The following is a 54062-nucleotide window of genomic DNA, read 5'->3' on the forward strand; positions in this document are numbered from 1 at the left end:
AAGCGGCTGGTGGCCAACCTCAGCCTGGATAAGGAGATGCTCCAGGGCGTCATCCGCCGAAAAATGTAGGGCCTGGTCGAGCCCGGGAGATCGTCGGCTATTTGCAGGCGAGCTACCAGGTCAGCGAACGGCGAGCTTGCGGCGCGTTTCCGATCAATCGATCGACCCAGCGCTACCAGTCCCGCCGCCTCGATCAGGCCGGCCTCAAGATGCGGATCAAGGAGTTGGCTGCGACCGTGTTCGCTACGGGTATCGACGCATCCATGTGCTGCTCCGGCGGGAGGGCTGGGAGATCAACCACAAGCGCACTCATCGGCTGTATCGCGAACTCGCGCTGCAGCTGCGCAACAAGACGCGCAAGCGCAAGGTGAAGGCGAAGCTGCGCGATGACCGGACGCGGCGACGGCGCCCGACGAGTGCTGGTCGATGCATTTCCTGTCGGACCAACTGTTCGACGGGCGCAAGATCCGCGTGCTGTCGATCGTCGACAACTTCACGCGTGTGTCGCCAGCGCTCGATGTACGGACAAGCTATCGCGGATCTGACGTGGTCGAAACGCTCGACCGCGTTGCCGCGGCACATGGTCGCCCAAGCGCATTCGTCTAGATAATGGGCCGGAATCCATCTCGAAGGATCTCGATCTATGGGCCTATCAGCATGATGTAGTGCTGGACTTCAGCCGCCCCGGCAAGCCGACCGACAATGCGTTCGCGGAGGCGTTCAACGGCCGCCTGCGGGCCGAATGCCTCAACGCATACTGGTTCTTGAGCTTGGCCGCCGAAGTGGCCCGCATTCGACGGTCAATCGCGGCTAATGACTGGATGCCGGGCGCCATGACCTCTCGCGGCCGTGCGCCTTCGTTCGGCTCGCGCTCGACGGTGATGTCGGATGGTCGTGCGTATGTGTATCTGCTGCTCGTCGATGGACCAATTGACGTGCTTGCGGCGGACGTCGCGATTACGCCGGGTTGGTCGTGACGTGATGGGGTGGACGGCCCCTGCACCAGCGTAGCTGGGCGATGATGGTGCCGGGTGGGTTATAAATTAGAACCGGCGTGTCGGACACCATCGGAGCGCCTGCGGCTGACGACATATAGCCGCCGGCCAGCACCAGCACGAAATGAGCTTCGTCATGGCTGTGTCGCCGAACTTCTTCTTCGGGCGGGTTTGCCGTTAGCGCATGAAAGCTGAACCCGCCGGCGTGCCTGCCCTCCGGGCCACTTCCCCAGAAATCCGTCTTTCCTCGCCTGAGAACCATATTACAGGTCTGCACCAATTCGGGCCATCGGCGCCATCCGACTTATGTTGCCGATCGTTTCTCATTTCACCGCGTGCAATGGGTTTCGAGACACCTTTAGCGTTCTCGAAACTCGATCCCAACGGGAAAGGCTTCGGCCGGCCTACCACTGTACTTATGGGAAGCCGGGGTTATCGATTTCAGCCGAGCATCTGCGATCGGTTTGAGATCGGCTGTCGTGCGTGTCACGATCGCGTAGGTTGATCCGTCATGATGAGGGGAAGCATCCCCAACATTCGGAGACACGATCATGCACGCCCTGTTTCTCACGCATAGCAGCACGCCGGGTCGGCGCGACGAACTGGAGGCGGTGTGGCGTCGGCACATGATGCCGGCGATCGACGCCAACGACGGCCACCTCGTCTACATCTACAGTTTCGGTACCGATCCTGACACGGTAGGCGCGTTTCAGCTATACCGGTCGAAGGAAGACGCGGATGCATTCGTGCAATCGCCCGCGTATCTGGCCTACCTGAATGAAGCACGGCCGTTGTTGGCGCATGATCCCGACGTGACGATCCTCGAACCGCGATGGGTTAAAGGCGCCTGATGGAAGTGACAATCGACGCTGCGATGATGGTGGCGTTCGAAGCTGCCCGGCCAGCGATGTTTGGCATCGCATATCGTATGCTCGGCACGCATGCCGATGCCGAAGACGTCCTGCAGGACGTGTTCATTCGCTGGTCAGAAGCCGATCGACATTCGATCCAGAACCCAGCTGCGTGGCTTACTACAGTCTGTACGCGACGATCGATCGATGTGGTCCGCTTGGTCGCTCGCGCGCGGACGGACTATGTGGGACCGTGGCTGCCCGAGCCATTGGCCGGTGCGACGATGGAAGAGCCGCAGGAACTCTCTTTTGCTTTGGAGACGGCGTTCTTGCTCTTGCTGCAGCGCGCGTCGCCCAGCGTCCGCAATCTGCCTGAGATTGACGCCCCAGAGCAGCTTCTTGTCGATTTCGTCGCCTTCCGGGCGGTGATGCGTGAAACATCCGCACATCGCGCAACGGAACCATCGCAGGACGCCTTTTCCCCATACGTAGCTGTCGAGGGTCGAGGGCCTGTGCCTCAGGATAAGCGACGCTCCCGAATAGTAGGCGAATAGGCGCTGGACGCGTCGACAAAGAGAGCAGTTGCATGCTGTCAAGACACGTGGGCGGCGTGGAATGGCGATCGTCACACCGCCGCAATGGCATTTTGCTTCCAGCATTCCTCGGTCCCGTCGCCAGTGCATCAGAGAATGCCTGTCAGGCTACACCCTTCCACAACTTCCAGCATCCTGGTTCCGCATCCGGATGATCCGATACGATCCGGCTGACTTCGAATGGCGGGTGATCGTGCGATGGCGAAAGTGACATCGTTTCGGCATCCTGCCGAGGCTCGCCCGCGAGATGGTTGGGACATTCCCGCACGGATCGTCCGACGGGGCGGTCGCGTCTTTCCGCCCAGGATCGCGCTTTTGCGATGCGCCTGTTCGACGGCCGCTCAACGAAGCGCCGCGTCGAATTCGCGGATGAGTTCTCCGACCCGACCGCCTTTCAATGGGGCCTCGGGATAGCGCCGGAGTATCCCAGAGACCTGTGGCGGCGCGAGGCCTGCCAACATCGCCAGGTGCATCTCTGCGGTGTCCGGGGACGAGAGCTCGATGGCTCGGACAGCATGAGCCGCCGATCCAAGGATGTGCTTGACCTGGGTCGCCGTCGCCAGCGGGTGCAGATAGGCGGCGCCAGCGGCTGCGACAGGGGCCCGCGCTGCCTCACTCGCCGCAGGTTCACCGTGGTCGGCAGCTTCCCCAGCAGCCCGAAGCGCAGACCATGCCCTGTCTCGGAGGAGCTTGGTTCGTCCTGCGCCGCCTGCGAACAGCCGGGCGGCGGCGATGGCGTCGTGTGGCCGCCGATCGTGCGGGTATCGTCGGTCGAAGACCGGGAGGACAGAACAAGCGCACTGCGCCGCATAGCCTTCGACGGCCCGGCAAGCATCCAAGCTGTGATAGACCTTTGCAGCATCCGCCATGGCGCTGAGATATGCGCACATCGGCACGCATTGAATCCTCGTCTTTTCTTCCGGATTGGCGGCAGCGGCGGCAACAGTCGCGCTTCCGTCTCGTCAAAGGAAGCATGCAAGTCTTGCCGTCCCGGGAGCCGTCCTGCATCCGCTTCCCCGGAATTGTCCGCCAACCGCGGATCATCCGGAAAGCAGGAGCGTGCGGCCTGGCGGGTCAGCCGCAGTTCGTCTCGAGAATTCGACCGCTCTATGCCGCCATCCGGCGCAGGCAGGACACTCCCCCTGACAAGGATGCGCCTTGGCGAAGGGAAGCGCCGATACGGTTCCTATAGGTAGAGCAATTGCGTCAAAGCAATGGTAGTATCGCGGCCGGCCGGGGGCGGCCGGCAGTTGACATGTCTCTTGAGGGGGAAGTTATGGCGACCAAATCTACTAGGAATGTGTTGCTTGGCCTCGTGGCCACGCTCGGCACCAGCGTACCGGCCCATGCGCCGGATGATGTCACGAAGACGGGCATCGCGGCTGGCTTGGGGGTCGCTGCCGCGAGCGGCAAGACGACGATGGGCGATGGTGCGGGAGCGATCGAGGCATCGTTGCTCGACAGCGACGCCATGCTTCAGGCTGGCGCGGCCATCAGGCGTATCGCCGAGGCCGCCCGGTCGGCGAACGGCAATCGCCCAGTACTGGTGCTGGGCAAGTCCGACACGGTCGATTTCTCCATGGCGCTGTGGGTGGTCGAGCGGCTCCGGTCCTTGAAGACGAGGGCCGAGGCGATGCCGGCCGCCGGATGCCGCAAGGCACCGATCGTCGTCGAGCAAACCACCCGCGGAAGTTCTGCATTCCTGGATGCGCCGGCTGAGACGACGAAGACCCAGAAATTCGGGTTCGCGCGAACCGATATCGTGGCTGCGCTCGCGAGCGACATCAGCGTCGGCGCGATCAAACTGAGCGCCGACGATCGCACCCTTCTGAATGCCATCCTGATGGGAAACGCGGCCGACACCGCATGGCACGATCTTTCAACCACAACGCCGACCTTCGCCAAGGCCAGCAACGCTGGCCTCATCGTGCTCGACGAGCAGGTCGCGGTCGATCCCAGGACGAACCCCGTGTTCCTGCTCCTTGCCGACCTCCAGCGCTGGACCGATGCCAATCGCCAGTGCGACGGCGAAAGCCACAAGGCGATGGTCGACACGATCGACAAGTTTATCGCGGCCATCACCTCGGCCGAGAAGGGAACACCGGCAATCGTGGCGGCTGCGCAGCTGGCACCGTCCGGTTTCGATCGGTTGCCCCTCATCCTTCGGGTCGGGATCGACGACCGGGGCGGGACATCGATTACGTGATCGAACATCTGGTACACGATCGGCCTGCCCGGTGCCGCCGTGATCACAAGCGGCCTGAAGGTCAGTTTCCAGTTGAGCGATCCCAAAGTCGGGCAGAACCTGATGACCGGCGAAGTTCGTTGCGCCACCCGGCCTACCAGCTACCGGGACGTGCAAAACATGCTTGTGACCCGCAAGGCGACCGGCAGCAATTCTGTCGGCGACCGGCAGAAGACGCTTGTCACGTGCGCGTACAGGACCAGTTGAACAGCTACGCCGCCGGCCGGATCCACGCCCCCTTTTCGCCTCGGTGTCTTGCGATCCGGACCACGTTGACGGATTTCGCGCGTGAAATGTCATCGGGACAGCAATGTCGCGTTCGCTGCGCTAGCTGCAGGGCTGGCATACTTCTCACCCGGCACCACAACAGCTAGCTACGCAGCAGTGCTCGGACGATCTCGGCAACCATCCGGCGACGACGGCGATGGTATTGGCGCCAGCGGATGCGGAGCGCGGCGACATCGCCGCGATCGGTTGCCGCCGACAGATGCGCAATCTCGTCCCGTGTGTCAGCGATCAAGCCCGCCTCGACCAGGCGGACCGCGTGCAGCCGCGCGTTGATGTCCCGAACCGCGCGCAGGTGCTCCTCGTTCCTCGACGCGCGGGCCAGGCGTTCGACGAGCGCGCCTGTCGCCGTCGCATCGTCGTCCGCCTGCCCGCCATTGGCGGCATGGGCTGCGATCCGGCCGGCCGCCGATCGCAGGATGATCCCGATGACGTCCTCGTTCCAACGGTAGAGGTCGGCGAGCGCGGGCGCGTCGATCATCGGCACATGGAAGCCGCCGCCCGGACGGGCATCGACGAGACCGGCGCCACACAACTGGTTCAGCGCCTCGCGCACCGGCGTCGCGCTGGTGGCCAGCCGGTCCGCCAGCACGGCAGGGTCGAGCCGGGTGCCCGGTCGCACGACGCGCGTCAGGATCAACCGCCGGATCGCGTCGTGGACGCGCTCGGTCGTTGCGCCGGCGTTCATCCGCCGGGGCTTTGCCCAGCGACGAACGCCGCGACCATCTCGGCCTGGTCGGGACGCAGCGCGTCGACTGCGCCGATCGCCACGTCGATCTCGTCGCCGAGCAGGATCGAGGGACATTGCGCCGCTCCTTAGGGTCTGGCATCGGCGCAAAGGCACCATAGCCCTCCAAAATCGGGTGGCGAGGGTCGGTGGCCGTCGCCGCACCGCTTGTCGCGAGAATTGCCGGAGCCGCTAAAGCACCGAACCTGAAGACCGCTTCATTTCTCGATCATCCTACTCGCGCAAAGGAAGCCGCACCGAACAGGTAGGCCGGTGTGACCGCACGCTTCGCCGATGCAGGCGTCACCTTCGCGACCGGTCGCGCCGCCCCCAAGGCGGCAAACAAGGCTCGGACCCATTCCTCGGCTTGGTCGTCGGCGATGCGATAGTGGATTTGACGCGCTTCGCGGCGCGTCACGACCAGCGCGGCCCGGCGTAGCTCGGCAAGCTGCTGGCTGAGCGCGGGCTGACCGATGCCGGTCGCCGCCTCGATCTCGCCGACCGCCTGCTCCCCATCGAGAAGCGAGGCGAGGATCATCAGTCGCTGGGGCTGGGCGAGTGTGCGTAGCCGTTCCACCATTGCATCGGCCTGGGCACGATCGAGGCTCATGTGTCGGGCCTCAGCCGGTGAAACCAGTTCGCCTCGCCATCGACCGGAAGCGCGGGTGGCGACAACACCTCGTCGCCAGGATGCCAGCCTGCGGGCGTTAGCGCGTCGCCTCTCGACGCCCGTTGAAGCGCTTGCACCGTGCGCAGCATCTCCTCGACCGATCGGCCGACGTTCATCGGATACCAGTTGGTCGCCCGGACCACGCCTTCGGGGTCGACGAAGTAGGTCGCCCGCACCGCGGCGGAGTCGGTCGCCGCAGCATCAAGCATTCCATAGGCACGTCCGACCGCCATCGAAGGGTCTTCCACGACCGGAAACGGCACCTCGACGCCCGAGAGTTCGTGGATCGCGCGCATCCAGGCGACATGGCTGTAGAGGCTGTCGACCGACAGGCCGAGCAGCGCGCAGTCGATCGCCTCGAATGTCGGCGCTGCCTTGGCGAGCGCGATGAACTCGCTGGTACAGACCGGCGTGAAGTCGGCCGGGTGAGAAAAGAACAGGAGCCAGCGCCCGCGATACTGATCGAGGCTGACCTCCCCCATCGTCGTGCGTGCGGTGAAATTGGGGGCGGGATCGCCGATGCGAAGCGGTCGAGGCAGGGGGGCAGGTTCGTCCATCGCGTCGGACATGGCAGCCGAAGGTTGTTGACGCAAGAGCATTACAAACATACATAAAGGATGATTTGTTAGGAGTCGTAAGTGTCTGGTGGTCGTCATCTCGAACAGGTCGCCGCGCAGCGGAACGGCAGCATCCACGTCCGCGACGGCTTCGACGAGGATGCCTTCGTCGCGATACGCTCGGCGCGCGACGCGACGCTCTCGTCACCGCGGCCGATGCTGCCCGCGATCCAGGTCGATATGCGTGCCGGTCGCCTGCCTGGGCCGGAGGCCAACGGCACCCGCTATCTCCGCATGCCGCTGAACACGCCCTGATGCCGGGCTTTCCCCATGCCATGCCGCTGCATGGCCTCGCCGGCGGGTTGATGATCGGCCTTGCCGCGGCGCTCATGCTGCTCGTCAACGGACGGGTCGCCGGATGCAGCGGTCTGTTCGCGCGCGCGACCGGCCTTACCGGAGAGGGCGTGCCACGTGGCATCGCGCTGGCGTTTGCGATCGGTCTGCCGATCGGCGCCGCGATCATCCTCCTCACCTTGGGCGTTCGAGCCCACTTCCCGTCATCGCTCGTCTTGCTGGCGGTAGCCGGCGTCGTTGTCGGGTTCGGCACACGGCTAGGCTCCGGCTGCACCAGCGGCCACGGCGTCGTCGGCATGGCGCGGCTCTCGCCGCGTTCGATGGCGGCGACAGCGACATTCATGGGGTTCGGGATCGCAACGGCGACGATCATGCGACTGAGCGGGGTGGCGCTGTGAGCCGACAGACGCTGGTCGCACTTGCCAGCGGCATGCTGTTCGGCGCGGGGCTGGCGATCTCGGGCATGACCGATCCAGCGCGCGTCAGCGCGTTCCTCGACGTGGGTGGCTCCTGGGATCCGACGCTCGCCTTCGTGATGGGCGGAGCCTTGCTCCCGATGGCGGCCGCTTGGGCGCTCGTGCGACGGCGCGGCCGCCCGCTCGTCGCGGACGCCTTTCATCTGCCGTCAACCACACCGATCGATGCTCGCCTGCTTGGGGGTGCGGCTCTGTTCGGGATCGGCTGGGGCGTCGCGGGTCTGTGTCCCGGCCCGGCCGTCGCCGCGCTCGCCGTGGCGCCGGTCCCGGCGCTCGTATTTTGCGTGGGCATGACGACCGGGTTCGTCCTTTTCCGTCTTCTGCCAGCCCCGCCATCGAAAGGAAGCAGCATGGAGTTCACGCATCTTGCCGATAACTTCGCCGTCTCGGCGCAACTCGACGTCGCCGATGTCGAACGAGCCCGCCGCGCAGGTTTCCGTTCGATCATCGCCAACCGGCTGGACGGTGAGGACGCCCGGCAACCGAGCGCCGCCCAGATCGCGGCCGAGGCCACGCGGCTCGGCCTCGCCTTCGCTCATATCCCGATCGGCTTCACGCAAGCCGGCGATGCCGACGCCGACGCGATGGCGCGGGCGATGCGGGAATTACCGAAACCGATCCTGGCCTATTGCCGGACCGGCACCCGTTCCGCGGCGCTTTGGGCGCTGGGGCTGGCGCCCGACAGCGAACCTGGAGAACTCGTCAGGCGGGCGGCTGCCGCAGGCCACAAGATCACGGCGCTAATGCCGTCGCTGCGGCGTCGGGCGGGGGGGCGATGACCTATGACATCGTCATCGTGGGCGGCGGGGCGGCCGGCATCGCCACCGCCTCCAGTATCCTCAAGCGTAATCCCGATGTGACGATCGCAATCGTCGACGCGGCCAAAGAGCATTACTATCAGCCTGGCTGGACAATGGTGGGCGCTGGCGTGTTCACGCCCGAGCAGACCCGCAAGACCGAAGCCGAGGTGATGCCCAAGGGCGTCGACTGGCTCCAGGTCGCCGCGTCCGGCTTCGATCCCGACCGCAACGCCGTCGCGCTGGAGGACGGGCGGACGCTCACCTACCGCGTCCTCGTCGCGGCGCCGGGGCTGCGCCTCGCCTGGGAGAAGATCGAGGGGCTGGAAGCAACGCTCGGCCGTAACGGCGTCACCTCCAACTACCGCTACGATCTCGCGCCCTACACCTACCGGCTCGTCCAGGAGCTGAAGAAGGGGCGCGCGCTGTTCTCGCAGCCGCCCATGCCGATCAAGTGCGCGGGCGCACCGCAAAAGGCGATGTACCTGTCGTGCGATCTCTGGCGCGAAGCGGGCACGCTGCCCGGCATCGACGTCGAGTTCCACAATGCCGGTGCGGTGCTGTTCGGGGTGGCGCACTATGTCCCCGCCCTCATGGAATATATCGAGAAGTACGGGATCGACCTGTGCCTCGAATCCAACCTGGTCGCGGTCGACGGCGACCGGAAGGTCGCCACCTTCGCGCAGAAGAAGGACGGCGAGACGATCCGGGTCGAGCGCGGGTTCGACATGCTCCACGTCGTCCCCCCGCAGGTGTCGCACGAGTGGGTCGCCAAGAGCCCGCTCGCGGCCGAGACGGGGTTCATCGCGGTCGACGAGTCGACGTTGCGGAGCAAGAAATACGAGAACGTCTTCGCGCTCGGCGACGCGGCGGCGACCAGCAACGCCAAGACCGCCGCGGCGGCGCGCAAGCAGGCGCCCGTGGTCGCGGTCAGCGTGCTGGCGGCATTGGACGGCAAGCCGCCGGTCGCCGACTATGACGGCTATGGCTCGTGCCCGCTGACCGTCGAGCGCGGCAAGATCGTGCTGGCCGAGTTCGGCTATGGCGGGAAACTCCTGCCGAGCTTCCCGCGCTGGTTCATTGACGGGTCCAAGCCGACGCGCGCCGCCTGGTATCTGAAGGAGCGGTTGCTGCCCGCGATCTACTGGCACGCGATGCTGAAGGGCCGCGAGCCGATGGCCGCCCCCCATATGATCGGCAAAGCGGCATGACGCTGGAGCCGATCCAGTACCTCTTGGGCGGCATCTCCGGCGCGCTCGTCGGGTTCACGCTCGGGCTGGTGGGCGGCGGGGGTTCGATCCTCGCCGTCCCGCTTATGGTCTATCTGGTCGGCGTGCCGAGCGCACACATGGCGATCGGCACCAGCGCCTTGGCCGTCGCCGCCAACGCCGCGACCGGCCTCATCGGTCACGCGCGCGCCGGCACGGTCAAATGGCGCTGCGGCGGCATGTACGCCGCGGCCGGGATCGTCGGCGCGCTTGCCGGGTCGACCGCGGGCAAGGCCTTCGACGGCACCCGCCTCCTGTTCCTGTTCGCACTGGTGATGGTGCTGGTCGGCGTCGTCATGCTGCGCGGGCGCAAGGCGGAGGGCATTCCCGGCGCGCAATGCAGCCGCGAGAACGCGCCCAAGGTGATGGGGTTCGGCCTCGTCACCGGGTTGTTCTCCGGCTTCTTCGGCATCGGCGGCGGGTTCCTGATCGTGCCTGGGCTGATCGGCTCGACGCGGATGCCGATGCTGAACGCGGTCGGCACCTCGTTGGTCGCGGTCACGGCGTTCGGTCTGACGACGGCGCTCAACTATGCCTTCTCCGGGCTGGTCGACTGGCCGCTCGCCGGCGTCTTCATCGCGGGCGGCATCGTTGGCGGTCTGATCGGCCTCGCGGCTGCGCGTCGCCTCGCGGAGAGCCGCGGCGCGCTCACCACCGTGTTCGCCGTGCTGATCCTCGTGGTCGCCGCCTACATGCTTTGGAAGAGCGCCGGCGCCTTCGCCTGATGGGAAGCGCGGTCGTCATCGGGCCGCTGATGCTGGCTATGGACCGCGGCCTGGCGGTGCTGTGCATCGCCGTGTTCTTCGGCCTCGCCGCGCTCGCGGCGCGGTTCCGCCTGCCGCGTGTATCGGCGGTCGCGACCAGCGCCATCCTGGTCGGGCTGGTGACGGCGCGGATCGGCTATGTCGCCGCGCACTGGTCGAGCTACGCCGATGCACCGCTGTCCGTCTTCGCCCTATGGCAGGGCGGCTTCTCCGCGATCCGCGGCCTCGCCGGCGCCGCGGCGACGCTCGCGATCCGGCTCGACCGCACCCGCTCGCTCGCGGCCGGATTGGGGGCGTTGGCGGTATCCGGCGGCCTGTGGTTTGCGCTCCAGGCGTTGATCCCGCCCGTCACCTATGGACCGTTCCCCTATGACCTGACGCTCACCACGGCCACTGGGGCACCGCTACCGCTCGCCCGGTTCCGCGCCGGGATCAGGGCGGCCGCGACGCGCGCGAAGGTCGACTGTACGCGCCTGCAACGTGACCTGAAGCTGCACGGCGCCGACATCGATGCGCTCCTCGCGCGCACCGATGCCATTGCGAGCGCGATCGGGTTCAGCGGCACGCCTGCGCTGATCGTCGGTTCGCAGGTCGTGGCCGGCGCTGTCGAACTGCCCGCGCTCCGCCAACTGGTCGCGACCGCCCGCGCGAAGCCCGAGGCGCGCTGACGATGCCCGCGCCGCTCAGCCGGAGGCAGGCGGTGCAGCTCGGCGCCGTGGTGATCGGTGGCTGGGGCGGTCGGACAGGTGCTGCGCCGAACCGCCCCGATCGGGCGCGATATCGGCCCACGCGCGGACGCCATCCTCGCGGGCGGCGGGTCGCCGGAGAACGGACCTGCCGATGCGACGGTGCGGCTTGCCGTGTTCACCGACTATCGCTGCCCCGCCTGCCGCCATGCCTTCCCGGCGATGGAAGAGGCGGTAGAGTGCGACGGCAAGGTGCGGGTCATCTACAAGGACTGGCCGATCTTCGGCCCGCCTTCCGAGCGGGCCGCGAGCGTCGCGCTCGCGAGCGCCGAACAGGGGATCTACCCCGCCGTCCACCGTGCGCTGATGACCAACAGTCGGATCATCGACGACGACATGCTGCGCGACGTCGTGACCGGCGCTGGCGGCGACTGGTCGCGGGCGATGCGCTGGCTGGCAGCGCACGCGGGGCTGGTCGCGGGTCGGTTCCGTGCCAACAGACGTGAAGCCTATGCGATCGGGCTGTCCGGCACGCCGGGATTCTTGGCGGGTCCGATGCTGGTGATGGGCGCGATCGAAACGGACGATTTCAGGCGGCTGTTCGCACGAGCGCGGGTGGCACGCTGATGGATACGAGAGGACATACCTATGATCGAGTATCGCCACGAGGGCATGACGGTCGCGTCGCTCCACGACGAGCGCACCGGCAGCTTTCAGTATGTCGTCGTTGACGACGCCACGATGGCGGCCGCGATCATCGATCCCGTTCTCGACTTCGATCCCCGCGCCGCTGCGACCTCCACCGCCAACGCCGATCTGATCCTCGACTATGTGCGCGAGAAAGGACTGACGGTAGAATGGGTGCTCGACACTCACCCCCATGCCGATCATTTCTCGGCCGCGCCCTACATCGCGGGCAAGACCGGGGGCCGGACCGCGATCGGCGCGAAGGTCGTCGATGTGCAGAAGCTCTGGCAGACGATCTACTGTCTGACCGACCTGCCCGTCGACGGCAGCCAGTGGGACACGCTGTTCGCCGATGGCGAGGCGTTCCAGATCGGCTCGCTCGACGCCCGCGTGATGTTGTCGCCGGGGCATACGCTCGCCTCGATCACCTACGTCGTCGGCGACGCCGCGTTCGTCCATGACACGCTGATGGTGCCCGACAGCGGCACCAGCCGCGCCGACTTCCCGGGCGGCGACGCGGGCGCGCTGTGGCGTTCGATCCGGACGATCCTCGACCTGCCGCCCGAGACCGCGACCTATGTCGGTCACGACTACGGCAAGGACAGGCGCGAGGTGGTCGGCCGATCGACCGTGGCGGACCAGCGTCGCGACAACATCCATGTGCATGACGGCATCGACGAGGCGACGTTCGTCGCCACCCGTGAGAAGCGCGACGCGACCCTGCCGCTCCCGGACCTGATGCTCGCTGCGCTCCAGGTGAATATCCGCGGCGGCCGCCTGCCGGAAGCGGAAGCTTGCGGCACAGCGTTCCTCAAGGTGCCGCTCAACCACTTCGGCGCGGTCAAATGACCGAACCGCTACCACCCACGCCCGGCGACGATGGCGATGCTCAGCGTATTATTTTCGGCATTACCGCCGCGCTGCTCGTCCTCGTCGTCACCTACAAGGTCGGTCAGTCTGACGCGCCAGTGCGGGCACCGGACGAGGCGGCAGCGGACGCCAGCTTCTCCCCACCGGCGGAAAGCACCATCCCTGCCGGGCCGGACGGCGACGCCATCCGTCGCGGTCGCCTGATCTTTACCGCCACCTCGGCCGATGCGGCCAGTACGTCGGCAACGGCCTGACATGCAGCAACTGCCACCTCGATGCCGGGCGCAAGGCGGATGCCTCGCCGATGTGGGCGGCCTGGGTCGGCTACCCGGCCTATCGCGCGAAGAACGGCCGGATGAACACGATGGAGGACCGCATCCGCGACTGCTTTCTTTACTCGATGAACGCGCCCGCCTCGAAGGCCGGCACCCCGCCGCCCTACGGCGACGATATCTACCGCGATCTCCAGAGCTACTTCGCCTGGCTCGCGACCGGCGCGCCGTCTGGCAAGCTGCTGCCCGGTCGCGGGTTCGTGAAGCTCGCCGCCACTCCGCTTGGGCACGATCCGGCTCGCGGCGCGACAGTGTTCGCCGGCCAGTGCGCTTCGTGCCACAGCGCGAACGGGCAAGGACAGGCGAACCCGGACGGCACCTACACTATCCCGCCGCTATGAGGGCCACGCTCCTACAACTGGGGCGCGGGCATGACCGGGGTGGCGTCCGCGGCCGGGTTCATCAAGGCCAACATGCCTTATGGTCAGGGCAACACCCTGACGGACCAGCAGGCGTGGGACGTCGGCGCATATGTCGATAGCCGCGAGCGCCCGCGTGATCCGCGGCAGTCCGCTACGGTCGCAGAGGCCCGGGAGCAGTTTCACGCCAAAGGCGATTATTACGATCAGACGGTCGACGGGAAAGTGCTCGGAGGAAGCTGACCGGATTTCTCTGGCCGCGATCGTGCTGCCCGGACTGGGGAATGACCGGGAACGGTCGGGCCTTACGGAAAATGATCGAATTTCGGGAATGATCGGCGGTGGCGAGCATTCCGAGGGGTTAACGTTACGACCTTGATTTCACGGTCGCCCGATCGGCTATCCGTGCTCGGCGCTGGCGGATTTTCCACGGCACTGCGACCATGACAAACACCATCAAGCCGACAAAAATCCAAACCTGATCGTTCATGCCCTGCAACCACGCGATGCAGATGACGCAAGGCACCGCGATTATCGGCGTGATCTTGGTAGACCACCAAAGGACCGCCCCCCACCCTGGCCGATCCCAGACGCTCTTATCGAAGTTGAGCAGTATGAGCGTTGCCAAGACCTTCGCACCTAGTGTGACAGCCACGATCCAACTCAGAAGATCGAGTAACGTGGAAAAGCCGAACGTCATCATTGAAGGATGATGCAACGGCGGGAGGTGTGTAATAAGGTGTCGCCTTCGCTATGCGCCGTCGCTCTCCCGCGCTTCCCGATTGGGAACCCTGCCAGGGAAACACGCCACTTCAGCGCGGCGAACAGACGGGCTTGCCGGCGGGATCGAGCAGCGGTTCCCGTTTCACCTGCCCGGCAGGCGTCGTCCCCCGATAGACGGCGCATCCATTCGCATCGCGCTCGATGCGGGCATCCCGATAGCGGAATCGTGCTTCCGCGGCCTGGAAGGCCGTGACCTCGGCGCTGGGGAGCGCGTCGTTGCCATAGGGGTGCTGGGCGGGCAGCATGTCGTTGCCGTAGGGACGCCCGGCCGGACGGTTCGTCGCGCAGGCAGACAGCGCCGCAATCATGGCGAGAGGCAGGACGGACTTCATGGTTTCTCCATATCGTGGATGCCGGAAACGCTGACGGCGCTTGGATATATCCTGCCCGGACGGCGATCGGGTAACGGACGGTCACGGCCGCGCGCCCAGCGCCGCCATCATGCCGGGCGCCGGCACGCAGCGCTCGGCTTCGATGTAGGCGAGCAGCGCCGTGATGCCGCGGTCGAACACCTGCGGCTGCGGCGCCCGGCGGAACACGCCGCCCGTGACCCACGGCGCGACCTGTTTCCACGCCGCGGGCATGTCGAGCGCGCAAGGGGCGGGCTTGCCGTTGGCGGCGCGCTTCCAGCTCCAGTAAGTCCAGCCGACCACGCCGGGCGTCGCCTCGATCATGCGGATCGTCTGCGCGGTGGTGGCGTCGTCGGCCATGCCGAACTCGCCGACCCACACCGGCGCGTTCAGGCGGCGTGACGCCTCGGCGGCGGCGGACAGCCGCTCGGCGCGGCGATCGAACGGGAACGTATAGATGTGGGTCGAATAGCCGACGTTGCGCCCTAGCGGCCGCGTGAACACCGACAGGTCCGAGCCGAGCCTGTTGCCCTCCACCCAGATGATGTGGTCGCGGTCGACCCGGCGGATCGCGGCGATGAGTTCGCGATAGGCGGCGACCAAAGCCGCCCCCGAGGGCGCACTGGGCTCGTTGATGAGGTCGTAGCCCGCGACGGTGTCGTCGCCGGCATAGCGCCGCGCCACCTCGGTCCAGAGCGCCACCAGCCGCATCTGGTGGCGGCGATCCTTCCAATAATCCGCCTTGCCGAGCGTGGTGTCGGCGGTGAGGAGGCCGGCCTGCGCGCCGGGCACGGCATGCATGTCGAGGATGACCTTGAGGCCATGCCCCCTGGCCCAGCCGAGCAGCCGGTCGATATGCCGGAAACCCTGGCCGTCGCAGGCCAGACAGTCGTTGTCGGTGACGAGGCTGCGCCAATTGATCGGCAGGCGAATGACGGTGAAACCGGCGCGCGCCATCGCGGCGATGTCGCCCTCCTTGATGAAGGCGTCCTGATAGCGGCGGTGGAAGCGGCGCGCCGCGTTCGAACCGGATACCTGCGCGACGCGATCGAGTATCACGCTCTCGCCGCCGATCAGCGTGCCGCCGAACATCCAGCCTTCCCACAGCAGCCAGTTGCCGACGTTGACGCCGCGCAGCGCGACCGGCCGGCCGGCACCGTCGACCACGGCGGTTCCCTCGATCTGCCAGGGCCGGGCCGAGGCGGCGGCGGGCGCCGCCAGCAGGATCGCGCCGGTGATCAGGGCAGCTATACGACAAGTCTTCATATCGACCTCCGTCGCCATTATATGAGCAGTCATGAACCATAAAGCAATGGGCGAGGAAAGGCGATCCCGCGATCTGCGCGTCCGGCGCACCCGCCGGCGGCTTCGCGAGGCATTGGTCACGCTGCTCGCCGACCACGAATTGTCCGCCATCACCGCGCGAATGGTCGCCGACCGGTCGGGCGTGGGCTATGCGACCTTCTTCCGCCATCATGCCGACGTCGAGGCGCTGCTGTCGGACGTCGCCGCGACGCTGATCGCCGAACTGGCGCCGCCGATGCTGGCGCTGGGGGCGGCCGGCGACGTCCGCGGCATCGTCGACGCCATCGTGCGCTTCGTCGACGCCAACCGCACGACCTGCACGGCGCTGCTGGTGGCCGCCGCCGACGCCACCCGCCGCGATCTGCTCCGCCTGGCGCTCGCGGCGGCCGAACAGGGCACCGCGCCGGTGCCCGCCTGGCTGCCCCGCCCGCTGGCGCTGATCCATCAGGTGAGCGCCACATTCACCGCGGTCGGCTGGTGGCTCGAACATGCGCCGTCGCTGCCGGTCGCCGAGGCCGGCGAGATCATCTATCACCTGGCGTTCGAGCCCACGGCACCCGCAATGCCACCGGGGTAGCCATGCCCGGATTCCGGTCATCGACATGCAGCATGAGGAATAGCCGGTACGACGATCACGACTTTCGAGGCATTCCCACAAGGATGGTAAATCGGGAAGCTGCGCGAAGCGTACCGACAAACAGCACGTCTGGACGATACCTAGGTGGATACATAGGTTATCATAGGAGGGCCGAGCGAACGGTTGAATAATTAGCGCGGAGTTACGATGGCTGGACAGACGAAACGCGATGCGGAACTGCTGGCTCTGATACGTGAGGCTGATCGCCTTAAAGTGCTGCGGATCAATCATCAGGGCCGGCTTGTCAGCATGACCAAGGCTAACGAGCTGCATGTCGAAGTCCTGGCTGGTGCCTTGCTCTGCGCTGTTGAAGCGGACGATGTAACGAAGGAAGGGTGGCGCTAAAGGGGCGCAGAGTTCTTTCGCGAACGTGAGCGCCGACGTTCTAGCGTGCAGCCCTCAGACGGGTAGACGGGGCGCTCGAATTACGCCGCTTCTGATATTGCAGCCTGTTCGGCCTCGATGCAGGCAAGCGCCAGCACCATAACCATGCGATCACCAAGCATGACGATGCCTTCGATCGCATCGCGGGTACGCGGATCGCCGCAGTCGGGGGGCGGCTGCATGGTGTCGCGGTCGACCATGACGATGTCGCTGACCGCATCGACGATCAGTCCCTGAAGCTGGCTCCCGAGCTGCACGACGATGATGACGTGGCGCGATGATGGCGTGGTCGCGCCCCAACCTAGGAGCATCTTGAGGTCGAGCACGGGCAGCACGACACCACGCAGGTTGACGACGCCGCAGACGTGGGCCGCCGTGTTGGGAAGCGGGGTCGCCGCCGACCAGGCGCGGATCTCGCGGATCGCCATGGCGTCCACGCCGAGCATCTGGTCGTCGAGCTGGAAGGTGATGAGCTGCTGGGTCATGATGTGCCCCTTCAGAACTCGGACCAATCGTCGGCAATCGCGGTGTTGCCCACTGTCCGTGGCACCGGCTTCACGATCCGACGCGCGGCCGACGCGGCGCGGTCCTGAAGCTGGTGGACAGGCGAGGCGACTGCGACCGGTGCATCGCCGGTGCGGAAACGCGCGATTTGGCGGGTGAGCCCGTCCGCCTCGGCGGCGAGGCTGCGAGCGGCTGCGGTCGCCTCCTCGACCATGGCGGCGTTCTGCTGGGTCACGCCGTCCATCTCGGCGACGGCGGTGTTGACCTGCTGAAGCCCGGTCGCCTGCTGCTCGGTCGCCCCCGTGATCTCGCCGACCAGAACGCTGACCTCGCCGATCTTGCCGATGATGTCGTTGAGCGCCGTACCCGTCTCGCCGACGAGCCTTACGCCTGCGGTCACCTCATCGGCCCGATCTTCCACCGGTACCGTCACATCCATCCGGCCCTTGCCAAGTTCGCCAAGGGCTGCGGTCATCGCCGAGACGGGCTTGGCGACCTGCCGAACCAGCGTCATCAGGATCATGCCCAGTGCTACGAAGCACGCGAGCACCGCGCCGATCAGGAGCAGCCGGGCATGCGCATAAGCCGCATCGCCCTGGTCGCCCGCGGCCGTGGCCATATCCGCCTCAAACTTCGCCAGATCGCCCGCCGTCCTGGACGCATCATCGAAAGTCTGCTGCGATTTGCCGCGCATCAATGCGGTCGCCTCGGCGTTCTTGTTCTGGCGCGAAAGGGCGAGCAGCGCCTGATCTTGCTGAAGATAGGCATTCCACTGCGAGCGGAACTTGCCAAGCAGGGCACGGGCTTCCGGACGACGAAGTTTCTCGTCAAGAGCCTTGAAGTCCCTATTGAACCGCCCCGGGTTTGCCGGAGGCCATGGGTTGTGAGTTACGCTGCCATACCGATGATGTCCGCGGCAGCATAATATCGCTCTTCGGCTTCGGCAGGCGGGATGTTGCCGATGGCTTCCAGCAGCCGGCGATGGTTGAACCAGTCTACCCATTCGAGCGTGGCGTATTCGACGGCTTCAAAGCTGCGCCACGGTCCATGCCTGTGGATCACCTCGGCCTTGTAGAGGCCGTTGATCGTCTCGGCCAAAGCGTTGTCGTAGCTGTCGCCGACGCTGCCAACCGATGGCTCTAACCCGGCTTCGGCGAGGCGCTCGGTGTACTTGATGGACACGTATTGCGACCCCCGGTCGCTGTGATGGATGAGACCGCCCCGATGGGCCGGCCGGCGATCATGGAGAGCCTGCTCCAGGGCATCGAGGACAAAGCTGGCATGCGCCGTTCTGCTCGCCCGCCACCCCACGATCCGCCTGGCGTAGGTGTCTATGACGAAGGCGACGTAGAGGGAAGCCCGCCCAGGTCGCGACGTAGGTGAAATCCGACACCCACAGCATGTTCGGCGCTGGCGTGTAGAACCTGCGGTTGACGTGATCCAGCGGGCACGGCGCTGCCTTGTCGCTCATCGTCGTGCGAACCGGCTTGCCCCGGATCACGCCCTGTAGACCCATATCGCGCATCAGCCGCTCGATGGTGCAGCGGGCGACCGGGAAGCCCTCGCGCATCATCTGCCGCCAGACCTTGCGGACGCCGTAGACCGCGAAGTTCTCAGCGAACAGGATTCATCCGCATGATTCCGTCCGGCAGCGGCGCGCGGCGACGTGGCCGCTGGCGCTTTCGGAGCGCGTGCCGTCGCTGAAGATGCTCGCCGGGCCGGACGTGCCGGCGCGTTCGCCGCAGGTCGCTCTGAGCTGGTGCATGTCCTGGAGAATCGGCCAGAGCTGCATCCCATAGCCCCCCATCAGCCCCATCGCGCGCTCCACTGGATCGAGGCGGCCGAGCGCGGTGCCGGATCGCTCCTTCAGGTCCGCGAACCGGAAGTCCGACGCGGACGTGCTGTCCACGATGCGCGGGCTGTCGAGAAAGTGGGTGTGGCACTTAGCCGATGCCAGCACGCCCGCGGCCTCGCGATCAGACTTGCGGAGCTGATGGTTGGCGACGCGCGCGTCAGCAGCGCCTATAACGGCCCGATCCGGATCGTCATCAGATGTGATCTCCACGCAACATAGTTGCAAAAACTGGTTCGCGTTGAACTGAATCAGGATGAGCCGGGTTGTGCCCACCACGAAGGGGAAACGACAGGAGGAGACATGCGGCATGTCTTGGTGATCGAAGACCAGTTTTTGTTGGCGCAATGCTACAAAGACCTCGCGATCTACGCGGGCGCGTCTTCCGTTGAGATCGTCGCCGACGAGGCGGCGGCAATCGAGGCGGCGAGGCACCATCCTCCAACCGTCATCATTTCCGATGTAGACTTGGAGAAGGGCGGGCGCGGGCCAGATGCTGTCGCGCGCATCCATGCATTGTGCGGCACGGTGCCGGCAATTTTCGTCACCGGCAATCCCGAAGACCCTGACGCGCGGGCGCTAGCGACGGCGATCCTCACGAAGCCGTGCACCGCCGACCAATTCGCGCGGACCTTCAACACGATCGCGGCCGATCGCTGGAGCGGTCGTGGCGCGTCGAACCGTTCAGCCGGCCGCGGTATGCGAAGGGGCGATGCTGACGCCGGCTGAGATGCGCCTTGTCACCAGCGGCGCTCGGCAATCTGGTGCGCTTCCAACTCATGCCCGGCCACCGATATAACAGTGTCGAAGTGCCGACCCTGATCGACAGTATCGCCTTCGCCGGGCTGATTCCCGATAAGGCTTTCGATAACAACGCTCTCGTCGCCGAACTCAACGATCGCGGCGCACGGATCGTCATCTCGCAGCATCCTGCCCGCGCGCAGAATGCGGCAATCCGGAGCAAGGCTGACGTGGAACAGCGGCTCACACTGCCGCTCGCCCAGGCTTCGTCGGCTTCCGGGCCGGAAGTGATGACCGACCCGCCAGGACGGACCAGTGCCGCAAAATGCGGGATCATGGCCCGCTGATCGTCGCAACCGAGATGGAAGAAGCTATGCTAGGCGATGATGCCGTTGAACCGGGCGGGGAAATCGAAGCGTCGCATATCGTTCACCAGCCAAGTGCCTTGGGACAATGTCCACGCCGGTGACGGCGAATCCGTGGCGCAGTAGCTTGGCGTCCAGCGAGCCAGGCCAAAGCCGTGCGTTTGTAGAGCGGGATGATGGCACTTGCGCCAGCGATCGGATCATTCACGTTTTCGGTCGCCGGGGCTCGCACGACGCGCCGGTCAAGCACCTGTTGTTGGCCGCTGATCTGGCCCCCGTTTCACCGGACGGGTTCAAGCGGTTGCAGAAACCAATGCGCGATGTTCGCGCGGTGAACGCATTTTGAGTCCTGAATGGGGGTGGTTGTCGTTATAGTCCTCGATCCATCCGGCAAGGGATGTCAACGCGGTGGGAGCATCCGGCAGCGGCGAGACGCGGACGTAATCGCGTTTGAGGGTATGGACGAAGGCCTCCGAGATGCCGTTGGACTGCGGGCTGCGGACAGGGGTGAAGCAGGGCTTGAGACCGAGTTGCCGGGCAAAGGTGCGTGTTTCGCGGGCGGTATAGGCCGAGCCGTTATCGGACAGCATCTCGACCGGCACGGGCGCGCGCATGGTGCCGAAGCGGGTTTCCACGGCTTCCAGCATGATGTCGCGCACGTCCGAACCGCTGATGCCCGCATTGGCGACCGCACGCCAGGTGATGATCTCGCGGTCATGGGCGTCGATGATGAAGGCGCCGCGCACGACCTCGCCGTTCCAGCAGGTGAGCTCGAAGCCGTCCGAGCACCAGCGCAGGTTTGAGCGGATCGTCACCACGACGCCGTCATGGCCATGGTCGGCCCGCTCGGTGTAGCGCCGCGCCAGCAGCAGGCGATCCGCCGCCATGATGCGATAGACGCGCTTGTGATTGACCGGCGCCAGTCCTTCGGCGCGCTGCTGTCGATTGAGGACCGCCGCGATGCGGCGGTAGCCGTATGTTGGCCGCTGCGCGGCGATCTGGCGGATGCGGGGCAGCAGATCCGCGTCGCCGGCCCTGGTGTACGGCCCGCGGACCCGGGTGCTGCCGGCCAGGCGGTCGTACACGGTTGAGCGACCGACGCCGAGCGTGCTGGCGACCAGGCTCACCGGATGCTCTCCGGCAGCTGCGAGTGCATGAGCAAGCTCGCTTTTTTTGGGCGCGAGCGCTCCAGCGCTTCCTTCAGTATCTCGACCTCCAGCGTCTTGCGACCGAGCTGGCGCTCCAGTTCGCGGATGCGGGTCGCCGTGAAATCGGTGCGGCCGTTGCGAACATCGTCGATCAGCGACTTCAGAGATTCGCGACCAGCGATGTTGAGGCCGCTGCGCCCCTCATCAGCATAGGTGCGCACGATGTCGAACCCACGCCGCGCTGCATATTCGCTGATCGCGTCCGCCTGATTCTCGGTCGAGTAGCGTTGATGATCGGTGGACATGCGAACGTAGCGAGCGGCCCGCGTCTTAGCCGGCGGCCCACTATCAAAACCTTCAGACCGCTCCGCTGCTGCCACGAGAATGTAGCTCTGCTGTGTTGGATTAGGCCAGCCGTATCCCGTGCAAGAGGGGATGTCTTGGACCATGAAGGCGCGAACTTTTCAGTCCCACCGTGACGGGGCGCCACATTCGACGCTCGATGCCGCGATGTTCGCGCGCGAGATCGCCGCGGCGCTCGCCGTCGAATTTGGCGACCGGCCGCATAAGGTGAAGGAGCTTGCTCGGATTACAGGTTGCAACGAGCGCACCGTCAAGAACTGGTTCCAGGCGCGCAATAGCCCCAGCGGCGAGTGCCTCGTCACTTTGATGCGCCATTCCGACCAGGTGCTTCGGCTTGTCCTCCGCTACGCGGACCGCGACGATCTTCTCCGAGTGATTGACGTTTCCGAGGCGAAGGCACGGCTTGCCGAGGCCGTGACTACCTTGGACGGCCTATTAGACGGTCGCGAAGAGGGATTTAGAGGGGAATAGCGTAGACATAGTGCTCATCCGGGTCTGGCGCGGCCCGCCACTCCCTGTGGGATATTTATGCCGTCATTGCCGATAGTTAGCTGACAAGCGCTACTGATCGATGGCGACCGTCGCACCGGCGGTAAGCACCGGGCAATCTGGAAATGGAGGGCGAGATGCCGCCCTTCGCCTGATCAGGCCGCCTCTCGCACGTCCGATCGGACGAGGTCGGGACGCTCGGGGTGGATGGCCCGCCACGCCGCGTCGAGGACCGTGGATGGAAGTTCATGTCCCGCGAGGTCCAGACACGCGTCGGCGAATTGTTCAGGCCAGGGATCGCGCAGGGTGATTGAAGGCGCGTTGGACAGTGGCTGAACGGGTCCCCAGAACACGGGACCGGGCTCGATCCGCTCGACCCTGACACCGCGATAGAGGAGGGGATCGGGCCAGCTTCCGCCGCGCTTCATGAGGAGCTTGGCCTGCTTGCCGTCGGCAGGTGCATCGCGGAAGTCCGCCAGCAGGAGCGGTGCGCCGTGACTGACGTGGACGAAGGGGCCGCACTGCTCGAAGCACAGGTGCGACGGCCCGGTGCCTGTGGGAAGCGTGACGTAGGTCACCGACTGGATCAGCATTGCAGGGCCACGCGTGCCGTCGTCGACGACCATGTGTTCGCCGATGGGCGGACGCGTGCCGCTGGTCTCGGCTCCGTTCGCGTCGAGGTAGGTGCAGCGGTCCCTCGACCAGACGATGCAGATCGCCTGCGCGGTGCGGTCGATCCGTTCCCTGACGAGCGTCACCAAGCGGGTGCTGCCGGCATCGGTGATGTTGCCGTAGGCATCCGCGAAGCCGTCGCCGATGACGTGGAACAGAGTGTGGGGATCGAAGTCGGTCGCGATGTTGGCAACGCCCACCGACCACTTGGTATTGCGGTTCTCCGCCCGGATGATCAGGTGCGGGAAGTCACGGTTCTTCTTCGTGCTCGGAACGAGTTTCATCATTGCCTCCCAGGTCTAGACTCGTCTTCGACCAAGCTTGTCCGTCGTCCCAGCGAAGGCTGGAACCTATGTCTCTGTCGGGTGGCACATCGATCACTCATGGGCCCCAGCCTTCGCTGGGGTGACGGTCGTGCGAAGGCGATCGAAGACCGTTCTAATCGTTGAATTGGAAGGTCAATTGCTATGGCGTCCCTGATTGTGCCTGAAGCGATCTGCCAATCGCAGGTCCGGGTGAGGGAACATCACATAAACGGGCGCGGATGTATGGTAAGGGCAGGTTCGCGCAGTTTTGAAGTAGGCAAACGGGAGGCCGCCTCACCTTGGCTAGGCGGCCAGCATGAAGTTGCCCGGACAGATCATTCGAAGCTTTCGGATGTCATGGCGGGCCTTAGCCCCTTTACGGTTCAGAACTACCTCCTGCGATCCCACCACACCTGCAAGTATAGTTGCATCCTTTAGAATGACCTTGGCAGCAGCGAAGTCAGGGTCGCCGGTGCCGTAACGTTCCACCTTGATCCTTGCCACGGATGCAAACGGTACGTCGACGGCTCCGTCGGTAAGCGCCATCGTGAACCGCTCTGTTTCCAGAACAGCCTGCATGATTTCGCCGTTCCCACGCTCAACCGTGTCCCAGACCGGAAGCTGCATCAGGTTGTCCAGCATCCAAGTCGGCGTCCGACGCCCGTCTCCGGCCTGCAAACGATTACGAAGTCCATTCAAGTCCAACATGCGATTACCAGATTTCAGGTCGCCGTGAACGACTGCTCCCCCGTCCGGGAAGACGATCACGGGCTCGATGTTCGTTCCTACCCACCTAGTATCGTGGCGAGTTAGATGCCGTCGGGCCGCTTCCGAGAACTCGACCGGGCCTAGCAGGGGATTGCGTACGATCTCATCTCTCCACGAGCCGTCGGGATGAAGCTTACGCTTGATCAACTTGCGCGGGATCGGCTGTAGGCTGCGGCCTGCGGGGGCAAGCTGGCCCTTCCAAGCACGAAGATCGATGGCGAAGACCCTACCTTCATGCGCCACGACGATATCCGCCGAAGTCTGATAGTCGCCTCGACCAGTGACGACGCGCCCTGGGTAGACTTTGGCAGACGCTTCGCCAAGCATTTCGAACAGCTTAGCCATCTGAGAAAATCGATAGGCTTCCACGCCGCGTCTGCTCGAAGCCATAGCGGCCAGCGCGGCACCTATGATTGCCGGCTCCAACATTGCCTCCGCGAGCGTGCTGACGTCCTGCGGATCGGTACTCGCCGTAGCTCGGAACAGCCACTTTTCCGCGAACTCGACCACCATCGGCAGGCAAAATCCGCCGACGACGGCTCCGAGGGGGCCTCCAAGCAGAAGCCCAATCTCGGCACCCACCAGGCCCGAAACGCCGACCTTTGCGGACGAGGCGACGCCCTGTCCGAACTGAGCCCAGGTCTTGCTGCCCATCGCAACCTGAACGGCTCCCCATGCCGCATCGGTCACGAAGATGGCAGCTGCGGCTGGCGCCGAACTGCCGAGCGCCCGCTTGGCCAGTTGGGAGCTGACACGCTCGGCATACACGCGGGCGGCCGAGGTGGCCGCGCCTGATGCTGCACCTTTAACTGTAGCGGAAAGAGTTCCTGCTGCGGTTCCCTTCAAAGCATCGACACCAGCGGTCGCAACCCCCTTTTCTCCTTTGGCGACGCTGGCGACGGCCTGTACAGTATGGGCTACACCGGAGATTGCAGCTCCGATTGGGGCAGCGGTTCGAGCGCCGTAAACGGCACCCTGAACCGTCCGCCTGCCCATGCCGCCAACGATGTCTGACGTAGTTACGGAACCCGCCTTGGCCTTCTGGCCAACATCCTGACTTTCTCGCCGGGTGCGCGGCTGGCTTTCAACGCCTTCAGCCTTGATCCGATCGGTAGTCCTGTGCTCCACCTCGGCCCATTCTTTGGACACATCGGGTCGGCCGGCGCTATCCTTGAGCTTCATTTTGCGAGCGTGCTGTTGCACGTCCTGAATCTGATCGGCGGGTACTAAGCGATCCTGTTCGCCATAGCCGCGCTGATGTTTCGCCGTGTGTTTGGCCTGCCCACACACCTTGCTCGAAGCTTCACGTATGGCTCCTCCGTCCTTACCGCTACGAACGACGATGTCAGGACTGAGCTCCTTGTTGGAGGCCAAACGTACGGCCCTGACCTTCTTGCCCTGGAAGCTCGCATCTACATTGAAGGTAGCGGCGTGATCTGCTTCGGCGGTGTGCCCGGCAAGGATTTCGGATTTGCAGTTGCCCCACTGCTTGCCAACCTGATTGATCTTCTTTGCACCTCGATCCAAGCTTGCTTTCACATCTGTCGTGTAGCGCAAGCTCTCGCCGATGAGAGCGCCGCGGGCAGCCGCTGCGCTAGCTTTGGCACTTTGGCCATCCTCGACAATAGGTTTTGTGATCGGCGTATGTGTTTTCTGAATTACGACACGGTATGATCTCTTTTCCCGGATCGTCCCGTCATCGTCCGAACCTGCCGCCCCTGCCATCTTCGCCCCTTCCATCAGGAAGCAGTACGCTTGCTGCCCGAATGTCGCGCGTCAACGCGTTGCGACCAGCATCAGCCAAGTTGCGAGGGCGAGCAAGAGAATACGGCCATGCTGAAAGTCGAAATGCCTATCTTGCCTTGTTCACCCCGACCTCATTGTGTCACCAAACACATGATTGCTGTTACGCGACGGCAGCGCCAAGGCCACCACTTGTCTCCCTACACAGCACCTGTATGGCGCAGGCTCTTGTCCTAGGTCGCCAGCGCTCTGGCCCATTACGGGCGTTTGCGGGTGTGTCGCGGTGACGATCGAAAAGCCGCCGATACCACCGCGATGCGGATTGATCGTGTTAACACTCTCCGCGTAGAGCAGGCACGTTCGCCAGCAGGCGGACCGAGGCGTGGAAACCTCGCAACGACAGCCGATGCCCGGACGAAAGAGATTTCGGCCGGGGAGCGGGTGTGCATGTCCAGGGCGCGAGCCTAAAGACACTCGCGCCTGTCTCGTTGCAGGTTTCCAATCCCCGGCTTTCGGGCCGGCACCGCCTCGTTTCAACAGGGCGGTGCCGCCGGCTGGAGGAGCCGGACGGCAGCGCCGCGAACGGGGTTCGGGCGTGCACGTGTTCGGGGAGGGCCGCAGCAGGCGGCTGAGGATCATCAGGAATTCGACGGCGGTATCCGCGGCCGTGCTGCTCGCCGCGTGCGGCGGCGGCGGTGGCGGCGTCAGCTCGCCCGGCGGCAACGCGCCGCCCACCGGCACGCCGGCCCCGACGCCGCCGGCCACGCCCGCCCCCACGCCGCCACCAACCCCGACGCCCACGTCCGCTGCCGACGCCCCCGAGTACAAGGCGTCCGGCGCGGTCGTGTCGGCGAAGGCCGCCTACGCGTACGACCGCGGCATCACCGGCAAGGGGGTCACGATCGCCATCCTCGACACCGGCATCGACGTCTCGGGTCGGGAGTTCGCCGGTCGCATCTCGCCGGACAGCACTGCCTTCGACCAGGCGATCGCCCGCTGCGCCACCTGTCCGCCGGAGACGATCCGCTTCGACGTGAAGGACGTGAAGGGGCACGGCAGCCGCGTCGCCGGCATCGCCGCCGCCGCGCGCGACGGCGCCAGCGTGCAGGGCGTGGCGCCCGGGGCGACGATCCTGGCACTGAAGCTGAGCGGCCCCGACCTGACGAACGTCACACCCGGATCGGGTCCGGTGCCGGAAGGCGACGGCGCGAACGCAGCGCTGATCGCGCCCGCCATCCGCTACGCGCTCGACAAGGGGGCGTTCGTGATCAGCATGAGCCTGAACGGCGTGGCGACGGGCAAGGTCGCGGCCGAACAGCGCGCCGCCATGGACGCGGTGCGCCAGGCGGACCGGCTGCTGGTGGAGTCGATCTCGAACTTCACGGACGAGGACAGCTTCACCGGCACGATCGCCGAGAATCTGGTGGGCACCGACCGCGCCAACAAGGACTGGTTCCTGTTCGCGATCGGGGTGACCGAGAACGGCACGCCACGCCTTTCGAACGGCAACGCCGGCCCGCTCGCCGACCGCATGATCGCCGCCGCCGGCAACGAGGTGCGAACGGTCGACCAGAACGGCGCCGTCGTCGTCGAGACCGGCAACAGCTTCGCCGCCCCCGCGGTCGCGGGCGCGGCTGCGCTCCTCAGGCAGCACTGGCCGCAGCTCGGCGGCAGGGCGATCGCGCGCATCCTGCTCGACACCGCCACCGACGCGGGTGCGCCGGGCGTCGATCCGGTCTTCGGCGTCGGCATCCTCAACGTCGAAAAGGCGATGCAGGCGCAGGCGCCGGCCTCCTCCTTCGTCGCCGCGCAGGCGGTGCTGGCACGCTACTCCTCCCTGACGATGTCCGCCCCGTTCGGCGGCGGCGCGGCGATCGCCGGAAGGACGTCCACGATGACGGTCCTGGACCGCTACGGTCGCGATTTCGCCATGACGGGTACGTCCGGCATCCGCACCCGCGGCTCCGGCCTGCTCGCCGGCGCCATGCTCGGGTCATTCGACGCGCCGTGGCAGCGGACCGATGCGACGGACGCCCGCCTCGGCTTCTCGTCGTCGGTGCCCGCCTACTGGCAGGCCGTCCGCCCGAACCGCCCGGCCATGGTGTCGTTCTCGCCCGCGCCCGGCCAGACGGTGACGCTGGGCGCCAACGTGCTGGTCGGTAGCGGCGACGGTATCGCGGGCTCTCCCCTGCGCGGGGTCGTCGATGCGCCGGTCGGCACGACCTCGGCTTGGACCGGCTCCGGCTGGTCCGCCGGCTTCTCGTCCGGATCGTCCCGCGACGCGCGCACCGAGCTGCGCGGCCTGACCTTCTCCACCCCGCTCGGCTTCGGGTTCGAGATCTCGGACATGGTCGAGCGGGGCCAGGCTCTCGGGATGCGTGGCGGCGTCGAACTCGGCCTCGACGGCGCGCGGACCACGATGGCCTCCCTCACCGCCCGTCGGATGATCGCCGGCGTGCTCGTGTCGGCGCGGGCGACCGCCTCCACCACCCGCGTCGTCGGCGGCTCGGAGATGATGCGCTTCTCTGGACCGGTGCGGGGCAGCGCGTTCGCGGTCGAGGGGGCACGCAGGCTGCTCGGCGGTACCGCCATGCTGGGGGTGTCGTCCCCGCTGCGGGTCGAGCGTGCGCGGTCCACCCTCCTCGTGCCGGTCGCCTACGACCTGATGACCGGGGCGCTGACCACCACGACGACCATGGTCGACCTCGCGCCCGATGCCCGCGAGCTGGATCTGGAGATCGGCTGGTCGACGTCGCTGTCGCGGACCTCCTCGCTGCGCCTCGGCGTCGCCCGCGCCTTCGACGCCGGGCACGTGGCGGGAGCGAGCGACACCGCGGGCTTCGTCGCGCTGGTGCTGCGGTGAGCGCCCCGTTTCGGGCCCGTCCGCCGCCCGGGCCGGCCGCCGTCCACCAGTAGATCGAACGTCCACCAACGGACCTGCGACGCCGGGACGTCTCCCGGCGGACGACGACGCACGTCCATCGAACACGAGGGAAAAGCATGATGACCAGGATCACGGCCATGATCGAGGGAACGGCGTGCTGCGGCATCGTACGATCCGCACCGACATCGCCCGTCTCACCGAGCTCCGAACCCGTCAGGGAGACATCGACGATGAGCTTCATCTCGCGCGCGTCGCTGCTGGGGGCCGCAGGGCTTGCCGCGGCGGCGGCGAGCCCTTCCTTCGCTCAGGTCTACGACGGGTCGACTGCGGCCAGACTGATGGACAAGGTCCTCGGCGGCCCGCGCTGGGGCTCGGTCGCCGATTTCGACGTCGCCGGCGTCAGGCTGGGCATGACGCCCGAGGAGGCGCGTGCGGCGTTGAGGAAGGGCGGCCTCGTCCCGGCCGCGGAGGACCCGCAGCAGGACGCCTTCGGCGCGGTGGTGTCCCGGCGCGCCGCGGAGCGGGGCGGCGCTGGAGCGGATCGTGGCACGGTGCCGATGTTCACGATGGCGCGGGGCGTACAGGGCGAGACGGTCGAAGTGTGGTACGCCGCCGCCCGCGACGGGGCGCGGGTGACGCAGGTGAAGTACCTGATGCCGACGAACCGGATGGAGGCGGCGGCCTTCTCGAGGAGCGTCGAGGCGAAGTACGGGCGACCCACCTTCCGGCAGGGCGCACAGGGCTTCTACTGCACCAAGCCCGAAAGGGTCTGTGCCGGCTACGCGTCGAAGGTGCTGCCGTACCTCGTCGCCGACACCGGCAGCGTCCACCATGGGCTCGACCTGCAGATGGGCGAGGAGTACCGCGCCGAGCTCAAGGCCGAAACGGCGGCGGCGGTCGAGGCGGCGGCGCCGAAGAACGCGAAGGCGTCGTTCTGATGCGCTCGTCCATCAAGCCCGTTTGCGCCCCGCTGGCGCTCGCTGCCTGCCTTGCGGTCGTCGCCTGCTCCGACGCTAGGACGCCGAGCGACGACGCGTTCCGGAAGGCGCTGGAGCCGGTCGTCGCGGATGCCTTCTGTCGAGCGCTGCCGCTCGGTCGCATCCAGCGGGAGGGTGCCCCGGACGACGAGGCGTTCCCGCTGATCGTGCCGGTCGAGCCGTTCCGCTTCGACAACCAGCCGCCGCGCGGGCCGGTGCTCGCCGTGCTCGACGAGGCGGCGCGGGCGGGCCTGCTGACGAGGACGGAAGGCGAGACGCTCGGGCGACAAGAGGGCTTTGACGAGCCCGCAAGCCGCAGGAGGACGATCTCCTACGCGCCGACGGACGACGGCAAGGCGTACTTCCGCGGCGTGGTGGGACGCACGTACGGCGGCGGCGAGCGCGTCTTCCCCAATGTCTGCCTGGCGAAGGGCGAGATCGTCGACGTGGTGCGCTGGACGGAGCCCGCAGACCTGGGCGGGCGCCGCATGTCGCAGATCACCTACTCCTATCGCGGCGTCGATCCGATCCCGGTCGGACCGCCCGCCGAGCGTGCGAAGGTCGGGGAGGCGCGGGAGAGGACGGTGACGATGGAGCTGACGAACGAAGGCTGGCGAGTGTTGCCGCGGTGAGCCGGATGCGGAGTGGTTGGCGAGGCGTCGGCCGGATGCCATGCTTCTCACCCACTCCGGCTCCGACGCCGCGCATTGCCGCTAGCCTAGCGCGTTCGCTGGAAGTCGTCCTCCTTCTGCTCACGGTTGATCAGGTCCACCACGACGCGTACCGGTTTCAGCATGCGGTGACGGAACGCGCGTCGCAGCCAGGCCCGCAACGTGTCGCGGGAGGTAGTTCGACGGCAGGATCATTCTTCGGAATGACGCGAGTTTCAGGCCTAGCCTCGTCTAGGTAGCAGCCAGGGACACGAAAGTTCGGCCGCTGTCCGCACGCATTGCGCTTGCCGATGTCTTACGGGTGCCCGATCCTCATTGCATGAAGACGAACGCAACGGTGCTGCTCACCCAGGTCGGAGCCCAGCGGTCGACACGCGACAGGATAGAACGGCATTACCGTGAGCGCTTGGCTCCGACGTTCACCCCCTTCCAGTTCTTGGACACGGGGGAGAACGGGCTTTCCCGGGTGATCGCTTGGCTGTTGGACCCGGTTGGAAGCCACGGGCAGGGTGATCGTTTCCTGAGCTCATTCCTGGCATGGGTCGGCGTGGATTGGCCGGCCCCGAGCGTCGCCCGTGCAAAGGTGCGGAATGAGGCACCTTTCACGCGAAGCTCGAGAACCCGTCGCCTGGACGTCCTGGTTACGAGCGGCCGATACGCCCTCGCGATCGAGAACAAGCTGACCGCCATCGACCAGCCTGGACAGGTGAGCGACTATTTAGGCCACCTGGCTGCCAATTACGGCCGAGACGCCTTGTTGATCTACCTGACGCAGGATGACGAACGCGTTCCCAGCGACGTGAGCTTGGAGCGGCGGCTGAAACTGAAGGCCGAGCGAGACGGCAGACTGCTATGCAGGAGTTACTCCCAGCTGGCAGACTGGCTGCTCGCCTGTCGTGTCGCCTGCCAAGCGCCCTCAGTGATCACATTCATAGATGGTATGTTGCTTCACGTCCGTAGGACTGTGTTGGAGATCGAGGACATGGACGAGGCCGATCAGCTGGCGGAAGACATCTGTGGCTCGCGGTCCAAATTAGAGGCTGCGCTGGAGATCTATCAGACCCGAAGTCTGGTCGAGATGAAACTCGGGCACTCTTTCGTGAGTACTCTGGGGGCGAAGATCTCTGAGCATCCGGGTTGGAGCTTTGATCATGAAGGCATAGAGGCGGGGGAGCCGAATGGATGGCTGATCATCCGCTTCAGCTCAGAAGCGAGGTTCGCGTTCGGCGTCGGCTTTGACCGCGCACGGTATCACGAGTTCTTCTACGGCTTGCGGCATGCCGATCCTTCGAAGAACCACCGCCGCAAGGCACCAGACGAGCTCGTCGCGCATGTGGAGAAGGCATTGGGATCGGAGAAGTCCAGTTTAACCTGGCCGGTCTGGAAGACGCCGGGTACCAACGACCCGTATTTTCCGGCAGGCCGGCATCCAGGAACGACGCCTGACTTCTGGCTTGAACTGCACGACGGGAGCTTTGCTGACCGGATCATCCAGTTCGTCGCCGAGATGGAGCGCCAGCTCAAGACGGCCAGACGGGTGGCTTGCCTGAAACGCTATCGCGGCGAGTAGCTTTGACGAAGCACGAGATCTAGTTGCGACGGAGGACCGTTGATTCGGAAGCGTGAACGATCTTGCCGCCGCGTTCGATGACCGTGCGTCGCGCAGGTTCATTGCCCAGTCGGCTCCATAGGACACGAACCTCGTTCAGCTCGTCGTGCTGCCCCCTGAACGACTGGTGCAGAGCGGAGATCAACGGAACCTCATGGAGCGAACGCGGAACCGGTGCCGGTTCCTTTTCGCTCGGTACGGCGCTCGGCATCAGGTAGATGCACGGCGGCGTTAGCCGCCACGGCCCGACCTCCGTCAGCCTGACTCCCTCTTCCTGACGACGCGCGAGCTTCGGACACGGACGTCCCAGCGTGCCGCACCGCCAATCCCAGATCACGACCGCATCGACCTGCTGTTGTCGTAGAATGATCTCGGCACTGAGCCTCGTGTGGATACCGGACCATGCATTCAGGCGCGGGTCGGCCCCCGGGCTTGTGCAGATGCTCCAGATGATGAACTCGTCAACTCCGGCCGGGCGTTGGAAGACGTTGGTGTTGTTGCCGTCCAGGCATCCCTTCACCGCGACGGCCGCAGCAGCACCGGTCGCCATCCGGACGAGGAAGTCGTATCGCGTGCCGCCGGCTGCTTCTTCGTAGTCCTGGACGTATCCATTGTCCTGGAGGTGGTTCAGGATGCGTCGAACGAACTGCCGCTTCTCGGCTCGAGCGGCTGAGTACTGTCCGCGGATACGCTCGACGGCACCTCTCAGAATGCCACTCTGGTAGAATTCGGTCTCGTCCAGACCATGCTCGCCGAGCAGATGAGCCTGCGTCTTGATGGTTTCGGCGAAATCCTCGATGCGCCGGCGCAGCGCGTCGTTCCTCGTGCACGGGATTACGGCGGAGGCAAGATCCGCCGGATCGTGCTCTCCGCCGTCGCCGCCGTTCAGACGAGTTCCTCAACGACGTCGTTGGCCTCGGCTTCAATCTGGTTCGCAGCGAGGATCGGCTCCAGGATATTCGCCGCGAGGTGCCTCACCACCGGCACGGCCACCCCGTCGCCCGTTAGGTGGTACGCGTCGTTGTAGTTCCTCGGCAGCTTGTACCTGTCCGGCAGGCCCATGAGCCGGGCGGTCTCCCGAGCCGTGATCAGTCGGGACCGGACCTGCTTGCCTTCAACGACCACGATGAGCTGGCGACTGGATCCGCCGGCCGGGGTCCGCAGGCATCCGGACACGTTGTCGAAGCGGATCTCGGCGCGCTGCACCTTGCCTGCGGACGCCGTGGGTCTCGTCCTCTTGTAGACGCAGCCGACGACGCGCTTGCCGGTTTCGCGCACGCCTTCGACCTTCGCCCGGTTGATGGGCGACATCATGTCGAGAAGCGCTCTGGTCTCCTCCTCCGAGCGCCAGGCGACCCCGTCGGACGGAGACTCGATCAGGTCGGCGAAGTTCTTCTTGCGCTTGGGCGGAACCGGGAGGTGCCACCACAACCAGCGCTGGGCCACCTCCTCGGGCATCTTGTCGTAGGCCGCGACGAGCTGACGCGTGTGGAAGCGCGATTCCGGTCCGGTCACGGTGAGGTCGGCTGGCACGTCGACGCCGTCCTTTACCGCGATCACGAAGAGGCGTGGCCGGGACTGGGGGACGAAGAGGGCCGCATCGACCACCAGGGCCCCGCATCGATAGCCCTGTTCGACGAGCGCGGTAGCGATCGCCACGAAGTCGCTTCCGCCATGGGAGGTCAGGGTGGCGGAGACGTTCTCGAGGACGATGAGCCTAGGCGCGCGATCCTCGGCGTTCAGCCCGCTGATCAGCGACCAGAAGGGCCAGAACGTCCCCGACCGCTCACCCTTCAGACCGGCACCGCCGCCTGCGAGGCTGAGGTCCTGGCATGGGAAGGACGCCCACGCGAGATCGACCCTGCCGGGTAGATCCGCGACCTCCACCTCGCGCACGTCGCCGACGGTGAGTTCGCCGTCGCCCCAGTTCTCCTGGTAGGAAGCGCCCTTCTTGTGGTCGAAGTCGTTGGCGAAGCGGCAGGTCCAGCCCTGGCCTAGACCGGCGCGTGCCATGCCCCCGCCCGCGAAGAACTCGTAGAAGTCACGCATCGGCCGTCTCCCGCGTCGGCTGCCGCTCACGCTGCAGCTTCTCGGCGATCGCTTCGGCGATCCACGTGTTCCGCGACACGTTGCCCGTGCGCTCTGCCCTGGATGCGTCGATGGCGGTCATCATCTCGTCGTCGATTCGCAGGCTCGTGTGTGTCGTCGCCATGTTTGCGCCCTTCCGCAAGCTGTAATCTATAGTGGCGCCACTCTGGCGCCAATGCAAGTAGATTCATGCTCTGTTCTTCGCTTTAACCGAGACCCGAAACGACCTATGTTGATGGGACACGGGGACGTTCTGTTACGCAGGGGGAGATATCGGGATGGGTGCCAGCGAGGCAGCGCCGTGTCGTCACAGGGGTGCACCGCCCGACGACATAGTGGATCGGGTGGCTGCGGTGGTGCGCGCGTTGGGCGAGGACGAAGCGTTCCTCAACCGTAACGGGTTGTCCGGGGACGACTTCAGGCTCGCGCTGCCGACGGCGATCGAGCGCGTGAGAGGGAGCCAGTCGGCGAGCAACAGCGAGCGCCGCGAGTTCCTCGTCGCCTTGTTCGAGTTCCTGGTTGCGAGGGGGGCGATCTCGTCCTTCAGCCGTCCGACCTACGGAGACGACACGGTCTACCGGCTCAAGGTCGGCGGGTCCGGCGACATCGCGGTCATCCAGAAGGGGTGCCCCGACGGACGGCACAGCAGCGTGGCCTGGTCAGTACCGGACTGGGCAGCGGAGACCTACGTCTGGTGGCTCTGCTCAAGTCTGACGAAGGAACCGGGCTGGCACGTCTCGGCCGGCGTGAAGCGTATGAGGGGGCGCTTCTTCAATGATCAGGGCGAGACGCTCGATGGCGTGATCTTCCACAACAACGTCTGCGGCTCCGACCATCGACCGTGCCCGAAGATGTCGCGCGCCGTCGACATCGGCGGCATGCGTGTCCCACCCCCGTGCATCTGGGTCACGCCGGACGCAGGCGGTGGCCCGGACTACAACTGGGCTGGCACGATCCAGCGGAAGTTCCCGGCCATCCTGCTCTCGGGGTTCGGCATTCCGCCGGAGGAGGCGGCGCTCTACACGGGACATGTCGGTTTCCAGCGTGGCGCTGGCGTGGACAGGACGAACATCACCTCGCGATACGGCAGCGGCCGCGTCACGAACGCAAGGAGCTGAGGATGACGAACCCGCTGGTTGACCAGGAGAGATTGCAGTTCCTCGAAGCTCGCAAGGCTTCGAGCACGAAGAAGGGGCTGCTGCCCGCTTGGCCTCGCACCGACAAGGAGCTGCCGCTCGTCGACCTCGACGTGAAGTGGGTGCGGTTCTCGACGCTGAACCACCGGACCAAGTCGGAGCAGATGCGCATCGTCCGGCAGCGCGGCGAAACGGATCTGTTCACGGCCGACCCGCTCGGCGCGGAGGCCCAGAAGGAACAGTTCGCCATCCTATCGGGACAGGAGGGCTTCGCGGACCTGAAGGCCGACCTGAGGGAACGCGGGCAGCAGGACCCCGCGGTCGTCACCTCCGAAGGCGTGCTCATCAACGGCAATCGCCGATCGGCCGCCCTTCGCAGCCTGTTCCTCGACGACACCTACATGCCGGCGCAGTACGTGAAGTGTCTCGTGCTGCCGGCGGACGCCACCTTGGCCGAACTGGTGGATCTCGAGACGGAGCTCCAGATCGCCCGCGACTTCAAGGTCGACTACACCTGGGTGAACGAGGCCCTTCTCATCGAGGAGCTGTTCGACCGCGAGGGCAAGAGCTGGGCAAAGGTCGCCTCCCGCATGCACAAGCCGGTCGCGGACGTCAGGACGCAGTACGAGAAGCTGCAGCAGCTGCATCAGCTCGTTCACCTCTCGAACGGCACGCGTCACCACGCCGATTTCGTGCCGAACGAGTCCGCGTTCACGGAACTCGCCCGACACATCAAGGGCAAGCCGGCCGCCGAGGCCGCTTCGGTCCGGGACGCCTACTTCCTGGGCACTCTGACTGGGGTGAATTACCGCGCCCTGCGGCATCTGCAGCGTGCCGACGCGAGCGCCCTCGTCCGTCAGGAGCTCCAGGCCGAGGTGTCACTGGCGGCGCTGCTGACCCCGGCTCAGGAGGAGGTTGCGACCGACGAGGTCGACCTGCTGGACGACGTGCTCGGCGGCGGTGGTGACGGCGGGACCGAGCAGCAGGCGGACCTCAAGAACGTGTTGTCGTTCCTCGCCCGGAACGGCGGCGAGCAGGAGATCGAGGTCGCCGGCAAGAAGGTCCAGGTCGAGGACCTGATGCGATCGGTCAAGGCCGCGGTCGATCAGGCCGCCGACGAGGCGAGCAGCCAGACCGAGGAGAAGACGACCGTCACGGCTCCGACTGAGCTCATCGCCGCTGCGCTGAAGAAGCTCACCAAGGCGAAGGAGGCTTTGCCGAAGGCAAGGGTGATCGATCAGTGGAAGGAGGACGCCTTCAAGGCGCGCCTCGCGGAGTTGAAGGCCGCGGTCGCCGAACTCGAGAAACCCGCATGATCAGCGCCGAGCTCTACCGGCAGGGGCAGCCAACGGTCATCGTCGAGCGCTCGGACGATGCGAACGTCGGTGCCTGGGCGAGGCTCCAGGAGGCGTTGGCGCGCGGGGTGCTGTCCGGTTCCGCCCGGCAGACGGTCGTGCATGCCGACGTGTTCCTTGCCGAGCTTGACGTCCTCCGCGAGGTTCGGGGGGTCTTCGCCGAGAAGGTCACCCTCGGGGAGACCTTGACGGCGCAACTCAGGTCGATGGCGCAGGACCGCAGGGCGAGGGAGGAGGCGACGGCGGCTCTGGATGGGCCGCCAGCCGATTTGGATGTACTGGCTTCCGAATTGAGGCAGGCCGGGTTCAAACGGATATTGAAGCCGTTCCAGCTCGTGAATCTCGCGCACGTGCTGCGGCTGCCGCACGCTGCCGACTTCTCGGTGCCGGGTGCCGGAAAGACGACCGTCGCCCTCGCGGCATACGCCATCCGCAGACACCGCGGCCAAGTCAGCCGGCTGCTGGTGGTGGCGCCGATCGCCGCGTTCGAGGCCTGGCGAGAGGAGTCGGTTGCCTGCTTCGACATCCCTCTCGCGATGGCGACCTACGCGGGCGGCGACATGCACGTACCCAGCGAAGTCGAGCTGCTCGTCTCGAACTACAATAGGGTGGCCAGCGACTACGACACCATCAGGGCTTTCGTCGCGCGGGGCCAGACCCAGGTCGTCCTTGACGAGGCTCACCGCGTCAAACGAGGCGCGGCGGGCAAGCACGGTCGCGCGGTCCTCGATCTCGCTTATGCGGCCGCCCGTCGTGACGTCCTCACGGGCACGCCCGCACCTCAAGGGGCGCACGACCTGGTCGCCTTGGTGCAGTTTCTCTACCCTGCGCAGGACCGGCAGATCCTCCCTCATTCGGCGTACACGGAGAGTCTCGGCCGCGACGAGGCCGTTCTGGCGGAGACCCACGCGGCACTCGCCCGCTATTTCGTGCGAACCGCCAAAACCGAGCTGGGTCTGCCGGGGACCGACTTCCAGGTAATCAGGCGACCCATGTCGCCGATCCAGCGTGCGATCTACGACGCGCTTCTCGGCCGGTACAGGTCCCAGCTGGCAGGCGGGGACGACAGCCTGCGGGACATGCGTCGGCTTGGACAAATCGTGATGTACCTGCTTGAGGCCGCCACCAATCCGATGCTGCTGACGGCCGGGTCGGACCCCGGGGACGATCCGGGTTTCGCTCATCCGCCGGTGGAGCTCGACGGCAACGAGACGGTGGCCGAACTTCTTGCGCGCTACGGCAGCTTCGAGACGCCTTGGAAGTACCAGGAGGTGGTCAGGATCGTGGCGGACGCTGCCGCCCGCGGTGAGAAGGTCCTGGTCTGGACCAACTTCGTCAGAAACATCCGGCTTCTGCAGCGGATGCTGCGCCCCTACAATCCCGCGGCGGTGCACGGCGGCGTTCCTTCCGATCCGGATCCGGCTCCCGGAGTCGTCACCCGTGACGCGGAATTCAATCGGTTTCGCCACGATCCCACCTGTTCGGTGTTGCTGGCGAATCCGGCAGCGTGCGGGGAGGGCGTAAGTCTTCACCACTGGTGCCATCATGCCGTCTACCTCGACCGGTCATTCAACGCCGGCCACTTCCTCCAGAGCCAGGACCGGATCCACCGATTGGGCCTGGCGGACGGGACACTGACGACCTTCACGCTGCTGATCAGCGAGGAGACCATCGACGTCACGGTCGATGGGCGTCTCCAGGACAAGGTCCGTGCCCTGTCCACCCTCATGAACGATCCCGGATTGGTCCAGATCGCGCTGCCGTCCGCCGACGAGGGCGAGGACGGTGCCCCGGCGTTCGTCGACGATCTGTCGGCCGTGATGGACCATCTGGGTGAAGATGCGCGAGCTGCCTAGCAGAGGTCGCTGCCATGCGGCCTTCCTCCTCGCGTCGGTCGCTCGCTTGAAGAAGCAGGGCGACGTCGAGGAATGGCTCGCGGCGGCTCTCTCCGGTGCCAGTTACATGGCGGGCGCTCTCGACCTCGCCGGGACGGTCGGGGTGCTGGTGGGTGGAGGGCTTGCGGGATGCGGTGACACGGTCTGGATCAGGAAGGATCTGGCCAGGCTGAGCCACGTCGCAGATCGATCATCCTTCCTCGGCATCGCGTCGCTGCTTCTGAGGCGGTTTCCTCCCGACTGGATCGGCTTGGTGGTGTCGGACGGCGAGGTGATGTTGGACCTGATCCCGCCGAAGGACCTGAGCCGGTTGGAATGGCTTGGTCCGGATCTCGTGCCCCTGATCCTGAACGTTCATGCTCAAATCACTGCTCAGGCGGACGACGACCTCCGCAAGCTGCTCGGGACCGCGGGGGAGTTGGCGGTGATGGATGCCCTGCGGCGCGTCGGCTTGCACCCAGTTCACGTCGCGCTGGTATCCGACGCCTATGGATACGATATCGAAGTGGTGGAAGATGGTAAGACGCGGCGCTTGGAAGTGAAGACCTGCGTGCCGTCGACAGCCGACCGCATCATCATATCACGAAATGAATTTGCGAAGGCGATGTCCTTCGAGAAGGGATGGGAGCTGGTCCAGGTGACTCTAACTTCAGCGGTAATAGTGGCCGGAAGGGTCGAGGCGAAGGACGTGCTCCGCTTCCGGGGGTTGGAGAGCAAATCGATCGTTGATGCGGCTCCGGCCAAGTCGGAGACCTTCGACTGGCTGGAGTCGGCCGAACTGCGACCATTGGCGGACAGTTGGCGGCCGAGCGGGTTGGCTGTCTCCGACAAATTCAGCGTCGTTCTTGCCGAACTCTGAAGGTCGATCGGGGGAGTATGAGCGGGGCTGAGGCGGAGGATACCTAGCGGTCGTGAGGCGCGTCGCACCCGCTCTGCGGGTGCGACGCGATCAGCTAGGGGTTCCAGATCAGCTCGCGGCGATCGCAGGCAAATCGCGGTCCATGTTCGTCGCCGAAATCGCGAGAACCATCAGCAGGTGCTGGGTGAGGTCGGGCTGTCGACTGCGTCCCGCCATCTCGGCCCACGCGGGCCACCGGTCGAGGCGCACGCACAGCCATTCGTAGAAGGCGTCCCGCTGCTCCTCGTTCTCGAAGCGGAGGGACCAGCTCGTCTCCAGCACCGGCACCTCGCCCTCGCCGCGCTTGACCAGGATGACGTGCGGCCACGCCCCGATCTTCGTCCGGCGGAAGCCCACGCCCCACTTGAGCGCGGCCTGCTCGACCCTGGCTAGCCGCGCCTCGCGCTCCTCCGGGCCGAGACCGAGCTCGACGAGCTGGGCGACGGTCGCTCGACCGGGGCGATCCTTGCGAACGTCCTGCGGGCGAGTGCCCATCAGCATGTGGAGGACAGCCCAACCCTCGGCGGTGAGGCCGTCCCGACCGGCGATCAGGCCCTCGCGGGTGAGCCATGCCATGTACCAGCCGGAGAACTGGCCGCACCCTGTGAACATGTCGGTGGTGCGTTCGGCGCTCTCCGGCCGCCGACGCGCCCACTGCGCGAGGACGCCGTGGAGGAACTCGAGCTTGTCCTGTGGGATGTAGGCTCCTCGCGGCATGCCCAACCTCCCGTACCAGAACGCCTCCCGGATGGTGCCCCAGCGCTCGCCCGTCGCGTCGTCGACGAACTCGGCCGGGGTGCCGTCCCCGGGCTCGATCCTCAGCCAGCAGCCCCAGGGCAGCTCGGGATCGACGGGGAGGCGGCGGGTCATCGGCCGATCCTCCGCGGATCGTAGTGGGTTTCCCGGGGCCCTGGGTCCGCCTCCCTCGCGTCGCGGCCCTCCTCCACAGCCTTGAGCTGGGTGGCGAGGCGCACGCACTCCTCGTAGACGAACTGCTCCGTCTTGTAGGTCCGCTCGTTGACGCCCTCCAGCGTCCCGTTCTGCGCCTTCCGATAGCCGAATACGGGCATGACGTCGCCGGGCTGGTCGCACTCGAAGCCGAGCCACCAGGCGTCGTCCCCCCGCTGGGCGGCCGCATTCGCGTAGAGCGGATCGCGGCTGACGCGCGGCGGCTCGACGGCGACGTGGCAGATCGACCGGGCCTCTTCCTCCCGCCGCTGGCACTCGTGCGCGTAGCTGATGCCGCCGTGCACGCTGATCCCGAGCCCCGCGAAGGCGTATGGCTGCATGCCGTACAGCGGGTGCGTCGGGGGCACGGCGACGTAGCCGCCGAGGTGGCCGCCCTGCGCGGACCGCCGGATGATGCAGGCGTAGCCGCTCATCTGGTCGGTCCAGGCAATCTTGTCGGCCTCCTTGCTCCAGGGGCCGTCGTTGCTCGGGTGGACGTCGCGGACGTGGTAGACGGCATCCACCTGCACAGGCAGATCGCCGCCGTTCATCTTGCGCGCGGCGGGCAGGGCGGGCGGCTGGTGCTTGGCGAGGGCGCGGGAGTCGGTGTTCTTCTTCCTGGTCATGTGCCTGGTCCTTGTCGATGTGGTCGGCGGTGCCGATCGTGTGTGGGTCGAAGCGGTGGCGGCTCTCGGCGGATCACGGGCACGGGCCCGGCGTTCGCCGACGCCGATGGCTCCGACGTCGTCGTGGACGGTCATGTCGATGGTCTCCGGTGGTGCGCTCAGGCGTGGAGCAGCAGCCACTCCTCGTTGAAGTCCTTGCCGGCGCGCGGGAACAGCGTCTTGACGTCCAGTCCGAGCGCCTCGAACGCCCGCTTGGCCCTGCGCACGGCCGCCCGCCCGGCCTCGTCCGCGTCGCCGCACAGGGTGACGCATCTGACGTGCCGGGGCAGCGCGACGTGCGCGAGGTTGCCGTCGCCGAGCGCCGCCCAGACGGTCGCGCCGGGGAACATCCGGGTCAACGCCAGCCCGTCCTCGACGCCCTGGGTGAGCATGATCTCCGGCCTGGCCGGGCCCAGGCGTAGCGCGCCGCCCCGGATCTGGCCGAGGCTGAGCCGCGGGGATCCGCGCCGCGACTTGCGCCCCTCATTGTCGAGGAAGGTGCGCTGGATGCCGACGACGCTGCCGTCGACGTCCTGCACGGCGGCGATCATGGCGGGCTGCCGCGCACCCTCGGAGCCGTCGTCCCGCCAGAAGCGGGGAACCCAGGAGTGGCGGATGCAGCCGGGAATTTGTCCGTCCAGCCCGCGGTTCGCGAGGTAGGTCTCCACGACGGTGCCCTCCACCGCGACGCCTCGCCGGAACTCCTTCTTCGCGCGGTGTACGTTCGCCTGCCGCGTCGCGGTCGCCTGCGCCACGGTGACGCGATGCTCGGGCGGGCAGAAGCTGGACGACCCCATCAGCCATTCGCAGGACTCGAGGAAGCTGCGGCCGCCGACCTGCTGGACGAAGGCGATGACGTCCCCGCCGCGACCGCAGCCGAAGCAGTGGAAGACGCCCTTGGCGTCGTTGGCGTAGAAGGAGGGGGTTCGCTCCTCGTGGAGGGGGCACAGCCCCTTCATCTCGGTGCCGGACCTCACCAGCTTGGTGATGAGGCCGGCGACCGTCGTGATCGGGACGTCCTGCTTCAGTCGGGCGAGATCGATCTGCCCGGTCGCGGTCTTGTAGCAGGACCGGATGCTGCTCGTCGGCATGGTCTATACTCCCTTCGCGTCGTTCGTGGACGCATGCGGTTGAGCGTGGCCGGCTTTCCTCCGGCCCTCTGGCTCACCGCCTTTCATCTCCGTCCGCGGCGGCTTTCAGACGCCGCGCCCTGGTTCCGGGCACGCGCCAAGGGTGCCGCCCGGATCGGTCAGGATGGTCCTGGACCACCGTTCGGCGAGAGCCACCGCCCGACGGTGTCGATGTCCCGTCTCGTACGGGTTGAACGGCCGGTCGGTGCGGAGCCCGAGCAGCTCCCGGACGTCATCGACCCCGGCACCCTGATGCCGCAGCGTACAGGCTCCGAGACGCCGCAGACCCTGGAAGTTCCACCTGATGTTCAGTGTCGCCGGATCTATCCGGGCCAGCGCCGACTTCAGCCGATCCAACCTCATGGCGTTCATCGCGATCGGCTCGCCGCGACCTCCCGTCACCGCCTGCCCGCGCCCGGCCGCGGAGCCGGCGCAACGCAGGAGGACGTGGATCGCGGCGTTCGACAGCGGAACGATCCTCCTTCTCCGTCGGCCTTGATCGACGCCGCGCGCGTGGACATGTGCGGCGCCCTCCCCCCAGTCGATGGCTTCAAGGTCGATCGCGACGACCTGCCACGGTGTCGACATGGTCAGCAGGCAGAGCTGGATGGCTGCTCCCGTGGGGCCGCCCATGCGCTCGGCGGTGCGGTGCAGCAGGCGAGCCTCCTCGAGTCTCGGCACCAACGTGGCGCCGCCGGTCATTCCGCCCGCTCCCACAGCAGCGAGTCCTCGATGCCGACGCCCCGCAGACCGTCCCGCGTGCAATCCGCGAAGTCCCCGCGGGAACCCGGCCTCGTCCAGAGGGCCAGCCTTCCCGCCCAGATCGACGCCGCGCTCGCCTGCGCTTCCAAGTGACGGAAGCGGCGGTCGGGATCGTCGCCCCACCCGGATGGTCCGGTCAGGCACAGGGCTTCGGCGGGAACGCCCGCCGCGGCGAGGTGCGCGAGGCCGGTTCGGAGCAGCAGGCCGAAGACGTCCCGCTCGTCCGTCGGAGGAAGAACCGCCATCAAGTCGGCGACTTCCGCATCGGATCGTGGCCCGGGTCTGAAGGCGTGGCCCCGGCCGTCGGCGACCAGCGGGCCGGTCGACCTGCCGCGCGATGCGGCCCTGATGGCCTCCATGGCGTAGGGCGAGACCGCGAGTTCGGTCCAGCACCCATCGTCGTCCATCAGCCGGATGAAGCCGCCATCGCGATCGATCAGTTCGATCGGCGCGGCCGCCACGAGACGGATGGGCTGCGGCACCAGGATCGCGATCTCGATGGCGCGGGCGGCCAAGCCGTCCTTGATCCTGGCCTCGTCGAGAATGCGTCTGACGTGGTCGCACGGCAGCACCGGCACCTCGCAGCGAGGCGCCATGTCGTGTTCCTGCATGGATTGATCCCTATGTCTGGAAGGGCGGTTCGATCGTCCGCCCGGAAGCGCAGCCGGCGTCAGCCGCGAACGTACTCGCTCGTGGAGGAGGCGGTGTTGCGGCGGATGAAGGCGTCCAACTCGCTCTTCTGGTAGAAGACCTTGCGTCCGACGCGCGAGAACGCCGGCGACGAGGTCCGCGTGGTCGGATACACCCTCTGCTTCTCGAGCCATTCGCGGGAGCAGCGGAGATAGGCGGCCGCTTCCGGGGTGGTGTAGAGGGGCGAGGCGATCTGGTCCTCGGGGACTTCGTGACGGCTGCCGTCATCGCCGCAGATCGTACGAAGGACTTCGGTCATGTCGTGTCTTCCTGCTGATCGGCCGGAATGTGGCCGACGAGAGCAGACTAAAGACGGCGGAGCCCCTAAACTAAGGCTGGAACCGGGACGTCCACGGAGGTTTTCAGGACGGTTGGGGAAGTTTCCGGAGGATTTCGGCCGGCGTCACGCGGATCAATCCTTCGCGATCGAACTTCCGGTCGCGCAGACTTTCGACGGCGTCGGCCTCGGCTCTCGACGGTCGTCCGTCCGACCATCTGCCGATCTTCTCTATCCCGAGGTCGAACAACGTCTCGCGAGCCTTGCGGAAGATGCCGTCGTCGAGATTTGCGTATCGTCTATCGAGTCCGGGCAGCGCCATGCGCAGGTGATTGGAGCGCCAATCGCGGTGTGCGTCCTGCGCGAGCAGAAGGGCCATGTCCGAAACTAGATCACTGAGGAGATCGGCATACGGGTAGGCGCGGCCACCCGCCATTCGCGCGATGTGCGGGGCGGGATCTATCTCCTTGGCGGAGCATGGCTCGGCGATTGCTTCCTCGAAGCCGGATTCACGCACGAGGATGTCGTGTGTCGCCGCGGCACCCGGCTGATGCGGACGAGTGGGATCGAAACCGCCGGTCGCGAGCCGACGCAATCCGTCGGCCGTGTTCCATTGTTCCCGGGAAATAGGCTCGGCATCGACCGGTCCCGTCATCGGCGAGGCGACCGTATCGAACGCGCCGCGCGTCGCGAGAGGAACGAGCACCTCCGCCGCGGTGAGCAGCACGCGGCGCGCCATGGTTCCGATGCTCCGCCATCCCCCGATCTCGATCAGCAGGTGGTTCCAATCACCACGCTGCAGTCCGCCACCCGATCCGAAGACGGAGACGAAGCCGTCCCAGTCGCGGAGCGGATGGGGATCGGCGAACCGATCCGACCCGATGACCCGCCAGACCTCGTCGTCCTGGGACAGGAGGCTGCCGCCGGCGAGCGTGCAGAGCGCATCGACCGCCCGCATCGTGGGAGCGTATCTTTCCTGCACGCCCGGCACGGGCTCGTCGCCGACGAAGGCGAGCTCCGCGGCGATGACCGGCAGGGAGGGCAGCGTGGCCAGCAACGGGAAGTCGCGATCGTACGACACCAGCAGCCGGCGGCAGATGCGGTGCACGGCCTCCGCCATGCTCAGGTGGCCGGGAGGAATGGAGCCCGTCCTCGCGTCGGGTCCGTATGCCGGGAACCAGGCGTCGAACAGGAAACGGGTGTCCGAGAGCGGTGGAGGTGGATTGCGTTGGGTCTCCATCGTCCTCTTTCATACCGGTTCCAGCGCAGCATCCAATCTCCGGTCGAAGGCCTGACGATCTGCCCGCCCGCGACGGCCACGTCCGTGCATGATCAGGATGAAGACCGCTTCTTCGCGCCGCTCGGCTCCCGCGCCGACCTCTTGGCGAGGAGCTTCCGCTTGGTCCAGTCCGCCCTCAAGTTGGTCGCCCGCGCCTCACGTTCGTCGATTTCGATGAAGGGGAGGGCCCGTCCTCCGGGCCAAGTGTCGGCGGCAGCCATCACGCCATCGACGTAGTCCGCCCAACGCTGCAGCATGTCACCGACCTCGTCGGCGTATCGGTGGAGCTGATAGACCGCCTTGATGCCATGCTCCTGCGTCGCATGGTTCAACGCCGCCTCGATGATGTGCGGCGGGAACGACAACGGCTTCTTCTGAAGGAGCGTGGCTGCGGTGGTTCGTCCGTCGTGAAGCGTGTAGTGGGCGAAGGCAGGGCGCGGCTTCCCGGATTTCGCCTCATGCAGTTCAAGTCGCCTGTCGAGATTGGCATCCAGCATGTCCCAGACCTTGCTCGAGATGTCGCGCATCGACTTGTTCGGACTGAAGATGGCACCACGCCGCGTCTTCGGGTCCGGGTGCAGGCTGGTGATGATGGCGACCACCTGTCGCGGGAGGATCAGACGCTGCGGCTGACGGTTCTTCGACCGTGGCCCGGGCAGCCGCCATGCCCATTCCACCTGGTCCACCTCCTCCCACGTCATCTGCGCGACCTCGTTCACCCGACGCAGCAGCAGGAAGATGGTCGTGAGCATGGCTTCGCGCTTGCCGCCGAGATCGTGCACCGCTTCGAGGAAGCGCGCGATCTCGAACGGAGAGAATGCTCTTTCGCGCTTGTTCGACTTCGGCGTTTCCATGCCGTCCGTCACGGCGGTGACGATGCGCTTGGTGCGCTTGGCATAGTTCAGTACCACCTTGAGGCTAGCCAGCGCATGCCGGGCGGCGGAGGGGCTCCGCTTCGCGAGATCGATCAGCATGCTCTCGACCGCGGTGACCGGGATCCGCCCGATGTGCATGTCGCCGAGGGCGGGGAGGATGTCGTTCTCGAGGCTGCGGCGGACGTTGCGGTCGACGGGTGCCTTCAATTCCTTCTGCGCGTAGTAGATCGGAACCACGTTTCGGAGCAGGAGCGTCTCGTCCTGCTTGCGTGCGTCGGCGACCGCCCGCTTCTCCTCGCGCGGATCGATGCCCTTGCGGACCGCGGATGCGAGATCCCGGGACATGTCACGTGCCTGCCGGATCGTGAGCTCGCCGAGCTGTCCCAACGTCACGCGACGTGTCCGCCTGTCCAGCGGCGACCGGTACTGGTAGACGAAGGTGATGCGTCCCATCTGGTTCTTCCAGGCGCCGAAGCCCCGGACCTCCAGATCCCAGGTGAAGGCTTTGGAGCCGCTGGGTGGCGTCCGTTCGAGGTTCTTCAGGATGCTCAGATTGATGATGAGCGGCGTCTTCACGGGCTGCCTCAGGTAAGCGTGGGGCAATCTCAATGAAGGCATTTGGGTCCGAAACACACCGGCTGGGTACAACTCGAAAACGATTATCTCGTTGTTATCACGACGATTTACGGCGAGCTACGACACGGAACGGTCTCATTCGGTATAGCTACACGGGTTCGAATCCCACCCTCTCCGCCACCTAGTCCTGGCAACTTTAAAAGTTTCGTCATCCCTGCGGGAAATGGCGCGTTTCTGCGCGTCGTGCGCGCTCGATCGGTACCGCGGAGAAGCTCTCGCGCGCCGGAAATGGGAAAATCCGACCGCCATTCTCCGGCGCTTTCCAGGGCAGTACCGAATGCATTCCGGCGGTGCGAGCGGCCTGATTTCCCATTTAGATGGGAAAAGAATTGGGAAAGTTCACAGGCGCTGAGGATCGCGCGATAAATTTGACAGTATGCACAGAGACTTAGTGCCGGACGCCTGCAGACAGATGGGAGTGACAAAGCTGGTAGACGGGAACCCGTCTCGTCTGGTCGCAAACATAGCTTGCGCGACAGAGCAACTTCAATGATCCTCGGGGCGGCGGATCGGTAGCCGAGGGCCGAAACGCCATCGTTCAAACCAAGATGGAGCGAATAATGGAACAGGACACACCCGGCCCGGGCCGCCCCCGGATTTACGATCACCTGGAGGTCTTTTACTACGTCGAGACGCGGCGCCGTGCAGAGGGATTGAGCGTCCGCGCGCTGACGGACAATCCTCGGATGGCGTTCGTCTCTCGTTACGTGAGCGAAGACGGGACGCGACGGACGCTAACCGGTGACGCGCTACGCGCGCGGCATCGAGAGGCCCGGAAGAAGTTGGGCCTAAGCCCGCGGGTACCTGGACTAAGACATGGGAAGCTGAAGACGATCAGCCTCTCCAGCGATGGCGCGCTTGAGCCCGTGGACAGTGCCAACCCAGCGGAGAACGAAACCCTCCGCAGCTTGGCCATCATGTTCGGAGACTAAAACGCGTGATCACGTCGGCAGAGGCATTTTAGGGGTTTTTTCTAGCCATTTTAGCTGCCCAATAGCCGAGCTCCAGCAAACAGCGGAGCTTAGATCGTGACAATAGCAAGACGACGTAACGGCACGGTGCGAGAGGGGCCTCTCGCACCGGTCCATCATAATTCGATGCAGATCGAGCATGTGGCGACCGCCACGCTCGTGGCGAACGGCGACAGCGCACGTCGCTTCAGCAAGCTTGACGAGAATGCCGCCCGGCAGATCGTGGCAGCGCAAGGTGTGCGACTGCCGCTCCTGGTCAAGGACAATGTCGTCAAGGTCGGCGACGTGCTGCTCCAGGCAGCGCTCCGGCTGGGCATCGAGACGGTGCCTGTGATCCGCATCGACGATCTGACCGCAGCACAGGCGGATATGCTCGCCGTCGGGTATCAGCGGTTGGGTGAGCTCGGCGAATGGGACCGGGCGAAGCTGGTCGAGCTGAACCTGCGCTTCGAGGTCGAGGTGCCCGACTATCGGCCCGAGCAGATCGGGTTCGAGGTCGGCGCGATGGACTTCATGCTTGCCGCCGATAAGGAGACGGCGGCGGACGAGGAGACCGAGCAGGAGGATCTCGACGAACTGAGCTCGGAAGTGCCCATCAGCTGCGTGGGCGACGTGTGGCGCATGGGCAAGCACCGCCTCATCTGCGGCGACTCCACCGATGCAGCGACCTTCGACACGTTGATGCAGGGGGCGAGTGCTGCAGCGGTCTTCTCCGACCCGCCCTTCGGATGCCCCATCGACGGCTTCGTCGCCGGCGAGGGCCGCCACCGCGAGTTCGTGATGGGGTCGGGCGATATGGCCCCGGACGAGCTGCGCGGCTTCTTCACCAGCTTCATCACCAACATGCGCTCGCACCTGAAGTCCGGCGCGGTCGTGGAGCTGGTGATCGACTGGCGCAGCCTGCACCTCCTACTGCAGGCCGCGGAGCCGCTGCTGGGGCCGCTGCTCAATCTGGCGGTGTGGGTGAAGGACCGACCCGGACAGGGGTCGTTCCTGCGCTCCCAGCATGAGCTCGTGCTCATCTTCAGGCACGGCAAGGGCAAGTATCGCAACAACGTCCAGGGTGGGCGGCACGGCCGAAACCGCTCGAACGTCTGGCGCTACCCGTCCGCCAAGACTGCGAGCACGGGAAGTGACGAAGGCGACATGCTGAAGCACCATCCCACGCCCAAAAGCGTGCGGATGGTCGCCGACGCGCTGCTGGACTGCACCAGGCGCGGCGACATCGTCATCGACGCCTTCCTGGGGTCTGGCACGACGCTGATCGCGGCCGAGAAGGTCGGACGCACCTGTTACGGCATCGAGCTCGATCCGCTCTACGCCGACCTCATCGTGCGCCGGTGGCAGGCATGGTCCGGCGAGGAGGCAACGCTCGAAGCGGACGCCCGCACCTTCGCTGAGGTCAGCGCCGAGCGCGTCGCCGCCGCCTGAACCCCCGCGCTTCACCATCCATCAGGAGACATATCATGTCCGACAAAGACGATCCGACGAAGCGCCCTTGGGAGCGCAAGAAGCAGCCCAAGCCCGGTGCGACCAAGGGTTACTGCCTCCCGCCACGTGAACACACGATCAAGCCCGGTGAGACGCGCAACCCATGGGGTTGCAAGGGCAAGCCCGGTCGGAAGCTTGACGCCGTGAAGACCGCATTGAGCCAGCCGACGCAGACGGTTCTGAACGGAAAGCTGACGGAGATCGACGCGGAAACCGCGCTGATGTTGGTGCACACGCAGAAGGGGCTTGCGGGCGATGTCAGGTCGGCGAAGCTCGTTCTGGATGAGGCGCGTCACCGCGGGCAGGTGATCATCGGCAAGTCGCCAGAGGAACTCGCCGAGGAAGCGGCGGAGCTGGCGGAGAAGGAGAGAATGTCGAAGGAAATCATCGATTTGCTGGACGATATCGCGGAGAAGCAATTCTACGAGAAGTTGGAGCCGGACGATCCCGATCGCATCGCCTGGGAAGAGCGTGCGGAAACGAAGCGTCTGGCGCGGAAGGAGGCTGAATCAAAGCGCAACATTCGCCGTTTCCAGTAGCGACCAGGCGTCGCGATAGGAGGCCTAGCGCGTGGCGAAGCCGTGCGACGGGGCACCATCCTCGCGGTCGTCAATATAGATGCTCCGCATCGGCGTATCCTTTCGTGATCCACCACCACGCTTGGGGCCCGCAAGCCAGCGCTGATGCTCCGCCTCCAGCGCCTCGGCGACGATGCCGGTCGGCACGACGTAGGCGACATGCGATCCGTCGGCTTCGAAGCTGACCGCGATGACGAAGTCGTCATCGGCACCATGATGGCCAAGGAAGACCGTGCCATCGGCCTTGGCCGACCAGCGGAAGTTGGCGACGCCAGCACGCTTGGCTTTGACCCGCAACCGCACCGAGCGGTCACCGCGTGTGGCGAACAGGTCCCAGCCGGCGCTGTTCATCGTGCTGTGGTTGAAGTTACCGGTGATCCATCCCCTGCGCAGCAGCTCAAGCTCGACGACCAGCTCGCCCATGCGGCCGGTGCGCTGTGTGTCGAAGGCGGCGATCTCGCCCGCAGGTGCAGTAAGCGCGGTCATGGGTGGCGCGTCCAGGTGACGCCGCAGGGCTTGCTGACGCGCTCTGCGACCGTGGTCACGTCGCCGAGGTCGAACACCGCATCCTGCGTGCTGGTGCTGCTCGACATCCGCACGACAAGCTGCTTGGCGCCGGTCAGCTTCTCGATGAACTTGACCGCCGGCTTGGTGCCGAACATGCCCGCAGCGATGAAGGCGTTGTCGACCTGCCAGTAATTGGCGCTGATGGCGCGCTGGTCGGTGCGCCACAGCACCAGCGTCTGAGTCTGGCTGGTGAAAAGCGCGCTGATGGTGGAGAGCACTTGGACCCAGCTGACATAGGCGACCAGCTGTCCATCGCGGCAGCGCAGGACCAGGCCCGCCGGTGCGGCGGCACCAACGGAGTTGATGAGCGGCTGCGTGGAGGCGAGTACCGCCGCTATCGAGGTGGCGCCGGTCAGCGGCGTTACCGTTTCCTCGATATCCCATGCGCCGAGCTTTTCGGCGGATGCTGTGGGTGGCGTTAGCGCGCCGGCGAAGGCCATGGCCGCTAGCATTCGTTGGATCAGCAATCGCATCTCACACCCCTTGTTGCAGGTGCAGCGATCGCCTTGACCTCGTTCGTCGCACCTATGTCCTCTCGGAGCGACGGCCCGAAGCCGGATGTTGGAAACCTGTCTCGCGAGCAGGCGCATGCGCCTTTACCGTTGCCGGCTGGACATGCGCGCATGCCACCCGGCCCCGACAAACGTCGTGACCGAGCATGCGAGAAAGGGGTTTCCACGCCCCGCCCCCTGGCTTTCAAAGGGAGCGGGTCCAATTTGCTCCGGAAGCGCGCGCAGGCAAGTCAATTCGACGGATCGAGGCCGCAAAGCGTGAGATGAGTGCGGGCGGCTCAGGAACGATGTACGCTACCGCCTGAGCGCGCATCGTGATGCCGACGGCTAGGGAGACGGATATGCTGATGATAAGGCTGAAGAAGCTTCTCGGCCGCCTGCGTGTACGCCAGCGCAAGTCGTGGGATGACGTGCCCAGCGGCATCGTGCTGCTGCTCGCCTGTGTGGCGGCGCTGGAGGCCGCCTACTTCGGCTACGTCTTTGCGAAGTTCGCGCCCGACTTCATGACGCTGGTCGACGCTAACGCCAGTGAGGCATTCGGCAGCCCCGCCTTCTGGGCCTGTACGATCGTCCTGTTCGGCGTCGGATTCCAGGCGCTGATCTGGTCGATCGCTGCCGCTGGATCGTCAGCAATCCTACAAAAGCGCTTTTTTGGGGTGTGAACAAGACAGCGTTGGCTTGAGCCTGAGGTACCAGAGGGCGGATGCCAACCGTTCCGATTTTACCTTGCCGAATCGTACTGCATTTGTTCTCATGTGGTATGGAGCTACTTGATCCTCAGCAAATCGCTCGCGCCTTGCTACTCGATAGCGCCGGATGGGCGCGCATCGGCCTCACGGCTCCCGTGCTACGCCTGCGCGAGCAGGCTGCTCAGGAACTTGCCATGACCATTTGCCGACGGCTCGTCCCGCCTGCTCCAGTCGACACGGATCAGCTGCCGCTGCCGCTTTGAGGCATGCCGCGCCCAAACATTAGCTCCTGCCTTCAGCAAGCGCGTACGAATCAGCGCGTCATCGTGCTGCCCTCGCCAAAAGCTGGTCGAGTGTAACGGGGCTGAACGACTGGGCGTCCACCCCGACGTCGAATTGTTGCGGCATGGGCTTCAGGCGGCCGTGGCTATGGCCATGCAGGTTGATCGCGCCACGATGCTGTCCATTCCAAGCGCGAAAGGCGTAGTGGCACAGGATCAGCCTGCGCCCCTCAAGATCAAGCTCGGCATAGTCGCCGACACTGGCCCAACCCGCCGCGGCGAGCGTCCCGTCGGGGTCGTTATTTCCGCGGATCAGATGCTTGGTGCCACGCAGCCGTTCGAGCAGGCTCGGCACATCGCTTGGGCGCCGGGCGACGTCGCCCAGATGCCAGACCTCGTCATCGTCGGTGACGACGGCGTTCCAGCGCTCGATCAGCAGTGCGTCCATCGTCGCCGTATCGGGGAAGGGGCGTCGCCAGATGTTGATCGTCCGGTGATCCCCGAAATGCGTATCCGCGGTGAAGAAGACGGTCATGTCCAGTAGAGCACCCGGGCGGTCGGCAGCGCCGCTGCGATGCGCGCTTCGAAGAAGGAGCGCAGGCGCCGCATCGTCAAAGCGTCGTACACCTGCTTCTCGGTGCCGAACTTCGTCCGCTTCGTCGTGCGGTTCGTCCCGCTCATGTCGAGGGCGGACCCGGGATACCAACTGTCGAGCACGGCCTTCGACCCCGCGGTGAAGCGATGCGTGATGAGCTCCACCGTCAGGTCCACCTGTGGCACGCCGGACAGCTGCGCGGCGGCGTCGTCGATCAGCGCACCATAGGCGTCCTCCCATCCGTCCGCCGCGATGATCGGGGCGATGGTCAGTCCGATCGGATAGCCGGCGTCGGCCACGCGCCGCAGCGCGCGCAGACGGTCCGCAACGGCGGCGGTGCCGCCCTCGAACCGCGCATAGGCGGGCGGATTGATCGAGGCGCGCATGCGGGTGCGGCGCTGGTGATCGATCGCCAGCAACGGCGCCACGTCGTCGAACTTGGTGGTGAAGCGCAGCTGCGCCGACGCCTGCCAGCGGCCGAACCATGCGATCGTGGCCGAGAGCGAACCTGTCAGCGGCTCGATCGCCAGCGGATCGGTATAGCAGGACGCCTCAAACGTCGTGCCCTCGTGCGCTCGCGTGTCGTCACGCGAGGTGATGGTGCCGCGATTGAGATAGGCGGGCAGGGCATCCAGGATCTCGTCGAGGTTGGCGTACACGCGCGTGACCGGCGGTCCCTTGAGCGAGCCGGCAAGATAGCAATAACTGCAATGCGCCGGGCATCCCTCGGCGAGGTCGACCCGCCAGTCGGCGCTGGGGGCGATAGGCTGCAGCCGACGCTTGGAGGGCGGGGCTACGACCACCGCGAGCGTCGCTTTGGCCTCGGCATAAGCACGCCGGGGATCGTCGCTCCCGGGTATCGTCACGCGATCGCCGGCAAGTTCGATGACGTCGATCCCATGTCGTTCGGCGCGCGCCATGATCTCCCGGCCATGCGCGAAGCCGCGAGCGGCGCGCGTCACCAGCAGCCGGCGCGGTCGCCACGCCCGCGGCGTGGGGGCCGCCGGATCACCCGCGGCGAGCAAGCGGAGACTGGTAGTAGCCGGCAAGCAGCGCGGCGACATCGTCATAGAGGCACAGCGCGCCGGCTTCACGCAGCTGCTCATCGCTGAACCCGCCGGAGCGCAGTGCGATCGTCTCTACGCCGCAGCGCTTCGCGGCCTCAACGTCATAGGGCGTGTCGCCAACCGCGATGGCCTCGGCGGGTTCGATCGATGCCAGCTTCGTCAGCGCGACCGCGAAGATATCGGGGGCGGGTTTCGTGTGCTCGACGTCGTCCGCGCTCGTCGTCGCCGCAAAAAGATCGCGCGCGTTCAGCAGGTCGAGATAGTGATCGAGCTCGTCTTTGGAGGCCGACGAGGCGAGAACGACCTGCTGCCCCGCGGCATGGACTGTCGCGAGGAGATCGCGCGCGCCATGGAAGGGGCGCACAACGTCAAGGTAGCGTTCCTTGAACAAGGCGCCGTGTGCCGCGGCGAGCCGGTCGCGCTGCGCCTCGTCCGCCCCGGGCACCAGCGCGGGGATCAGCATGTCGGCGCCCTTGCCGATCTGATCGTGGATGGTCTGGCGGTCGAAGGTCAGCCCATCTCGCCGGAAGACGATGTCCCACGTCTCCACGTGCTGCGGGTTGGAATCGACGAGGGTGCCGTCGATGTCGAAGAGGATGGCCTTGATCGTC

The 54062-nt window shown here is 65.9% G+C and carries 60 protein-coding genes and 4 pseudogenes (2 of these 64 only partly in view); 32 read left to right on the forward strand and 32 right to left on the reverse strand.

From position 1 onward, the window contains the following. The 3 genes and pseudogenes from PGN23_RS06470 to PGN23_RS06480 form a co-directional block, all read left to right on the forward strand. Nucleotides 1–776: pseudogene (locus tag PGN23_RS06470) on the forward strand (IS3 family transposase); the annotation flags it as partial. Nucleotides 777–1546: 770 nt separating this feature from the next. Next, nucleotides 1547–1846: a putative quinol monooxygenase gene (locus PGN23_RS06475; protein ID WP_335302029.1), complete on the forward strand. Its 300-nt coding sequence runs from the start codon at nucleotides 1547–1549 to the stop codon at nucleotides 1844–1846. 26 nt (nucleotides 1847–1872) lie between these two features. Beyond that, nucleotides 1873–2400, forward strand: a complete 528-nt coding sequence (locus PGN23_RS06480) for a sigma factor (RefSeq protein ID WP_443019744.1) — start codon at nucleotides 1873–1875, stop codon at nucleotides 2398–2400. On the opposite strand, the pseudogene PGN23_RS18420 reads toward PGN23_RS06480, so the two are convergent. Both PGN23_RS18420 and PGN23_RS18425 read right to left on the reverse strand, forming a co-directional pair. Then, a pseudogene (locus tag PGN23_RS18420) lies at nucleotides 2326–2529 on the reverse strand (GFA family protein); the annotation flags it as partial. The gene PGN23_RS06480 and the pseudogene PGN23_RS18420 overlap by 75 nt on opposite strands. 251 nt (nucleotides 2530–2780) lie before the next feature. Then, on the reverse strand, nucleotides 2781–3329 hold the full coding sequence (locus tag PGN23_RS18425; protein ID WP_443019730.1) for a putative immunity protein: 549 nt from the start codon (nucleotides 3327–3329) through the stop codon (nucleotides 2781–2783). A 386-nt stretch (nucleotides 3330–3715) separates the two neighbouring features. Between PGN23_RS18425 and PGN23_RS06485 the strand changes: the two genes are divergently transcribed. After that, complete coding sequence (locus tag PGN23_RS06485) at nucleotides 3716–4645, forward strand: hypothetical protein (RefSeq protein WP_335302031.1); 930 nt, start codon at nucleotides 3716–3718, stop codon at nucleotides 4643–4645. A gap of 409 nt (nucleotides 4646–5054) precedes the next feature. Here PGN23_RS06485 and PGN23_RS06490 read toward each other — a convergent pair whose 3' ends face one another. The 3 genes from PGN23_RS06490 to PGN23_RS06500 form a co-directional block, all read right to left on the reverse strand. Further along, nucleotides 5055–5657, reverse strand: coding sequence for a GntR family transcriptional regulator (locus tag PGN23_RS06490; protein ID WP_335302032.1), 603 nt, complete (start codon nucleotides 5655–5657; stop codon nucleotides 5055–5057). 268 nt (nucleotides 5658–5925) lie between these two features. Continuing rightward, the gene (locus PGN23_RS06495) at nucleotides 5926–6306 is read right to left on the reverse strand and encodes an ArsR/SmtB family transcription factor (protein ID WP_335302033.1); all 381 of its coding nucleotides are present in this window, start codon (nucleotides 6304–6306) and stop codon (nucleotides 5926–5928) included. Then, nucleotides 6303–6935, reverse strand: a complete 633-nt coding sequence (locus tag PGN23_RS06500) for a peroxiredoxin (protein ID WP_335302034.1) — start codon at nucleotides 6933–6935, stop codon at nucleotides 6303–6305. Before PGN23_RS06500 ends, PGN23_RS06495 begins: the two co-directional genes overlap by 4 nt. A 69-nt stretch (nucleotides 6936–7004) precedes the next feature. Here PGN23_RS06500 and PGN23_RS06505 point away from each other — a divergent pair, with 69 nt between their 5' ends. The 11 genes from PGN23_RS06505 to PGN23_RS06560 are packed head-to-tail and all read left to right on the forward strand — an operon-like array spanning nucleotide 7005 to nucleotide 13759. Then, the gene (locus PGN23_RS06505; RefSeq protein ID WP_335302035.1) at nucleotides 7005–7238 is read left to right on the forward strand and encodes a hypothetical protein; all 234 of its coding nucleotides are present in this window, start codon (nucleotides 7005–7007) and stop codon (nucleotides 7236–7238) included. Then, nucleotides 7238–7675 (forward strand): YeeE/YedE family protein, encoded by a 438-nt coding sequence (locus PGN23_RS06510; protein WP_335302036.1) that lies wholly within the window; start codon nucleotides 7238–7240, stop codon nucleotides 7673–7675. The genes PGN23_RS06505 and PGN23_RS06510 overlap by 1 nt, the downstream gene beginning before the upstream one ends. Continuing rightward, nucleotides 7672–8532: a DUF6691 family protein gene (locus PGN23_RS18430; RefSeq protein WP_443019731.1), complete on the forward strand. Its 861-nt coding sequence runs from the start codon at nucleotides 7672–7674 to the stop codon at nucleotides 8530–8532. Before PGN23_RS06510 ends, PGN23_RS18430 begins: the two co-directional genes overlap by 4 nt. After that, complete coding sequence (locus PGN23_RS06525) at nucleotides 8529–9761, forward strand: NAD(P)/FAD-dependent oxidoreductase (protein ID WP_335302037.1); 1233 nt, start codon at nucleotides 8529–8531, stop codon at nucleotides 9759–9761. Before PGN23_RS18430 ends, PGN23_RS06525 begins: the two co-directional genes overlap by 4 nt. Further along, complete coding sequence (locus tag PGN23_RS06530) at nucleotides 9758–10543, forward strand: sulfite exporter TauE/SafE family protein (RefSeq protein WP_335302100.1); 786 nt, start codon at nucleotides 9758–9760, stop codon at nucleotides 10541–10543. The genes PGN23_RS06525 and PGN23_RS06530 overlap by 4 nt, the downstream gene beginning before the upstream one ends. A 29-nt stretch (nucleotides 10544–10572) precedes the next feature. Beyond that, complete coding sequence (locus PGN23_RS06535; protein ID WP_443019745.1) at nucleotides 10573–11250, forward strand: prolipoprotein diacylglyceryl transferase family protein; 678 nt, start codon at nucleotides 10573–10575, stop codon at nucleotides 11248–11250. Between the two features lie 57 nt (nucleotides 11251–11307). Then, the gene (locus tag PGN23_RS06540) at nucleotides 11308–11895 is read left to right on the forward strand and encodes a DsbA family protein (RefSeq protein ID WP_335302102.1); all 588 of its coding nucleotides are present in this window, start codon (nucleotides 11308–11310) and stop codon (nucleotides 11893–11895) included. Nucleotides 11896–11916: 21 nt separating this feature from the next. Further along, nucleotides 11917–12804: an MBL fold metallo-hydrolase gene (locus PGN23_RS06545; protein ID WP_335302103.1), complete on the forward strand. Its 888-nt coding sequence runs from the start codon at nucleotides 11917–11919 to the stop codon at nucleotides 12802–12804. Beyond that, complete coding sequence (locus tag PGN23_RS06550) at nucleotides 12801–13079, forward strand: hypothetical protein (protein ID WP_335302104.1); 279 nt, start codon at nucleotides 12801–12803, stop codon at nucleotides 13077–13079. The genes PGN23_RS06545 and PGN23_RS06550 overlap by 4 nt, the downstream gene beginning before the upstream one ends. Nucleotides 13080–13129: 50 nt before the next feature. Further along, on the forward strand, nucleotides 13130–13498 hold the full coding sequence (locus PGN23_RS06555) for a c-type cytochrome (RefSeq protein WP_335302105.1): 369 nt from the start codon (nucleotides 13130–13132) through the stop codon (nucleotides 13496–13498). Nucleotides 13499–13528: 30 nt separating this feature from the next. Next, nucleotides 13529–13759, forward strand: coding sequence for a c-type cytochrome (locus PGN23_RS06560; protein ID WP_335302106.1), 231 nt, complete (start codon nucleotides 13529–13531; stop codon nucleotides 13757–13759). A 124-nt stretch (nucleotides 13760–13883) separates the two neighbouring features. Here PGN23_RS06560 and PGN23_RS06565 read toward each other — a convergent pair whose 3' ends face one another. The 3 genes from PGN23_RS06565 to PGN23_RS06575 form a co-directional block, all read right to left on the reverse strand. After that, a complete protein-coding gene (locus PGN23_RS06565; protein WP_335302107.1) occupies nucleotides 13884–14219 on the reverse strand; it encodes a hypothetical protein in 336 nt (111 codons plus the stop codon). A gap of 109 nt (nucleotides 14220–14328) precedes the next feature. Beyond that, complete coding sequence (locus PGN23_RS06570) at nucleotides 14329–14631, reverse strand: hypothetical protein (RefSeq protein WP_335302108.1); 303 nt, start codon at nucleotides 14629–14631, stop codon at nucleotides 14329–14331. Between the two features lie 81 nt (nucleotides 14632–14712). After that, on the reverse strand, nucleotides 14713–15915 hold the full coding sequence (locus PGN23_RS06575) for a glycoside hydrolase family 5 protein (RefSeq protein ID WP_335302109.1): 1203 nt from the start codon (nucleotides 15913–15915) through the stop codon (nucleotides 14713–14715). A 31-nt stretch (nucleotides 15916–15946) separates the two neighbouring features. Here PGN23_RS06575 and PGN23_RS06580 point away from each other — a divergent pair, with 31 nt between their 5' ends. After that, nucleotides 15947–16531, forward strand: coding sequence for a TetR/AcrR family transcriptional regulator (locus PGN23_RS06580; protein WP_335302110.1), 585 nt, complete (start codon nucleotides 15947–15949; stop codon nucleotides 16529–16531). Between the two features lie 207 nt (nucleotides 16532–16738). After that, a complete protein-coding gene (locus PGN23_RS06585) occupies nucleotides 16739–16936 on the forward strand; it encodes a hypothetical protein (RefSeq protein WP_335302111.1) in 198 nt (65 codons plus the stop codon). A gap of 80 nt (nucleotides 16937–17016) precedes the next feature. Here PGN23_RS06585 and PGN23_RS06590 read toward each other — a convergent pair whose 3' ends face one another. The 4 genes and pseudogenes from PGN23_RS06590 to PGN23_RS06605 all read right to left on the reverse strand — a co-directional run. Continuing rightward, nucleotides 17017–17460 (reverse strand): chemotaxis protein CheW, encoded by a 444-nt coding sequence (locus PGN23_RS06590; protein ID WP_335302112.1) that lies wholly within the window; start codon nucleotides 17458–17460, stop codon nucleotides 17017–17019. Nucleotides 17461–17471: 11 nt separating this feature from the next. After that, a complete protein-coding gene (locus tag PGN23_RS06595) occupies nucleotides 17472–18482 on the reverse strand; it encodes a methyl-accepting chemotaxis protein (RefSeq protein WP_335302113.1) in 1011 nt (336 codons plus the stop codon). Beyond that, nucleotides 18368–19094: pseudogene (locus PGN23_RS06600) on the reverse strand (IS3 family transposase); the annotation flags it as partial. The pseudogene PGN23_RS06600 and the gene PGN23_RS06595, both read right to left, overlap by 115 nt. A 108-nt stretch (nucleotides 19095–19202) precedes the next feature. Then, nucleotides 19203–19502: pseudogene (locus tag PGN23_RS06605) on the reverse strand (TraM recognition domain-containing protein); the annotation flags it as partial. Nucleotides 19503–19649: 147 nt separating this feature from the next. Between PGN23_RS06605 and PGN23_RS06610 the strand changes: the two are divergent. After that, complete coding sequence (locus PGN23_RS06610; protein WP_335304536.1) at nucleotides 19650–20060, forward strand: response regulator; 411 nt, start codon at nucleotides 19650–19652, stop codon at nucleotides 20058–20060. A gap of 80 nt (nucleotides 20061–20140) precedes the next feature. Next, nucleotides 20141–20419: a hypothetical protein gene (locus tag PGN23_RS06615; RefSeq protein WP_335302114.1), complete on the forward strand. Its 279-nt coding sequence runs from the start codon at nucleotides 20141–20143 to the stop codon at nucleotides 20417–20419. 311 nt (nucleotides 20420–20730) lie between these two features. Here the strand turns inward: PGN23_RS06615 and PGN23_RS06620 are convergent. After that, nucleotides 20731–21890 (reverse strand): IS3 family transposase gene (locus tag PGN23_RS06620; RefSeq protein ID WP_443019746.1). Its coding sequence is split into 2 segments (ribosomal slippage): nucleotides 20731–21614 and nucleotides 21614–21890, totalling 1161 coding nucleotides; the frame shifts between segments, so codons are not numbered across the junction. A 142-nt stretch (nucleotides 21891–22032) separates the two neighbouring features. Between PGN23_RS06620 and PGN23_RS06625 the strand changes: the two genes are divergently transcribed. Then, nucleotides 22033–22419 carry a homeobox domain-containing protein gene (locus PGN23_RS06625; protein ID WP_335302116.1) on the forward strand — a complete coding sequence of 129 codons (387 nt, stop codon included), beginning with the start codon at nucleotides 22033–22035 and terminating at the stop codon, nucleotides 22417–22419. A gap of 173 nt (nucleotides 22420–22592) precedes the next feature. Here PGN23_RS06625 and PGN23_RS06630 read toward each other — a convergent pair whose 3' ends face one another. Beyond that, nucleotides 22593–23396, reverse strand: coding sequence for a hypothetical protein (locus PGN23_RS06630; RefSeq protein ID WP_335302117.1), 804 nt, complete (start codon nucleotides 23394–23396; stop codon nucleotides 22593–22595). 321 nt (nucleotides 23397–23717) lie between these two features. Next, nucleotides 23718–25907, reverse strand: a complete 2190-nt coding sequence (locus PGN23_RS06635; RefSeq protein ID WP_335302118.1) for a hypothetical protein — start codon at nucleotides 25905–25907, stop codon at nucleotides 23718–23720. Nucleotides 25908–26520: 613 nt separating this feature from the next. On the opposite strand from PGN23_RS06635, the gene PGN23_RS06640 reads away from it, so the two are divergent. The 4 genes from PGN23_RS06640 (at nucleotide 26521) to PGN23_RS06655 (ending at nucleotide 32027) form a co-directional block, all read left to right on the forward strand. Continuing rightward, nucleotides 26521–28788 (forward strand): S8 family serine peptidase, encoded by a 2268-nt coding sequence (locus tag PGN23_RS06640; RefSeq protein ID WP_335302119.1) that lies wholly within the window; start codon nucleotides 26521–26523, stop codon nucleotides 28786–28788. A gap of 137 nt (nucleotides 28789–28925) precedes the next feature. After that, the gene (locus PGN23_RS06645) at nucleotides 28926–29747 is read left to right on the forward strand and encodes a hypothetical protein (RefSeq protein WP_335302120.1); all 822 of its coding nucleotides are present in this window, start codon (nucleotides 28926–28928) and stop codon (nucleotides 29745–29747) included. After that, nucleotides 29747–30418, forward strand: coding sequence for a hypothetical protein (locus PGN23_RS06650; RefSeq protein ID WP_335302121.1), 672 nt, complete (start codon nucleotides 29747–29749; stop codon nucleotides 30416–30418). The genes PGN23_RS06645 and PGN23_RS06650 overlap by 1 nt, the downstream gene beginning before the upstream one ends. A 358-nt stretch (nucleotides 30419–30776) precedes the next feature. After that, nucleotides 30777–32027, forward strand: coding sequence for a PDDEXK-like family protein (locus PGN23_RS06655; RefSeq protein WP_335302122.1), 1251 nt, complete (start codon nucleotides 30777–30779; stop codon nucleotides 32025–32027). 19 nt (nucleotides 32028–32046) lie between these two features. On the opposite strand, the gene PGN23_RS06660 is transcribed toward PGN23_RS06655, so the two are convergent. The 3 genes from PGN23_RS06660 to PGN23_RS06670 form a co-directional block, all read right to left on the reverse strand. Continuing rightward, the gene (locus PGN23_RS06660; RefSeq protein WP_335302123.1) at nucleotides 32047–32616 is read right to left on the reverse strand and encodes a hypothetical protein; all 570 of its coding nucleotides are present in this window, start codon (nucleotides 32614–32616) and stop codon (nucleotides 32047–32049) included. 335 nt (nucleotides 32617–32951) lie between these two features. Then, nucleotides 32952–34115: a DNA cytosine methyltransferase gene (locus PGN23_RS06665; RefSeq protein ID WP_335302124.1), complete on the reverse strand. Its 1164-nt coding sequence runs from the start codon at nucleotides 34113–34115 to the stop codon at nucleotides 32952–32954. Further along, nucleotides 34108–34278 (reverse strand): hypothetical protein, encoded by a 171-nt coding sequence (locus PGN23_RS06670; RefSeq protein ID WP_335302125.1) that lies wholly within the window; start codon nucleotides 34276–34278, stop codon nucleotides 34108–34110. Before PGN23_RS06670 ends, PGN23_RS06665 begins: the two co-directional genes overlap by 8 nt. Nucleotides 34279–34498: 220 nt before the next feature. On the opposite strand from PGN23_RS06670, the gene PGN23_RS06675 reads away from it, so the two are divergent. The 4 genes from PGN23_RS06675 to PGN23_RS06690 are packed head-to-tail and all read left to right on the forward strand — an operon-like array spanning nucleotide 34499 to nucleotide 39399. Beyond that, nucleotides 34499–35272, forward strand: a complete 774-nt coding sequence (locus PGN23_RS06675) for a hypothetical protein (RefSeq protein WP_335302126.1) — start codon at nucleotides 34499–34501, stop codon at nucleotides 35270–35272. Between the two features lie 2 nt (nucleotides 35273–35274). Next, nucleotides 35275–36606, forward strand: coding sequence for a ParB N-terminal domain-containing protein (locus PGN23_RS06680; RefSeq protein WP_335302127.1), 1332 nt, complete (start codon nucleotides 35275–35277; stop codon nucleotides 36604–36606). Then, the gene (locus PGN23_RS06685) at nucleotides 36603–38501 is read left to right on the forward strand and encodes a DEAD/DEAH box helicase (RefSeq protein WP_335302128.1); all 1899 of its coding nucleotides are present in this window, start codon (nucleotides 36603–36605) and stop codon (nucleotides 38499–38501) included. Before PGN23_RS06680 ends, PGN23_RS06685 begins: the two co-directional genes overlap by 4 nt. Continuing rightward, a complete protein-coding gene (locus PGN23_RS06690; protein WP_335304537.1) occupies nucleotides 38485–39399 on the forward strand; it encodes a protein NO VEIN domain-containing protein in 915 nt (304 codons plus the stop codon). The genes PGN23_RS06685 and PGN23_RS06690 overlap by 17 nt, the downstream gene beginning before the upstream one ends. A 108-nt stretch (nucleotides 39400–39507) precedes the next feature. Here the strand turns inward: PGN23_RS06690 and PGN23_RS06695 are convergent, their stop codons facing one another. The 8 genes from PGN23_RS06695 to PGN23_RS06730 form a co-directional block, all read right to left on the reverse strand. Further along, entirely contained in the window at nucleotides 39508–40308 is an 801-nt protein-coding gene (locus PGN23_RS06695; RefSeq protein ID WP_335302129.1) for a hypothetical protein, read from the reverse strand. Then, complete coding sequence (locus PGN23_RS06700; RefSeq protein WP_335302130.1) at nucleotides 40305–41012, reverse strand: hypothetical protein; 708 nt, start codon at nucleotides 41010–41012, stop codon at nucleotides 40305–40307. Before PGN23_RS06700 ends, PGN23_RS06695 begins: the two co-directional genes overlap by 4 nt. Before the next feature lie 158 nt (nucleotides 41013–41170). Then, nucleotides 41171–42142, reverse strand: coding sequence for a CHC2 zinc finger domain-containing protein (locus PGN23_RS06705; protein WP_335302131.1), 972 nt, complete (start codon nucleotides 42140–42142; stop codon nucleotides 41171–41173). Nucleotides 42143–42247: 105 nt separating this feature from the next. Beyond that, nucleotides 42248–42883 (reverse strand): site-specific integrase, encoded by a 636-nt coding sequence (locus PGN23_RS06710; protein WP_335302132.1) that lies wholly within the window; start codon nucleotides 42881–42883, stop codon nucleotides 42248–42250. Further along, nucleotides 42880–43554 carry a hypothetical protein gene (locus tag PGN23_RS06715; RefSeq protein ID WP_335302133.1) on the reverse strand — a complete coding sequence of 225 codons (675 nt, stop codon included), beginning with the start codon at nucleotides 43552–43554 and terminating at the stop codon, nucleotides 42880–42882. The genes PGN23_RS06710 and PGN23_RS06715 overlap by 4 nt, the downstream gene beginning before the upstream one ends. A gap of 59 nt (nucleotides 43555–43613) precedes the next feature. Next, a complete protein-coding gene (locus PGN23_RS06720; RefSeq protein ID WP_335302134.1) occupies nucleotides 43614–43892 on the reverse strand; it encodes a helix-turn-helix domain-containing protein in 279 nt (92 codons plus the stop codon). A 103-nt stretch (nucleotides 43893–43995) separates the two neighbouring features. Beyond that, entirely contained in the window at nucleotides 43996–45150 is a 1155-nt protein-coding gene (locus PGN23_RS06725) for a hypothetical protein (RefSeq protein WP_335302135.1), read from the reverse strand. A 92-nt stretch (nucleotides 45151–45242) separates the two neighbouring features. After that, complete coding sequence (locus PGN23_RS06730; RefSeq protein WP_335302136.1) at nucleotides 45243–46640, reverse strand: tyrosine-type recombinase/integrase; 1398 nt, start codon at nucleotides 46638–46640, stop codon at nucleotides 45243–45245. Nucleotides 46641–47797: 1157 nt separating this feature from the next. On the opposite strand from PGN23_RS06730, the gene PGN23_RS06735 reads away from it, so the two are divergent. Next, nucleotides 47798–49102, forward strand: a complete 1305-nt coding sequence (locus tag PGN23_RS06735; RefSeq protein ID WP_335302137.1) for a DNA modification methylase — start codon at nucleotides 47798–47800, stop codon at nucleotides 49100–49102. Nucleotides 49103–49137: 35 nt separating this feature from the next. Next, complete coding sequence (locus PGN23_RS06740; RefSeq protein ID WP_335302138.1) at nucleotides 49138–49701, forward strand: hypothetical protein; 564 nt, start codon at nucleotides 49138–49140, stop codon at nucleotides 49699–49701. Nucleotides 49702–49725: 24 nt separating this feature from the next. Here PGN23_RS06740 and PGN23_RS06745 read toward each other — a convergent pair whose 3' ends face one another. Together PGN23_RS06745 and PGN23_RS06750 are read right to left on the reverse strand one after the other, a co-directional pair. Next, nucleotides 49726–50226, reverse strand: a complete 501-nt coding sequence (locus tag PGN23_RS06745; RefSeq protein WP_335302139.1) for a hypothetical protein — start codon at nucleotides 50224–50226, stop codon at nucleotides 49726–49728. After that, nucleotides 50223–50780, reverse strand: coding sequence for a hypothetical protein (locus PGN23_RS06750; RefSeq protein ID WP_335302140.1), 558 nt, complete (start codon nucleotides 50778–50780; stop codon nucleotides 50223–50225). The genes PGN23_RS06745 and PGN23_RS06750 overlap by 4 nt, the downstream gene beginning before the upstream one ends. A gap of 380 nt (nucleotides 50781–51160) precedes the next feature. Here PGN23_RS06750 and PGN23_RS06755 point away from each other — a divergent pair, with 380 nt between their 5' ends. Continuing rightward, entirely contained in the window at nucleotides 51161–51481 is a 321-nt protein-coding gene (locus PGN23_RS06755) for a hypothetical protein (protein WP_335302141.1), read from the forward strand. Nucleotides 51482–51579: 98 nt separating this feature from the next. Next, complete coding sequence (locus tag PGN23_RS06760) at nucleotides 51580–51771, forward strand: DUF6771 family protein (RefSeq protein ID WP_335304538.1); 192 nt, start codon at nucleotides 51580–51582, stop codon at nucleotides 51769–51771. 58 nt (nucleotides 51772–51829) lie between these two features. On the opposite strand, the gene PGN23_RS06765 is transcribed toward PGN23_RS06760, so the two are convergent. Further along, a complete protein-coding gene (locus PGN23_RS06765; RefSeq protein WP_335302142.1) occupies nucleotides 51830–52324 on the reverse strand; it encodes a metallophosphoesterase family protein in 495 nt (164 codons plus the stop codon). Further along, nucleotides 52321–53409, reverse strand: coding sequence for an SPL family radical SAM protein (locus PGN23_RS06770; RefSeq protein WP_335302143.1), 1089 nt, complete (start codon nucleotides 53407–53409; stop codon nucleotides 52321–52323). The genes PGN23_RS06765 and PGN23_RS06770 overlap by 4 nt, the downstream gene beginning before the upstream one ends. Further along, a protein-coding gene (locus PGN23_RS06775; protein ID WP_335302144.1) for an HAD family hydrolase crosses the window boundary here: on the reverse strand, nucleotides 53393–54062 show its 3' portion. 2 nt of this gene lie beyond the right edge of the window; 670 of the gene's 672 nt are visible here — the last part of the coding sequence; the start codon is cut by the window's right edge — 1 of its three bases falls inside, at nucleotide 54062; its stop codon occupies nucleotides 53393–53395. Before PGN23_RS06775 ends, PGN23_RS06770 begins: the two co-directional genes overlap by 17 nt. After that, nucleotides 54061–54062 carry a 2-nt sliver of a hypothetical protein gene (locus PGN23_RS06780; RefSeq protein WP_335302145.1) on the reverse strand. Its footprint extends 229 nt past the window's final position, so just 2 of its 231 coding nucleotides fall inside the window; its start codon lies off the right edge, out of view; the stop codon is cut by the window's right edge — 2 of its three bases fall inside, at nucleotides 54061–54062. The genes PGN23_RS06775 and PGN23_RS06780 overlap by 4 nt, the downstream gene beginning before the upstream one ends.

Origin of the sequence: Sphingomonas adhaesiva (assembly GCF_036946125.1) — a bacterium.
In the GTDB taxonomy this organism is placed as follows: domain Bacteria; phylum Pseudomonadota; class Alphaproteobacteria; order Sphingomonadales; family Sphingomonadaceae; genus Sphingomonas; species Sphingomonas adhaesiva_A.

Bases quoted from the DNA above. Each gene is read 5' to 3' on its own strand.
- PGN23_RS06485 (WP_335302031.1), top strand. From the start codon at position 3,716: ATGGCGACCAAATCTACTAGGAATGTGTTGCTTGGCCTCGTGGCCACG.
- PGN23_RS06575 (WP_335302109.1), bottom strand. From the start codon at position 15,915: ATGAAGACTTGTCGTATAGCTGCCCTGATCACCGGCGCGATCCTGCTG.
- PGN23_RS06510 (WP_335302036.1), top strand. From the start codon at position 7,238: ATGCCGGGCTTTCCCCATGCCATGCCGCTGCATGGCCTCGCCGGCGGG.
- PGN23_RS06720 (WP_335302134.1), bottom strand. From the start codon at position 43,892: ATGACCGAAGTCCTTCGTACGATCTGCGGCGATGACGGCAGCCGTCAC.
- PGN23_RS06690 (WP_335304537.1), top strand. From the start codon at position 38,485: ATGCGCGAGCTGCCTAGCAGAGGTCGCTGCCATGCGGCCTTCCTCCTC.
- PGN23_RS06625 (WP_335302116.1), top strand. From the start codon at position 22,033: ATGAAGGCGCGAACTTTTCAGTCCCACCGTGACGGGGCGCCACATTCG.
- PGN23_RS06650 (WP_335302121.1), top strand. From the start codon at position 29,747: ATGCGCTCGTCCATCAAGCCCGTTTGCGCCCCGCTGGCGCTCGCTGCC.
- PGN23_RS06685 (WP_335302128.1), top strand. From the start codon at position 36,603: ATGATCAGCGCCGAGCTCTACCGGCAGGGGCAGCCAACGGTCATCGTC.
- PGN23_RS06700 (WP_335302130.1), bottom strand. From the start codon at position 41,012: ATGACCAGGAAGAAGAACACCGACTCCCGCGCCCTCGCCAAGCACCAG.
- PGN23_RS06630 (WP_335302117.1), bottom strand. From the start codon at position 23,396: ATGATGAAACTCGTTCCGAGCACGAAGAAGAACCGTGACTTCCCGCAC.
- PGN23_RS06475 (WP_335302029.1), top strand. From the start codon at position 1,547: ATGCACGCCCTGTTTCTCACGCATAGCAGCACGCCGGGTCGGCGCGAC.
- PGN23_RS06710 (WP_335302132.1), bottom strand. From the start codon at position 42,883: ATGACCGGCGGCGCCACGTTGGTGCCGAGACTCGAGGAGGCTCGCCTG.
- PGN23_RS06715 (WP_335302133.1), bottom strand. From the start codon at position 43,554: ATGCAGGAACACGACATGGCGCCTCGCTGCGAGGTGCCGGTGCTGCCG.
- PGN23_RS06595 (WP_335302113.1), bottom strand. From the start codon at position 18,482: ATGGGTAGACTGGTTCAACCATCGCCGGCTGCTGGAAGCCATCGGCAA.
- PGN23_RS18425 (WP_443019730.1), bottom strand. From the start codon at position 3,329: ATGTGCGCATATCTCAGCGCCATGGCGGATGCTGCAAAGGTCTATCAC.
- PGN23_RS06665 (WP_335302124.1), bottom strand. From the start codon at position 34,115: ATGCGTGACTTCTACGAGTTCTTCGCGGGCGGGGGCATGGCACGCGCC.
- PGN23_RS06765 (WP_335302142.1), bottom strand. From the start codon at position 52,324: ATGACCGTCTTCTTCACCGCGGATACGCATTTCGGGGATCACCGGACG.
- PGN23_RS06755 (WP_335302141.1), top strand. From the start codon at position 51,161: ATGCTGATGATAAGGCTGAAGAAGCTTCTCGGCCGCCTGCGTGTACGC.
- PGN23_RS06725 (WP_335302135.1), bottom strand. From the start codon at position 45,150: ATGGAGACCCAACGCAATCCACCTCCACCGCTCTCGGACACCCGTTTC.
- PGN23_RS06695 (WP_335302129.1), bottom strand. From the start codon at position 40,308: ATGACCCGCCGCCTCCCCGTCGATCCCGAGCTGCCCTGGGGCTGCTGG.
- PGN23_RS06530 (WP_335302100.1), top strand. From the start codon at position 9,758: ATGACGCTGGAGCCGATCCAGTACCTCTTGGGCGGCATCTCCGGCGCG.
- PGN23_RS06545 (WP_335302103.1), top strand. From the start codon at position 11,917: ATGATCGAGTATCGCCACGAGGGCATGACGGTCGCGTCGCTCCACGAC.
- PGN23_RS06525 (WP_335302037.1), top strand. From the start codon at position 8,529: ATGACCTATGACATCGTCATCGTGGGCGGCGGGGCGGCCGGCATCGCC.
- PGN23_RS06535 (WP_443019745.1), top strand. From the start codon at position 10,573: ATGCTGGCTATGGACCGCGGCCTGGCGGTGCTGTGCATCGCCGTGTTC.
- PGN23_RS06705 (WP_335302131.1), bottom strand. From the start codon at position 42,142: ATGCCGACGAGCAGCATCCGGTCCTGCTACAAGACCGCGACCGGGCAG.
- PGN23_RS06590 (WP_335302112.1), bottom strand. From the start codon at position 17,460: ATGACCCAGCAGCTCATCACCTTCCAGCTCGACGACCAGATGCTCGGC.
- PGN23_RS06495 (WP_335302033.1), bottom strand. From the start codon at position 6,306: ATGAGCCTCGATCGTGCCCAGGCCGATGCAATGGTGGAACGGCTACGC.
- PGN23_RS06585 (WP_335302111.1), top strand. From the start codon at position 16,739: ATGGCTGGACAGACGAAACGCGATGCGGAACTGCTGGCTCTGATACGT.
- PGN23_RS06570 (WP_335302108.1), bottom strand. From the start codon at position 14,631: ATGAAGTCCGTCCTGCCTCTCGCCATGATTGCGGCGCTGTCTGCCTGC.
- PGN23_RS06550 (WP_335302104.1), top strand. From the start codon at position 12,801: ATGACCGAACCGCTACCACCCACGCCCGGCGACGATGGCGATGCTCAG.
- PGN23_RS06735 (WP_335302137.1), top strand. From the start codon at position 47,798: ATGCAGATCGAGCATGTGGCGACCGCCACGCTCGTGGCGAACGGCGAC.
- PGN23_RS06500 (WP_335302034.1), bottom strand. From the start codon at position 6,935: ATGTCCGACGCGATGGACGAACCTGCCCCCCTGCCTCGACCGCTTCGC.
- PGN23_RS06670 (WP_335302125.1), bottom strand. From the start codon at position 34,278: ATGGCGACGACACACACGAGCCTGCGAATCGACGACGAGATGATGACC.
- PGN23_RS06680 (WP_335302127.1), top strand. From the start codon at position 35,275: ATGACGAACCCGCTGGTTGACCAGGAGAGATTGCAGTTCCTCGAAGCT.
- PGN23_RS06565 (WP_335302107.1), bottom strand. From the start codon at position 14,219: ATGATGACGTTCGGCTTTTCCACGTTACTCGATCTTCTGAGTTGGATC.
- PGN23_RS06740 (WP_335302138.1), top strand. From the start codon at position 49,138: ATGTCCGACAAAGACGATCCGACGAAGCGCCCTTGGGAGCGCAAGAAG.
- PGN23_RS06745 (WP_335302139.1), bottom strand. From the start codon at position 50,226: ATGACCGCGCTTACTGCACCTGCGGGCGAGATCGCCGCCTTCGACACA.
- PGN23_RS06660 (WP_335302123.1), bottom strand. From the start codon at position 32,616: ATGGCGACCGGTGCTGCTGCGGCCGTCGCGGTGAAGGGATGCCTGGAC.
- PGN23_RS06645 (WP_335302120.1), top strand. From the start codon at position 28,926: ATGATGACCAGGATCACGGCCATGATCGAGGGAACGGCGTGCTGCGGC.
- PGN23_RS06480 (WP_443019744.1), top strand. From the start codon at position 1,873: ATGGTGGCGTTCGAAGCTGCCCGGCCAGCGATGTTTGGCATCGCATAT.
- PGN23_RS06580 (WP_335302110.1), top strand. From the start codon at position 15,947: ATGAACCATAAAGCAATGGGCGAGGAAAGGCGATCCCGCGATCTGCGC.
- PGN23_RS06635 (WP_335302118.1), bottom strand. From the start codon at position 25,907: ATGGCAGGGGCGGCAGGTTCGGACGATGACGGGACGATCCGGGAAAAG.
- PGN23_RS06490 (WP_335302032.1), bottom strand. From the start codon at position 5,657: ATGAACGCCGGCGCAACGACCGAGCGCGTCCACGACGCGATCCGGCGG.
- PGN23_RS06555 (WP_335302105.1), top strand. From the start codon at position 13,130: ATGTGGGCGGCCTGGGTCGGCTACCCGGCCTATCGCGCGAAGAACGGC.
- PGN23_RS06760 (WP_335304538.1), top strand. From the start codon at position 51,580: ATGGAGCTACTTGATCCTCAGCAAATCGCTCGCGCCTTGCTACTCGAT.
- PGN23_RS06655 (WP_335302122.1), top strand. From the start codon at position 30,777: ATGAAGACGAACGCAACGGTGCTGCTCACCCAGGTCGGAGCCCAGCGG.
- PGN23_RS06560 (WP_335302106.1), top strand. From the start codon at position 13,529: ATGACCGGGGTGGCGTCCGCGGCCGGGTTCATCAAGGCCAACATGCCT.
- PGN23_RS06750 (WP_335302140.1), bottom strand. From the start codon at position 50,780: ATGCGATTGCTGATCCAACGAATGCTAGCGGCCATGGCCTTCGCCGGC.